Below are 43,149 nucleotides of genomic sequence, written 5' to 3' on the forward strand. Positions count from 1 at the left end.
CAGTTGGGCAGGCTGCCATGGCGATGGTGGAAGAAGTAAGAAGACAGTTTCGTGAAATTCCGGGAATTTTAGAAGGAAAGGCACAACCTGAATATGAAAAATGTGTTGCTATCTCTACAGATGCCTCCATCAGAAAAATGATGCTGCCTGGTGCTATAGCAATCATTTCCCCACTCTTAATGGGATTTATTTTCGGTCCTGAAGTATTGGGAGGATTTTTGGCTGGTGCCACGGTATGTGGTGTTTTGATGGGAATGTTCCAGAATAACGCAGGAGGTGCCTGGGATAATGCTAAAAAATCATTTGAAAAAGGGGTGGATATTAATGGACAGACCTATTACAAAGGTTCAGAGCCACATAAAGCATCTGTAACAGGAGATACGGTTGGAGATCCTTTTAAAGATACTTCCGGCCCATCCATGAATATTCTGATCAAGTTAATGTCAATTGTTTCTTTGGTTATTGCACCTACTTTAGCTGTTTTGCATAAAGATAAAATTGAAGCCAACAGAAAAGCAAAAATTGAAAGCCTTACCGGAGTATCTGCTGCTACAACGGCTGGTCATGCAGATCTTACAACAGTTCCGGTTTCCCCTGGTGGAGTTCAGGGACATCTTAATGAAAGTGGCGACTTTGTGTATGAAACAGGAAATGTTCAGAAAATAAAATTGGATGGAGGAAAAACGATTGCCATAGGAGATGGAAGCCAGCTTTATCAGCTTTATAATGTGGTGAAACAGAAAGATAAATCTGCTTTAGACCCTAATAAATGGTACACCATTGAAAACCTTTATTTTGAAACAGGTTCCAGTGACCTGAAGGCAGGCTATGAACTCCAGCTGAATACTTTAGCTGAAATCTTAAATGCATATCCTGATCTGAAAATAAAATTAGGCGGATATACAGATAACAGTGGTAATGAAGATAGTAATCTTAAATTATCAAATCTGAGGGCACAAACAGCAAAACTTAAATTACTCGAGCTGGGTGTTTCTGCAGACAGAGTAGAAGCTGAAGGATATGGTTCACAGCATCCGGTATGTGAAGCCAATGACACTGATGAGTGTAAAGCAAAAAACAGAAGAATTGATGTAAGAGTTCTGGCTCTTTAAAATCATTAAAATATAATGGAAGCACTGCCTTGGCGGTGCTTTTTTTATTATATTTTGGGATAGCATGAAAATTAAAATTATATGAATAGATATCCACAATCATCTGTGAAAATCTGAGAAATCTGTGAGAAAAATCAAAGATTCCTTTTTAAATGTTCCAAAGCCTGGATAATCAGTTCATCTTTTTTAGCAAAACTAAACCTGACATAATCTGAATTCTGTCTTGAGTTGTAAAAAGCCGAAAGCGGAAGACAAGATACTTTTTTCTCAATTGTAAGCCATTTTGAAAACTCTACATCCGTCATGGTAGTAGAAATATTCCGGAAATTAACGACCTGGAAAACACTTCCTTCCGCTTGCTGTTCAACTTGCAGGGGAGTTTCCTGAATCAGCTGATTGAAAATATCTCTTTTATTCTGCATTATTTCTTTATTGATGGCCGGATCAAATACATCCAGATACTTTGCGATAGCATATTGCGCCGGAGCATTGGCACTGTAAGAAATATACTGTTGGTGGCACTGGAATTTTGCCGTTAAAGTTTCAGAAGCTAGCATGTAACTGACTTTCCATCCGGAAGTATGAAACATTTTGCCAAAAGAAAAAATACAGAACGTCTTTTCTCTGAGCCCCGGATGAATAAAAGAACTGTAATGCTTAACTTCATCATAGCAGTACGTGTCATATATTTCTTCAGAAATCAAATATATATCGCGATCCTTAATCAGTTCATACAAGTGATTCCAATCTTCCTTTTTCCATACTTTCCCGGTTGGATTTTGAGGAGAATTTACAATGACAGCTTTGGTTTTTTCAGTAATACAGTTTTTAAACAAATCCCAGTTGATCGTAAAATCACCATCAAGATCATAATAGACAGGGATTCCGCCATTCATGACAACAGCAGGTCCATAAGTATAATATGAAGGTTGGATAATAATTACTTCATCATATTGATTTAAAATTGATTTGAGGGAAGTATATAAAGCAAAGGTTGCACACGGAACAATGGTTATTTCTCTAGCTGTAACAGGAATTTTGTGAGTCCGTTTTGCATTGAAACGAATGATACTTTCGATCAGAAGGGGATTGCCGGCAAGAGGTTCATAATGGTAAGTGTCTCTTTCGGCTGCTTCTTTTAAGAATATTTTAAGTCTTTCATCAATATCAAAATCGGGAAGTCCCAGAGAAAGATCAAAGCTTCCGTGTCTGGCTGCAAGTTCGGACATTTCTGTAAAAAAGGAATAATGAGTAAATCCGTAAATTTTATCCACCTATTTTGTATTTTAATCAAATATAATAAAAAATTAATACCGTATTGAGTTTTAAATTGGAGTATCGTTAATTTTATAATGGGAAGCATATGATATTGCGATTTTGATCTGTTTTATTAGAATTCAATAAAATTTGTTATTTTTAAGAAATTTATTCTTTATGAAAAAAATACTTATTCCGTTATTTGCCATGGCTATAGTGACCAGTTGTGGGACGGCAAAAATATCTGATGGGAATTCTTCACATCCTGTTTCAACAAAACATAACAAGGCTTTTAACAATGCATACAAGGTAATTAATGCTGAGGATTTAAAGAAAAATCTGTATGTCATTGCAGCAGATGATATGGAAGGGCGAGATACAGGAAGCAAAGGGCAGAAGAAGGCGGGAGAGTATATGATTAATTATTATAAAAATCTTGGTATTTCCGGACCTAAAGCATTAGGCTCATACTATCAGAAAGTTCCATCTGAGTTTATGAAAAAAAGAGGTGGAGGTAACCTTCCTGATTCTGAAAATATCATGGCTTTTATTGAAGGAAGCGAAAAACCGGACGAGATTGTTGTAGTTTCTGCACATTATGATCATGTAGGAACAAAAAATGGAGTCGTGTACAACGGAGCAGACGATGACGGAAGCGGCACTGTAGCAGTAATGGAAATCGCCAAGGCATTCCAGCAGGCAAAAAAAGCAGGAAAAGGACCTAAAAGATCGATCCTGTTTCTGCACGTTACAGGAGAAGAACACGGATTGTTTGGTTCAGAATATTATTCCGAAAATCCTGTTTTCCCATTAGCCAATACCGTTGTTGATCTTAATATTGACATGATTGGACGTGATGATCCTGCCAACAGAGGGAAACAATATGTATATGTCATTGGTTCTGAAATGTTAAGCTCTCAGCTTAAAGTAATTAACGAAGCTGCAAATAAGAGAACGAATAACCTGGAACTTAATTACAAATATGATGATTTGAATGATCCGGAACAATTATATTACCGTTCAGATCACTATAATTTTGCCAAACATAATATTCCTGTCGCATTCTTTTTTGATGGGATTCATGAAGATTATCATAAGCCAACAGATGATCCTGAAAAGATTGATTATCAATTATTAGAGAAAAGAACCCAGCTTATTTTTACTACAGCATGGGATATTGCCAACAGAGAAGAAAGAATTGTGGTTGACAGAAAATAATCAAGAATTAAGAAAAACAATCACCATGAACATAGTAATCCGAGAAGCAAGACCGGAAGACATTCCACAGATTCAGGTCGTAAGAAATTCTGTGAAAGAAAACACATTATCAGATCCAGGTTTGGTTACAGATAAAGACTGTGAGGAATTTCTTTTTCAAAGAGGAAAAGGTTGGGTAAGTGAGGCAAAAGGTCAGATTGTAGGCTTTTCCATTGCAGATCTGAAAGAAAATAATATCTGGGCTTTATTTGTACATCCTGATTTTGAAAATCAGGGAATCGGCAGAAAGCTTCATGACATCATGCTCGACTGGTATTTTAAACAAAAGAAAGACGATCTGTGGCTTGGTACTTCACCTGGAACGCGGGCAGAGAATTTCTACAGAAAATCTGGCTGGAAAGAAACCGGAACCCATGGAAAAGGAGAGGTAAAATTTGAAATGACCTATGAACACTGGAAAATAAAATAGTATGACACCGAAACTAAAATCCATCAGACCTTTTATCGGAGCAAAGAATTTTGAGATCAGCAGAAACTTTTATAAGGATCTCGGATTTGAAGAGGTTGTTCTGGAGCCCAAGTTATCACTGTTTATACGAGAGGAAATAGGCTTTTATCTTCAGGATTATTATACAAAGGATTGGGTTGATAATACCATGATCTTTATGGAAGTGGTCAATACAGATGAATTCTGGAAGGAGCTTTTATCCTTAAAGCTTACAGATACCTATGAGAATGTAAAACTTATTCCTGTAAGAACCATGGAATGGGGAAAAGAGTGTTTTGTACATGATCCTTCAGGGATTTTATGGCATTTTGGCGAGTTTTTTTAAGGGAATAAAATATGATTTACGCATTTGATACCTATTATTATGAGGATTATGCCAATACGGTGTGTATTGCATTTGAGGACTGGACGTCTGAAAAAGAAGTGGAAGTTTTTATAGAACAGACTGCTGTGAGTTCAGCATATGAAAGCGGGGCGTTTTACAAAAGAGAATTACCCTGCATTTTAAGTCTGCTCACGAAAATTACATTAAAATCAGAAGATATTATCATTGTTGATGGATATGTTACTCTTGACAATGATGGAAAAATAGGGTTGGGCGGCCACCTCTACGAAGCATTGGAAGAAAAGTGTCCTATTATTGGGATCGCCAAAAACGAATTTACAACTCCGGATTCCCAAAGGAGAAGTGTATTTCGCGGAGAAAGTAAAACACCACTTTTTGTGACAGCTAAAGGAATGAATGTAGATGAAGTTCAATTGAAAGTAGAACAAATGCATGGCACTTACAGAATGCCCACGCTGCTTAAAAAACTGGATCAGCTGAGCAGAACATAAAAATTAAAGTCTTACTTATTACAGTAAGATTTTTTTTAATCCTTAATATACCGATTGGTATATTTTAATTATCTTTGTATTGTTCCCTGTGAAAAGAAAAGAATTTTTTTAACCAGAAATATACCGATTGGTATTAAAAATAATATCCTATGAAAGAAGTATTTATATTGGCTGCAAAACGAACTCCAGTGGGTGGTTTTATGGGAAGCCTATCCGGATTTACAGCTCCTCAACTTGGAGCAGTTGTAATTAAAAATGCCTATGAAAACATCGGATTGGCTCCGGAGCATATAGACAGTGTGTATATGGGAAATGTACTCAGTGCCGGGCTGGGGCAGTCTCCTGCAAGACAGGCCGCTATTTTTGGAGGAATTCCGGTAGATAAAGATGCAACAACAGTAAACAAAGTCTGTGCTTCCGGAATGAAAGCGGCTATGATCGGTGCTCAGCAGATTCAGCTTGGTCTGGAACATCTTGTCATGACTGGTGGTATGGAAAGTATGAGCAATGTTCCTCATTACGTTAAGCTTCGTCTGGGAACAAAGCTAGGAGATACCAACCTTACTGATGGCGTGATCAAAGATGGTCTGTGGGATGTGTATAATGATTTCCATATGGGAAGTGCCGCTGAATTGGGCGTAAAAAAATATGGATTAACACGGCAGCAGCTTGATGAATATGCTTTGTTTTCCTATCATCGGGCTCAGGAAGCAGCGAAAAACGGTAAGTTCAGCAATGAATTGATCCCGATCTCAATTGAAGGAAAGAAGGGGTCTATCATCGTAGATAAAGATGAAGATATTGACAAGCTTATTCCAGAGAAAATTTCTCTTTTGAAACCGGCATTTGAAGCAGATGGTACACTGACAGCTGCTAATTCCAGCAATCTGAATGATGGGGCTGCAGCAATTCTAGTAGGATCTTCGGAAGTTATACAGCAGCATAATTTGAAACCCTTGGCCAGGATCGCAGCATATGCAGATGCGGCTCAGTCTCCGGAATGGTTTACTACTTCTCCGTCTATTGCCATTCAGAAATTGTTGAAACAAACAGGTCTCAGTTTATCTGATATTGATTATTTCGAGATTAATGAAGCCTATTCCTCAGTGATTTTATCCAACCAGCAGATTTTGGGTTATGACCTCAATAAGGTAAATATTTACGGTGGAGCGGTTGCTTTGGGACACCCGATTGGTGCTTCAGGAGCCAGAATTATAACAACTTTAGTCAATGTACTGCGGCAGGAAAAAGGAAGATTGGGGATAGCTGCCATCTGCAATGGAGGAGGTGGAGCGTCTGCAGTTCTTATCGAAAATGTAAGTTGAAGCAGATAAAATTCCTTAGATTCGATTCTTTATAACGAAAAGACCTTTCTTGAAATAAAATTTGAGAAAGGTCTTTTTTATTTATAACAGATTGATTATCCATTAGTAAATTAAGTTTTTAGATAAATATCATTAGGCAGTCAATGGTCTATTTTTGCTAAACTGACAAATATCATTACATTCTTATTTTTATTAATTCTAAATAAATATAAATTTGTCCCAAGAAATTCAAACAAAAAATGAAAAAAATAACTACTCTTTCTGGTATTGTACTTTGCTCTCTGGTGAATGCACAATTGCAATATTGTATGCCTGCATTTCAGTATGGAGCTGACAGTAATATGATCAGTAATGTTACTTTCGGAAACATTAATAACTCATCACCGGTTCAGTCTGGGAATGCACAAATTTATGAGAATTTTACATCAATGTCCACAGATTTGCAATCCGGAAGTAATTATAATATATCTGTAACTGGTCCTTCCAGTACATTTCCCAGTGATGTAGCTGTTTTTATAGACTTTAATCAGAATGGTAATTTTGATGATGCCGGAGAAAGCTTCTACATTGGAAGACTTGAAGCAGCCAATCCAGCCAATGCATTTACCATCAACAATACAATAGTGATTCCTACAAACGCGGCCAACGGGAGTACAAGAATGAGGGTTCTTAAGAATACAAATGTTCAGGCTTATTCTGATCCTAATGCTGCCAATTCTATCAGTTCAGCCTGTGATTCCGGCTTAAGAGCAGGGCAGACTGAAGATTATACCGTCAATATTATAGGAAACACAGTGAATTTCCCGGCTCCTTACTGTGGTGCCGAAAATGTAACCAGTCTTACAGTAAGCGAAATAAGCAAAGTAGAATTTGCCGGAACGGTAAGAAACAGTGCTATCGACGGTAACTCAGATGTTCTTGAAAATTTTACGGCGACTGTCTTCACTGTTAACCGTGGAAATGCCTATCCTATAACAGTAACAGGAGGTACTCATGGACAGAATACCGTATCAGTGTATGCTTATATTGATTTTAACCATAATAACCAGTTTGATGCGGATGAGAAGTTTAACCTGGGCTATCTGGACCATTCCAATCCGGTTACTACTACAGAATCAGGGATCACATCCGGTAGTATTATAATTCCGGGAGGAGCGCAGCTTGGAGAAACCCGTTTCAGATTGGTAAAAGCATATGAATCAAATTCATGGATGGGAACTTTGGAGAATCTTCCTTGTCCTTCAGGATGGTTTATAGGGCAGGCAGAAGATTATACGCTTAAAATTCAGCCGGAAAGCCTTTCCACAATAGAGGTTTCTAAGGAGGCATCAGCCAATGTTCAGATATACCCGAACCCTACAACGAATTCTGTGAATATCAAGATGAAAGAAAAACTGGAGAAATATGAAATTTACAATATGTCAGGGCAGAAGATGCTGGAAGGCAATTCGATGAATGTACCCATGGAGAATTTTACTTCTGGAACATATCTTATTAAAATCCTGACAAAGAATCAAAAAACAGTCACAGAAAAGATTATCAAAAAATAGACACATCATATCTAAATCATATCCATATCAATTTTTGTTTTTAATCGACAGGTTCTTTACCTGTCGGTTTTTTTATTTTTAAAATGTCGTATTCAATAGATTTTTAAGTGTATTATGAACCAGATTCCAGCAGGTCCATAAGGTCCTGTTTTGAAAGTCCCTGAAGCTTTTTCCCATCTGTGGTGAGCAGATTCTGAGCCAGTTGTTTTTTCTTTTTCTGAAGGGTAAGAATTTTTTCTTCTACAGTATTAGAACAGATCATCCGGACAGCAATTACATTTTTGGTTTGTCCTATGCGGTAGCTTCTGTCAATAGCCTGATTTTCAGCAGCAGGATTCCACCATGGGTCTACCAGGTAAATATAATCAGCCTGCGTTAGGTTGAGACCGACACCGCCGGCCTTTAAGCTGATCAGGAAAACCCGGATATCATCATTTTTCTGGAAATTAGCTACCTTTTCTCCTCTGTCTTTAGTCTGCCCCGTAAGATATTCAAACTGAATATTGTGGCGTTCCAGCTTTGTCTTTATCAGATCAAGCATCCCCACAAACTGTGAGAAAACCAGTATTTTATGATCTTTTGATTTCCCAAGGATCTGTTCCATCAAAATCTCTATTTTAACGACATTTTCACCGGAATATCCTTCTTTTATCAAAACAGGAGAGTTACAGATCTGTCTGAGTCTTGTAAGGCCCGTAAGGACGTGCATGCTGTTTTTATTCAGATCATCGTCATCATTGGCTGCAATAAACTCACGAAGTTCTTTTTCATAAGCGTCATAGATTTTACGTTGCTCTGCATTCATTTCACAGTAGATCACCGTTTCTGTTTTCTCAGGCAGCTCTTTTGCGACCTGTTTCTTGGTTCTTCTGAGGATAAAGGGCTTTATTTTTTGCTGAAGTTCTAACGCCCGTTTACTGTATTCAAATTTATCAATAGGAATGGCATAAATATCTTTAAAATACTGCTTGCTTCCCAAAAGTCCCGGACAAGCGAAAGAAAGCTGGCTGTAAAGGTCAAAAGTGCTGTTTTCAACAGGAGTACCCGTTAATACAATCCTGTTTCTCGATTGAAGCAGCCGTGCTGCTTTATACCTTTCCGAATTTGGATTTTTAATAGTCTGTGATTCGTCCAGAAAAACATAATTGAAATTAAAATTTTTCAGGAAACGGATATCTGAAAGCAACATTCCATAAGTGGTAAGGACTACTTCATAATCAGACATATGAGCGGTTGTCTTTGGTCTGTCTGCACCATAATGCAGCAGAACTTTTATAGAAGGTGCAAACTTGCTGATCTCTTCCTGCCAGTTGAAAAGAAGGGAAGTGGGAACTACAATAAGATGGGTAGTATGCCCCCGTTTTTCCCGCTGTGAAAGGATAAAAGCTATGATCTGAATGGTTTTTCCAAGTCCCATATCGTCTGCGAGACACCCTCCGAAGTTGAATCCGTCAAGAAAATTAAGCCAGTTCAGTCCATCATGCTGATAATCCCTAAGTTCAGCATTCAGCCCAGCCGGAATATTGACTTTGGGAATTTTTTTTACTTTTGAGAACTTAGTGGAATACGTGGTGAGTTCCTCCTGAACTTCCTGGCTCAGGATTTCCTTTTCAAACAATGAAGTGACCTCCGTGAAGTTGATTTTTGGAATCTTTAAGAGCTCTTCGTCAATTTCTCCAGCATGAAAGTAAGCGGCTATTTTCTCCATCCATTCTTCAGGGAGAATTCCCATGCTTCCATCATCCAGCTGGACAAATTTACTTTTATTCCGGATCGCCCGGTGAAGTTGTTTTAAAGAAGCTTCTTTAGGACCAAATCCTACTTTTAGCTTAGCATTAAACCAATCCAATCCGCTGGTAATCTGAATATTGATTGTAGCCCGGTGGGAATTTAATTTGTTATTCTTTAATTCGTTAAAGCCCAGTATGGTTATTCCTTCATTTCTCCAGGTTTCAAATGCTTCAAGAAACCAGTTGTTATCCAGGAATTTATCCCTGTGAAGATAAAAATACTGATAGCCGTCCATCTGCTCTTCAAAATCAGGATGCTGCTGCATGACCAAAGAAGTAAAGCGGGCTTCCGCAGATTCAATTCTCTCTATTTTAAATGGATTTCCATTCTGATCTGTATCAAAAAGCTGCTTTCTGGAATAGACAGGAATTTCTACGTCTCCGTATTTCATTACCGGTGTGATTCCTATATAATTTTCCTGCTGACGGAGATAAACTACTCTTTCAGTTTGATATTTTTTATCTTCAAGCTGTACTTTCGTTGCAGTTTGTATGTAGCTGTAATTTATGTGAATACGTTCTTCTATGGTAGAGAGAATATTCTTCATAAATGCCTCATATTTTGAAGAATGGATCAGTAAAATCTCATTATTAGCCTTAAAAAACCGGATGATTCTTAGCATGTCAGGATGGTCTACAAAGCTGAAAATGTTTCGGTTATAAACAAAATATTCATTTCTGAGTACAATATTTTTGAAAGGAACAGAGATATCATTCAATTGTAATTCTCCGGTTATTTCGTAAAACGGATCTTTCTTAAATACAGATAATTGAACCTCGGCATCTAAAGTATTTAATTCAACATGGGAAAGTGACTTTGCGGATACCGTTTCTGAGATTTCCCGGTCGTGATGATAGACATCCAGTTTCAGAGGATTCTGTACAATGAGCTTTAAAGCTTCCAGTTCTGAAGTATTGTAATCTTCATTATAATTATTCTGGAAAGAGGTTATAGCGGTGTAAAATTTAATCTCTGCGGGTTTCTCCGATTTCCATATCAGCTGCATGGCATCTACAGGAGTCACCGGATTTTTGAGCTTTCCTGTCTGCGTTATTTCAGCTTCCATCAGAGAGAAGGTCATATGGTTGTAATAACGGTGCTTACCAATGACCAATATCTGTTTCTTGCCTGTTTCCAGTACTGCCAATTCATCCAGTCTTGAGGGAAGCTGCGGTAGAAGATCTCTTTGAAACATAACATCATCTACAGGAAGCATTTCCTTGATCTTAGGAAGGATTTCAATTTTGCCCTCTTTATATTCCAGTTGAAAATATTGATCCAGATCAGGTTCATTTTCAAGGCCATATGTTTTGGCTTTAGGGAGAAAAGCTTTTTTACGGAGCATATCATCAAAAAACAGGCGGTAATTTTTATCCTCAATGATACAATGGATAATTTCTGCCTGATGGGAACAAAGCTGGTCTTTCTGATTATCACATGTGCAGGAGCATAATAATGAACTGCCGACCTTGCTGATGCTGACCATTGGAAAATCCTGTAATGAAGATTGCTTTGTAAATATTCCTGTATTGTTTTCAATAGCTGCAGGATATATTTCCCGGAAATCCCTGATTCCAATGAATGTACTGTCTGAGGTATGTTTCAGCAGGTCATATACGGAAAGTGTACTGATATTGATGTTGTCAAGAATATATTCTGCCATAAGAATTGATGAAGGCAAACTTACAAAAAACAAATGTATTTAAGAATCCATTTTGGCTACAGCTTACCGCATTTTGGCAACTTCCGGGTTTGTTCTAATGCTGAACTTTGTCCTATAATTTTAAACAAAGAAAAATGAAAACAATTTTTATAACAGGTGCTTCTACAGGATTAGGAAAAGCAACTGCCCAATTATTTCAAAATAATGGATGGAGAGTAATCGCTACGATGAGAAACCCTGAAGCAGCTGCCGATCTTGCAGCCCTGGAGAATGTAACTGTGCTTCCATTGGATGTTACCAATCCGGAGCAGATAAAGTCAACGGCTAAACAGGCTATTGAACTGGGAGATATTGATGTGGTTTACAATAATGCAGGATATGGGCTTATAGGCCCTTTGGAAGCGCTTTCAGATGATCAGATCGTGAAACAGCTTGACACGAATTTATTAGGGGTTATACGCGTTACACAGGCATTTATTCCTTACTTCAGGGAACAGAAAAAAGGAATGTTCATTTCTACAACGTCTATAGGAGGACTGGTTGCATTTCCGCTGGGCTCTACTTATCACGCTACCAAATGGGCGCTGGAAGGCTGGAGTGAAAGTTTAGCTTTCGAGCTTAATACTTTTGGAATAGATGTTAAGACTGTTTCTCCCGGAGGAATCAAAACAGATTTTGTAAGCCGTTCTCTGGATTCAGCATCCAGCCCTGCGTATGAAGACATCACAAACTCTCTGTTTTCTAAAATGGAAGGAATGATGGAAGCAGCTTCTACTCCGGAACAGATTGCAGCAGTGGTGTATGAGGCTGCTACAGATGGCAGAAAACAACTGAGATATGTAGCAGGAGAGGATGCTAAAGCGATCTACGCACAGCGCCTTGAATTAGGTGATGAAGCATTCAGAGAGCAGTTTGGCAAACAGTTTATTTAATCAGTTTTTTTGGAAGACAGTATAAAGTAAATCATATTTATACTGTCTTTACAATCAAATAATTTATAATTTTATATCATGGAAAAGAAAGATAATATTCCGCTTAAAATTTCATCTATATCAGAACTGCACGACATGTTGCAGCTCCCTAAACCGCTTCATCCGTTGGTAAGTCTTGTGGATAATACGAAAATGAGCATTAAAAAGGATATGCTGAAAAGGAGCTTTATCCTGAATTTTTATAAAATTTCGTATAAATATTCTACCACAGGAAAAATGGGCTATGGGCAGGGATATTATGATTTCAACGAAGGAGGAATGATGTTCACCGCACCCGGACAGGTGCTTTCCACTGATGAGAATGCAGAATATTGCGGTTATACGTTACTGGTACACCCGGATTTTATCAGAAGCTATCCTTTAGCAAAGAATATCAAAAACTTCGGTTTCTTTTCTTATGATACGAATGAGGCGCTGCACTTGTCTGATCAGGAAAAATCAACGATAACAGGATTGCTGAATAATATTGAAAATGAACTGAATACCACGATTGATGAAGTAAGCCAGGATGTTATCATTTCTTATATGGAGGTTCTTCTCAATTACAGCAACCGTTTTTATAAAAGACAGTTTATTACAAGAAAGGCTGTAAACAGTGATCTGCTGACCAAAATGGATGTTGTGCTGGAAAACTATTTCAATCAGCAGGAAACATTGAATAAAGGCCTTCCTACAGTAGAATTTCTTGCTTCCACACTCAGTTTGTCACCTCATTATTTGAGTGATATGCTTCGTAACCTTACCGGATTGAATGCCCAGCAGCATATTCATGAAAAACTGATTGAAAAAGCAAAAGAATACCTTACCACTACAGGTTTCTCTGTGTCTGAAGTAGCCTATGCTTTAGGATTTGAACATCCGCAGTCATTCAATAAGCTGTTCAAAAAGAAAACTGATAAAACCCCTCTGAGTTACAGACAATCATTCAATTAGAAATATCACCCGGTTCAACTGCCGGGTGTTTTTTTGTTATTGGTTAAAATGGAACATAAAAATGACAAAAACGGACTAGATTTTAATAGCAGAGCGTGTTTACATTTGCAAAAGGAATTTTTATCACCCTGTTATAATGAACGAGAGAGAATCTTTTAATGCCAAAATGCCAACAGCCTGTTTTTTACTTTTCTTTGCCCATGGACTTGTTTTTTCTTCCTGGGCGAGCCGGATTCCTATCATTAAAACTGCACTTTCGATCAATGAAGCAGAGCTGGGAACGCTATTGCTTCTGATGCCTATAGGACAGCTTTCAACGATGGTTTTGGCTGGGAAACTGATCAGTGTGTATGGAAGCAGCTGGATTATTAAAAGAGTATTTTTATTATATCCCTTTTTCCTTTTGCTGATTGGCTTATCACCTTCTTACTGGACGCTGGCGGTTGTTCTGTTCTTCTTTGGGGTTTCCGGGAATATGTGCAATATAGCGATTAATACGCAGGCCATTGAAATAGAATCCATTACCAAAAGATCCCTTCTTTCTTCCTATCATGGAGCCTGGTGTTTTGCTGGTCTTACAGGAGCTGTTGTGGGTTTATTGATGATTAACCTTCATGTGGGAACTTTCTATCATTTTGTTACTGTTTTTATCCTGGTAGGAATACTTTGGTTCTACAGTAAAAGAAATCTGACTAATATTATCCATAAAGCAGAACCGCAAACCCGGTCAATTTTTAAATCTGTAAATCCTACATTGTTTGGTTTGGGAATCATAGGATTTCTGAGTATGGCGATTGAAGGAGCGATGTTCGACTGGAGCGGGGTTTATTTTCAAACTATAGTTAAAGCTCCTGAAAATCTTGTTATACTGGGATATACAAGTTTTATTTTAATGATGACTTTAGGTCGTTTTATAGGGAATAGAATTATAGAAAAATACGGGAAAAAGATTGTTTTACAATGTTGTGGTATTCTGATGAGCGGAGGACTTTTTCTAAGTGTTTTCTTTCCGGAACTCTGGATATGTATCATTGCTTTTATGATTATCGGTCTTGGCAGCTCGCTGAGTGTACCGTCCGTTTATAGTACAGTGGGAAAGGTGAGTACAGTTGCTCCAAGTATTGCTTTATCATTTGTTTCCAGTATTTCATTTTTAGGATTCCTGATGGGGCCGCCTCTTATCGGATACATTGCTGAAAGCTTTGATCTAAGGTATTCATACGGACTTTTTGCCTGTTTTGGGATTTTACTGGCGGTTATGGCTGGGCAGATGAAAGTATTCAGAAATAAAAATTAATAGGTTTGTCGGGTTAATTTTGACATCTGTTAGGAGGTTTTTGATATGTTCCTGCTCCTTATTGTTGGCTAATCTTGCATTTCAAAAATACTGTTTCTAAAAAACTCTTTATCTTTATTAAAATTTATCTCGATGAAACCGGTCTCAGGAATTTTAACCGAATCTGTTATTGATCATTCTTTTTCCGTAAAGCGGCTGGAGAATGATGTTCCTTATTCCGGAAGTTTTGTAAGACTTAATTATCATCATGTTCTAATGATTGAGAGCGGTAGAGGGGTGCTGACCGTAGATGGACGCTCTTTTGATATTGCAGGTCAGAAAATCTTTTTACTGTCTAAAGGCCAGATCTGTAAATTTGAGAATCATTCTGATGTTTTTGGCTATCATCTTTCCTTTGGAGACTGTTTTTGGGAAAGAGTGCCTTCCAGTGCCAGTAATTGTAAAGCTGTTTTGTTTAATAATGCCGCTGCGAATCAACAGCTATTACCGGATCAGACTGAAAGAGACGAATTCTTAAGTTTGTTTAAAATCTTACTGGCAGAATACAAAACTGAGTCTTATACTAATCAGATGGATGTACTGGCTGCCTATTTAAAGATCATCATGATCAAATTAGCCAATATAAAAATTGTAAAAGAAGAAACTTTTAACAGTCAGGATTATATTATCTACCGCAAATTTATGGAGCTGCTGAGCAGCCAGTATCATAGTCTGCATGCGGTAAATGACTATTCGGAGATATTGAATATTACTCCACGGAGATTGAGTGAGCTATGTAAGCGGTGCAGTAATAAAAGCGCAAAAGAGATCATCAACGGGCAGATTATCGCAGAAGCCAGAAGACTTCTTCAGTTCAGCTCTTATACTGTAAAAGAGATTGCTTATCAGTTTCATTTCGGGACCTCAGAACAGTTCAGTCACTTTTTCAAAAAAAATACGGAAATATCTCCGGCAAACTATCGTAGTAATTTCATTCATATCGGGGTGTAAAACAGCTTGAAATTTTGACATGTTATTGGTATTTATTGATATTCCCAGGCATTTGTAATCAGGATATCTTTGGATAAAATTACATAAAGCTATGTCAGTAAATCGTATGAAAGAAGTCGCGGGAATCATCATTCCGGACAGTAAAATTGCAACTGAAGCCACAGAACTTCTATTGGAACACGGAACAGAATTTATTTACAATCACTCTCTGCGTGTTTTCCTATTTTCATCATTAAATGCAAAGCGTGACAACAAAGCTCATGATTCGGAGCTGTTATACGTTGCATCCGTATTTCATGATCTGGGACTTGTTTCTCATTACAGCAGCCCGGATCTGAGGTTTGAGGTAGATGGAGCCAATGCAGCACGAGATTTTTTGAAAGGTCATGGGATTGCTCAGGATAAACTTCAGCTGGTTTGGGATACCATTGCGCTTCATACCACCATTGGAATTGCAGAACATAAGGAAAATGAGGTAGCCTTAATGTATTCAGGAGTTGGATTGGATGTGATGGGAGAAGGATATGAAAACCTGAGTACAGAACATCGGGAGGAAATTATCAAAGCTTTTCCGAGAAATGACTTTAAAGAGAAGATTATTCCTACCTTTTTCGGTGGTTTTGAGCATAAAACAGAAACCACTTTTGGAAATATAAAAGCCGATGTCTGTGCTTTTATGATCCCCAATTTCCAAAGAAAAAACTTCTGCGACTGTATTTTACATTCTCCATGGTCTGAATAAGTGAAAGAAATTTACCATTAAGCTAAACAGCCCTGATCATCTAAGGATGTACAGGGCTGTTGACTGTTCAAAAAATGTGAAGATTTATATCCAGTTTTCAACAAGATGAAGCCATATTGCCTTTTCTTCATTCAGCAGAAAAACGGCTGATGATGTTCTTTTAGTAGTGATATCTCCCGTAACCTGTGTTTCAATATAAGTAGCAAGACCATGATGCTCAGAATCATGTACTACTATATTTTCAACCTGAATATTTCGTTCCGGAAACTTTCCAAATACGGTAGGAAGCCAGTCTCCAAACATAGACAGAGTAACAGTATCTCCATTTCCATTAATCATCTTGAAATCTGGGGAAAATCCAGATAATAATTCGTTATAAAGACTTTCCTGATTTTCTGTTTTACCCTGAAACCATTTTTCAATATTCCTGTGAAATTCTTCTATTTCCCAAATAATTTTTTCTGTATTGCTCATATTTTAAATATAATATTTTTATTATTTAAATGTCTTTTAATCAATGATCTTTCTCAACCTGCTTCCTGCCCATATTCCAATAAGTTGAAAAAGACCGATCATTCCTACCGCTGCAACAAATGCTTTTGTGAACCCCAGAATAGGTGTCAGATTAAAAAATAAAGTCCCAATAACAGCTCCACCGGTCACACTGCCAATCTGAATGCCGATACTTATCAAACCGGAAGCCTGTCCTGCTTTATCTTTAGAAACTAAAGAAATAGCTGTACGCATCATAACAGGCATAATGGTACCATGCCCGAATCCAGCTATAAACAAAGTGATATGAGTGAGTAAAGATGGTTTTTGCTGAAAATAAAAAGTTACTGCACTTATCACAAAGCCTGTCATCAACAATCCCAATCCTACGTAGATCATTTTAGAAGCGCTCAGTTTTATCCGCGTGGTAATCAAAGGCCCCAGGAAAAAGGCAAGTCCATAAGGAACGATAGCCAACCCTGTCTGCAATGAATTCTGATGGAGAAACTGCTGCAAATAATAAGGATAACAAATGAATAAACCTGCCGTGAAATTGTAAAAGAAGATGATCAGAAGACTTAATGCAAAAGGTTTATGGTGCAACAGTGCCGGATCTATGAGTACCGGACGGCTTTTTTGAAGTTGTTTCTTCTCATATTTTAAAAATAAAATAAGTAATAAAATTCCTCCAAGAAGAATCCCGAAGATCCACCATGGCCATTCAAATTTTTGTCCGAAAATAAGAGGACAGATAAGCATAAGCAAAGCCAGAATTAATAATAAAGCTCCTGTAAAATCAATACCTGTCTGTTCTTTCTTATTATCCTCATTCATAGTAAAATGGATTCCCAGAATACAGATAACCGTAATAGGAACATTTACAAGAAAAACCATTTCCCAGGAAAAATTTCCCCAATGCATACTTAGAAGAACTCCGCCAAGCAATTGTCCGGCCACTGAAGCTAGCCCAAATACCGAACTGAAAAGACTTATTGCTTTAGGCTGCTCCTGACTGCTGAAGAGATCCTTTATAGAAGCTAATACCTGAGGGGCGAGCAGTGATGCGCCAACGCCTTGAAACAGCCGGAAAATAATCAACCACATAACATTAGGAGAAAAAGCGCAGGCGAGGGATGAAAACAGGAAAGTATATAATCCTGATATAAATACCTTTTTACGGCCGTAAATATCACCCAGCCGTCCGCCGCAAACAACAAGCGCTGCATAAGTAAGTCCATAAATGGCAATAACCATCTGAAGCTGATGATCGCTGGCACTGAATGCTTTTTTGATAGAAGGCAAAGCCATATTGACAATAAAATAATCCAGAGGTGAGAGAAAAGCACCTGCGATCAGAAAATTGAGTGCCTGCCACCGTTTCGGATATGTGTTCATACTTTTTTATGCAAAAATACCCGCTTTATGTTCTGTTAAAATTGTACTTTTGGAGGAAAATACAGTGTATAATGAAAGGACTGCCGCTTGAAGAAATTGATGTAAGAGAAATAAAACTGAAAGAAGAAGAGATTGTGTTTAAAACAAAGACTTTTCTCACATTCGTTTATGTTGTCAAAGGGGAAGGTACACTCGCGTATGATGATCGCAGTATTAATTTTTCTCAGGGTAAGCTTTTTATTATTCCTCAGCAGGAAGAGTATCGTTTTAAGAGTGAAATGGCTCAGCTTATCAGCATTCAATGTCCGGCTGAATTTATTGATAAAATCCGGCTGGAAGCAGACCGTATTGAAAGCTGTGAGAATTTGCATAAGCTGCAATATATCAGCCATAATTATCATGCAAGGGCTGGTTGTATCTTCAGGAATAAAAATGATGAGCAGTTTGCCGAAACCCTTATTCTTCAGATCGCTAATGAGTTCAAAAACAAAGCAGAAGATTACCTTATTATCCGCAACTGTATGTCGATCCTTCTGAATCTGATTGCCCGGAATATCATTCAGAGTGAAACCTCTGACCTTCAGGAAAACCGCAAAGCTTTTTCGATCATGAAGATCATCACTTATATTCAACAGCATATAAAGGACCGTGAGAAAACCGGAATTCAGGTTATTGCTGAACATTTTGGGATTTCCGGAAATTATTTCGGAGAGTATTTTAAACAGCAGACAGGAGTTTCTTATCAGGATTATCTGCTGGACTATAGACTGAAATTGGTAGAAACGTATCTAAAATACAGCAGTGTACGACTAAGTGAAATTGCTTATGAACTTCAGTTCAGTGATGAAAGCCATCTTTCCAAACTCTTCAAAAAATATAGGGGAGTAACGCCGGGTGAATATAGGAAAACCTTCAAATAAAACCTTTTTTTATTAAAGAGTTTTAATTCTGTTTTAAAAAAATACAAAGTTAACTATATAGTTGACTTTGTATTTTATATATTTACCACAAATATATTTCAGATGGATTTTGACTTTATTAAAGAATTAGAATATAAAGCTTTGGACAGCAGACTGAAAAGAATCAGCGATAGGATGTCTCATGATGTCCGGAAATTTTATAAAGAATTTGGAATTGATGTTGAACCTAATTGGTATCTTGTCTTTATGCTACTGAAAAAGAAAGGGGAAATTTCAATTACCGATATTGCTGAACCGCTGGGCTATTCGCACCCATCTGTTGTAGTTATTGTTAAAAAAATGAGTGAAAACGGTTATCTCAACATCAAAAAAGACAGTGTAGATAAACGGAAACAGATTATTTCATTGTCTCCAAAAGCCATTGAAATGCTTCCCCAGCTGGAGAAGATCTGGGACAGCTGTGAAAAAGCAATTTTGAAAGTACTAGCAGAAGATCTGGGGATTTTCACGTATCTGGATCATATTGATCAGCAATTAAAAGATGAATCTTTCCATCACAGGTTTAAACAGGAATATTTAAAATCAAGCAAATCATGAAAGCATTAATTCTCATCACTGCATTTCTTTTTTCCAATCTTATGATTTCGGCAACTGAAACCAAAATCATGATAAGAGCGAAAGCAAGAGATGCCAAATTTATAGGAACTTCATTGGGTGGAGCTCATATTATCATCAGAAATAAACTTAATCAAAGGATTCTGGCAGAAGGAAATACTACGGGAAGTACCGGAAATACAGATCTGATTATGAAAACGCCTAAAATCAGAGGAAATTCCATTGCAGATGCGCAGACCGGAGGTTTTATGGCGGCTGTGGATATTGATGAACCTACATTTGTGAATATAGAAGTGATTTCTCCTTTGAACAGTAAACAGGCTCAGGCGGTGGTAAGCACAGAATTGTGGCTGATTCCTGGAAAACATATTTTAGGAGAAGGAATTATCCTTGAAATTCCGGGATACATCATTGATATTCTGAAGCCAAGAACCCATCAATATATTGCATTGAACAGCATTAAAGATAAACCTTTCCTTTTTCAGGCCAATATTGTTATGATGTGCGGATGTGTGATAGATAAAGGAGGTGTATGGAATTCCGATGAAATTGAAGTGAAAGGAATTCTGAAAAAAGACGGAAAATTTGTGAAGAATATAGATATATCTTTAGTATCCACCAATTTGTTTGAAGGAAATCACCTCATTAGTTCTCCGGGAAACTATGAACTCGTATTGTATGCTTATCATGAGAAAACCGGAAATACGGGAGTAGATAAAGTGAACTATGTAGTCTTCGAATAAAGCAAATTACTGGATTATTAATGAGATTCTTCCTTCGTCAGAATGACAAAAGTCAAATAATTTGACTTTTAGACAGCCTCTTTTTAATATCCTAAACTTTCAGAAAATAAATTATAAAACCTGAAGTTCTCTGAAAACCTCAATAATAGCTTCAATAAGTCCTTTGTCTATCGTGTTTTCCGCAGCTAAATCTGGTAAAAGTGCTCTTAAGTCACCATGATCATCACGTTCAATGATAACTTCAGTGCCATCAACATCTACATACAATTTATAGCCGTGTGAGAATGTGGCAAGCTTTCCGTTGAAAAGCAATTCTTTACCCTTATAGGTTACCGGGACTTCAAATTCTTCCATTACTGTAAGTTTCTATTCATACTAAATTCCGGACAAATGTCGGAAAATTTTAATTCATATCATTATACAAATTGTAATGATAAAGCCAAGTAATACGAATCGTTAAAAATATTTATGCACTAAAATCTGTATCTTTATCCTTAGTTATGAAATGTATTATAACGATAGAATGATAAAGTAGTTTGAATTACATGAAACATAAAGTTACCCTTTTCTGGTTCAGACGTGATTTAAGACTGGAAGATAATATAGGTCTTTTTCACGCACTCCAATCTGAAGATCCGGTAATACCCATTTTTATATTTGATACTGATATTCTTGAAAAGCTGGAAGATAAAGAAGACCGAAGGGTTGATTATATCCATCAGGCTTTGACGGATATCAATATTTCATTGGAAAAGCATAATTCCAAAATCAATACATATTATGGTAAACCCATAGAGATCTTCAGGGAATTATCAGAAGAGTATGATATTCAGGGTGTTTTCTGCAATCGGGATTATGAACCTCAGGCGATTGAGAGAGATAAAGAAGTCTATTATTTTTTCACAGAAAAGAATATTCCTTTTAAAGCTTATAAAGATCAGGTCATTTTTGATAAAGATCAGATTATTAAAAAAGACGGTTCTCCTTATACTGTTTATACCCCTTTTGCAAAGAAATGGCGCGAAGCATTAACTCCGGAACATTATAAATCTGTAGAGCTCAATTTTAATAATTTCTTTCCACAGAAACATTCTGATATCCTTACTTTAAAGGAAATAGGGTTCAAAAAAACGGAAATTGATTTTACAAAACCGATTCTGGATGCTTCCATTATTGATAATTATGATAAATACCGTGATTATCCGGCCTTACAGCGTACCACACAATTAGGAATAGCTTTGCGCTTTGGAACGATCAGCATCAGAAAATGTGTGGCCTTTGCATTGGATCATAATTCAACATGGCTTTCAGAATTGATCTGGCGTGAGTTTTTTATGCAGATTCTGTATCATTTTCCACAGGTGGTGCATCAATCCTTCAAAAAACAGTATGATAATATCAACTGGCGGAATAATGAAGATGAATTTAAACACTGGTGTGAAGGAACTACAGGATATCCCATTGTAGATGCCGGAATGAGACAGCTTAACCAGACAGGCTATATGCATAATCGTGTAAGAATGATTGTGGCAAGTTTCTTATGTAAGCATTTACTGATCGACTGGCGATGGGGTGAAGCCTATTTTGCCTCAAAACTGAATGATTATGATCTGTCTGCAAACAATGGAAACTGGCAATGGGCAGCAGGTAGCGGTTGCGATGCAGCTCCTTATTTCAGGGTTTTTAATCCCACAGCTCAGATTGAAAAATTTGACAAAGATCTGCTTTATATCAAGAAATGGCTTCCTGAATGGAATACTTCAGCTTATCCTTCTCCAATAGTAGAACATACCTTTGCCCGTGAAAGAGCTTTAACAGAATACAAAAAAGCCTTGGCATAAATAACGGATATCAGCAAAATGCCCGGCAACAAAAAGTCACCGGGCATCAACCAAATATTTAATATGAAAATTAAATCGTTTTCAGATACAGCTCCTGTAATTCCTGTGCTGTAAATGCTTTGGAAGGTAAGTTCTGTACAAGTTCTCCCTGTTTCATAATACCGATATTCGTGGCCACACTTACTGCATTGAAAATATCATGAGTGGCCATTAAAATCGTTCTGCCTTCTTTACCCAGCTGGCGAACAATCTCTGTAAATTCTGCCGTAGCTATTGGGTCCAGTCCGCTGGTGGGTTCATCCAGAAGAAGTACTTTTGCATCTTTAGCCAGAGCAATGGCAATTCCTACCTTTTGGCGCATCCCTTTTGAATACCCTCCGAGTGTTTTTTGATGGGCTGTTTCTTGCAATCCTGTACGCTGAAGCAGGGCAGATAGTTCTTCTTTCAGATAATTAAATCCTGCGATTTTGGAGAAAAAATCTAGATTCTCCAATCCGGTGAGCTGAGGATACAAAAGCACTGTTTCAGGAATATAAGCCAGGTGTTTTTTTATTTTTTGAGGATGATCCTTTACCGAAATATCATTGATGAAAGCATCTCCCGAAGTGGCTTTGATAAGCCCCAGAAGAATATTAATTGTTGTACTCTTACCAGCTCCGTTTTGCCCGAGTAGCGCAAATATTTCCCCTTTTTTTACTTCCAGATTAAGAGCGTGAAGTGCCGTAAAATCGTTGTATTTTTTATGTAAGTTGATTGTTTTTAACATAGTTTTCGGTATTTGTTTTGTGAAAGGATAATAAATAATGCAATGAAGATGAGGTATGGCAGTACAAGCTGTATCCATTTTATAGGGTCAGAGAATTTGAACACTTGTATGATTTGTTCTTTCCAGTTGATAGATTCTGCCGTTTTTCCGGAGAAAATAAAAGGGTAGAAGAATAAGCGTTTTTTCTCATGGAATTTTTTAAGTGATGAAGCATAATGCAAATGATTCTGCATATCCGTTTTTGCCAGACGGCTTTCTACAAGCTGAGTATGAAGATTCGGAAGGAGGTAGCCTAAATAAGTTGCCGCCTGATTCCGTTTTTGCATCTTTTCAGTATAATGTTCTGAAGACTTCGCAGATTCAAGATCTCCCATATGCTGCATGGCATAATACCAGGTCCAGGTGAATGAATCATTTTCTTCCACAGTGAAATTTCTGTACTGAGGATATGCCTTGTAAAATTTTTCCATAGTGGGGCGTTTAGCTTCATCCCATTTGTTGTGGTAGCCTTCTCTCTGTTCCATCACTGCTTTAAGAGATTCATGAACCGGATATACTTTTTGGATCAGAATATTACTGCTCATGGGAATAATAAAATTGATGCCCACCCAAATGATCAGAAGAATTAACGCATTCTGAGGTGATGATTTACGGAAAGAAACAATCCATCTGCATAAGGCAAACCAAAACAGAATATAAAGGAATCCACTAATAAGAAAGGCAGTATAATAAGAGTCTAACGGTATTTTTATCCAGGCCGAAGCAATGATTATTAGCACAAAATATACAGCTGTCACTGCCAAAAAACGTATAAACATCTTCTGATCCAGAAGCTTTTGTAAATTGCCACTCTGTACTGAAAGCAATTTCCAGGTTCCTCTTTCTTCTTCCTCAGAAATCAGATTATAACAAAACGCGACAATGACCAGTGGAAAAAGGAAAACAATCACAAAACTAAAGTCAAAATTTCCTACTGCTGCATTGGCAGGATTATAAAAATCAGAATTATAACGCTGTTCCTCAAGATTTCGAATGGTTACGCCCTGGATAGAGGGATTTAAATCCCGCATTCCAATATTTAAAGCAGCAAGCCTGGGTGTTTCATTCACCAGATTGAATTTAATATAATAAAGAACCAGCCCCAGATCATCCTTATGAAATTTTATATTCCTTTGAATGCTTTCCTCCTGAAATACTTCACTCTTAGAAATGATATCTCCGTTCCTGTCAAGAAATTTTTTCCCTGTATAAATAGCCATAATTCCGGCTATAAGTAAAAACAAAAGAGCAATGATATACGCTTTGTTACGGTAAAATTGGGTATATAAATAACGATTCATTTAGATTAATTTTAATTTTCTTCCACTTATTTCGATGGCGATGACACAGATAACCATCCATAGAACTAATGAGGCAGCAGGTATTGGCTGTTCTTTCAGACTGTACAGAACAGAAGTATACCTGTATTTAAAATCCGGGAACTTCTCCCAGTTGTCTTTATCAATCACAGCAGGTGGTCCACCGTTTTCCGGTTTTATATTGCTGATATGCTCAATTTGTAAATCATTTAAATGCTGAGCCATCTGATAGCGGTATTCTTCAGCCTGTTTTTGAAATTGAGTATAAGAGAAGAAATCTGTGCCCGTTGCAATCATTGAAAAGTTTTTAATGGCAATGGCCGGATTGATCAGCCCTGAAAAATCGGTCAGATTTTGTTGCCTGTTGTAAATGGTTTGCAATTCTTTTTGGTGTCTGATATAAATCTGTGAACTTATTTTTTCCCCTTCTTTCATAACAAATCCTCCATAGTTGAAAGGAAGCTCATTTGTTGTTTTCACTTTATACTTTGTCAGTAAAGAATCTTTGATCTTTTTGAAATAAGGATCGTCAGGGTTGTGGCTGTCTCCAGACTTTAAAATATCCTTTTCCAGGGTTGTTTCAAAAGCAATACGGGAAGGTGCCGGATATAAATTCTGTGCTGCAAACTGAACACCTTTTGGTAAAACAATAATGAAAAGAAGCCAGAAGCCTATAAGACTGATCAATGCTGAAGAAGTACTTTTGCTGTTTGCAGAAACTACAACAGTTAAAGTGCTTATAAAAAAGTAATAGATCATATAAGCAGGCAACAGGAAAAGCAGGCGTAATAAAATATCAGCCGAATCTGTTGTCTCGGACATGAACGCTGCAAGGAAAACAATAGGAATCACCGGAATCAGAAAGCATAGAGAAAATAACCAGAGTCCCAGAATTTTGCCCCAGATAATATCCCTTCCGGAAGTTCCCTGTACACTAATGATTTTTAAGGTGGCACTCTCTCGTTCCTGAACAATTAATCCAAATCCTAAAAAAAGAATAATCAGCGGAACAATACTCTGCAGAATAAAAGCACTGCTGAAAGCACCGAATCTTACTAAAGTTCCTGAGCTTCCAGCCTCCGAAAGATTGGCTGTATTCTGTTTATGTGCCTCCAGAAATATGACATTCCCAAGGTAATCATCTAATCCATTGTCAAAAATATTCAGAGGATGCCCGATTCTGAAAACCAGATAACCATAATGCGCCATACGGTGCGGATGCTTATCAGGTCTGTGTTCCCAGCTTTCCCGGACTTCTTCCCGGTATTCTTTTATTTTTGAAAAGGAATCCGTATATTTAGTATATCCTATACCAATACTCAGCATACAGAATAAGAGTACAGCAATAGTGGTGAGCAGATTTTGTTTTCCTTTAAACAAATCCTGCCAGGTTTTTCTCACCATCAGTTGTAAGTTTGAAATAGCCATATTTTAAAATTTATAAGTAGCAGTTAGTAAATAATTTCTTGGAGTTCCCGGAAATAACCTTAAATAATTCTGAGCCCCAATCCAATAGACTTTGTTGGTGATATTATTCAGATTAAAAGAAAGCTGGACAGACTTTGCCGGAGTGTAGTACAATGCAGCGTCTATGGTCGTATAAGCGGGAAGTTCAAAACTTCTTGTGAACCACGGAACTTTAGAGCTCTGATAAAGCATTCCTGCCCCAATTCCGAAATCTTTTATGAATTCAATATTTGAAAAATTGTAGCGCGTCCAGATATTGACAGAATTTTTAGAAGTGTTTTCTTTCCTTTTCCCTACAAGATCAGGATTGGTATCATCAAGTATTTTAGCATCAATATAGCTGTAGCCTCCGTAAATATGCCATTGAGGAAGAATATGTCCGGAAAAATCAGCTTCAAATCCACGACTACGGTCGGCACCTCTCTGTACTAGTTCATCCGGTTCCGATGGATTATTGGCATTGATTAAGATATTTCTCTGGTTGATCTCATACACAGCAAGATTCAATGAGATTTTTCCGAAAAGTTGTGCCTTAATTCCCAGTTCTTTAAGATCTGAAGTCAGTGGTTTAAATCGTGCTGCAGATTCGCTGCCTGTAAGACTGGAGGTATTGGGCATTAATGTCACCGTATTGGATTGTGGCTGGAATCCGGTAAGGTAAGTACCATAAAGGTTAATATCATCCGTAAGACTGTAAGTAATCCCGAATCTGTACAGAAGTTTATTATTCCGGAATGAAGACTCATTGGATTCTTTGAAATTGGTGGTGTCCTGAAACCATTCCTGACGTATTCCTGATAGGATTTTGAACTTTTTCCATGTGAAAAAATGCTGAATATAAGCAGCGTGTGTAGTGGTAAGAGCAGAAGGCAGAGCAGTTATAACATTCAATGTATTAAAATTACTACCCTGATAATTTTCTGCACCCGGATTCAGATCAAATGGAGTGACATTAGGTTTAGGAATGAGTGTTCCATTGTAATTGATAGTCTGGTAATCAGCAGCATTGGCTGGTTTGTAAGAAGCTACTACAGAACCGTTCTTTAAAAGAAAACCTCTTGCAGCATTTTGTTGTCCGCCTTTGCGTTTTTCCCAGATCTGGCTGTCATAGCCTATTAAAGCCTGATGCTGAACAGTACCTGTTTTGAATTTAAAATTAAAATAAGCATTAATATTGTCTGTTGCCCAGTTTTGTTTTCTTTGCACAAACTGCATCATCGCAAGGCTGGAAACCGGTTTGTTATCCATGTCAGGAGCAAAGGAATTGGTGGTTCGGTGTTCCTGCAGGTTTTCTCTCCAGTATTGCTTCATATAAGAGGCATTGAAGCTGATAAATGGGTTGAAATGATGGGCAACACTTCCCATTATAATCAATTCCCTGGTTTTAAAAAAATCATCAGGGGCTCCCAGATTCAAAGATCTTGGTGTACTGTATAAATCTGTTTTTCCTGCAACAGCACCGAAAATAGGCTGTCCTCTGTCCAGGTTTCCATAAAGATCATTGAAAATCATTTCTACATTCACCGATGTTTTTTCATTCGGAACAAATGTGATGGAAGGAGAAATTAAAACACCACTGTTTTTAACATGATCCCTGAACGACTGCGCATTTTGGTAAGCTCCGTTAAAGCGGTATAATAGAGTTTTGCTCTTGTTTAAAGGGCCTGTAAGATCTGTGGTGACACGGTAAGTATCAAAACTGCCTCCCGATGAACTGATTTCGTGACGGGAAGTTGACAACGGTTTTTTGGTAACCATATTAATTGTTCCTCCGGGATCCACACTGGACATGGTAATACTTGCCGGACCTTTGAAAATTTCTACACGTTCAATATTGGAAGTCATAGGTTGTAGAAAATAATACTGTCGTGTCCGCATTCCATTGATAATCTGTCCTTCTTCATTTTGACTGATTCCACGGATGTTGTATTGGTTGTAATAGCTGGAAGGAGAGACTCCATTCACATTTTTCATAACATCTCCAAGCTGAAAGGCCTGGCGGTCGGTGATCAGTTCCTTGGTAACGGTATTAAGAGTTAAAGGAAGATCTTTATTTTTCATAGCAATCTTAGTGGCAGCAAAAGAGTAGTCTGATGTATAATCTTTAGACTTTCTTCCGATGATTTCAACCGTTTGTACCACTGTAGATAAGGAATCTTCAGAACGGGACTGAGCATATAGAAATGAAGATGCGGTAATGAAACTTAAACTTAAAAGTTTCGCAGAATTTGGGGAAATACAATGAATTATTCCCGAATAATTAAAATTACTGGTAATCATGAATAGGGATGTACGGGCAGTGAAAATGCCCATTAATAAAAGGATATCTTTAATTGTGTGAAAACACAGGTATCCACGGCATAACAGTACAGACTACAAGAATCTGTATACAAAAATGAAGGCAGAATTATAGATTAAGCTGCCGCGAAAAATGAAGATGGGGGAGCCCGGGAGCTGAAGAAGTCGAGAAGACAACGGTATGAAATGGCTTTTGGTTGAGGCATTTCGCTGTCATTCGTACTATTGATGGCAAAATCCATGTTCAAAGCTTCAGGAAGGAGAACATTGTTCATGTGCATATGAAGCGCACACTGACATTCGTCGTCCTGTGAGATGGTAGGAATTTTCTCTTCTTTGGAACCTTTTTTATAGATCACTTTACTCTTTGCATGTTTAGCATGATCAAGACATGTGTTTACGCCGCTGACATTAGAAACAAATATCAGAAGTAAAGAGAAAACAAAAAAGACTCTGAGAAATTTTTGCATAATAGAAAACAAAAGTACAATTTAATTTGATAAAAATGGGATGATCAAGAAAAAGTAACAGATATTTTTCAAACTGTAGTTTCAAATCTAATGATTTTATTTTCCGTTGAACACATGAAATATTTTCCGCAGCAGTATGATCCAGATCATATTTTGTGAGAGAAACAACTTGTTATATTTGGCCCATTGAAATTTCATATTTCTGACAAATTACAGTATAACCTTCCGATGATTCGGGAGGTTTTTGTTTTTATATTAAGTTTATAAGTTACAGCCTCAATAAATCCAGAGATTGAGCAAATTCAACAAACGTCTTAACAAGCCTAAGATAAGCCGCAAACAAAAAAGACAGAGGTTGGCACATAAAAAAGAAAGTCAGCACTTAAAAGAAAATAATAATAACACTTTATAAAAACAGGTGTTTTTCCTCACTATTTTGGGATTTACAATTTTAATTTTGCTGAGCAATACATAAAACTAAATACATGAAAACATCACAAAAAGGAATCAACCTGATTGTATCATTTGAAGGCTTCAGCGCTAAGCCTTATCTGGATTCTGCAGGAATTCCGACGATAGGGCATGGTAACACTTACTATCCCGGAGGAAAGAAAGTAACCATGAAAGATCCGACAATTACAAAAGAAAAAGGAGCAGAGCTATTCGCTGCAGTTTTGCCAACTTATGAAAAAATAGTGAACTCAAAAGTGAAAATAACACTTAATCAGAATCAGTTTGATGCTTTAGTTTCTCATGCTTATAACACCGGAGGATCTGAGACTTTGTTTTTTCTGATCAATAGAAGAGCAACGGATTCAGAAATTAAAGATTGGTTTACAAAACGATATATTACCGCCGGAGGAAAAGTTTTAAACGGGCTTATCCGAAGAAGAAAGGCAGAAGCTGATTTGTTCTTTGCGAAATAGAAAATGCTCCAATTTTGGAGCATTTTCTTAATCGTTTAGTATATTCTGAATTTCATGAATATATCTTAAGAAGTTTCCATACACCACAACCTTATTTCTCCCTAAGCTAGAATCAAATACTTCTTTATATTTGTAAACTGCACCAAATTGAATGGCTAATTTTAAATTTTTATATTTAAACAGCTGCCATTGCTCATTAAAAAGTTCGTTATGCGTTTCTTTATCTTCCTCAATACCAATTTCGCCTAATAGTTCTGTAGAGACTACAATTGGTTTAAACATAGAAAGTGATATAATTGTGTCAGAGTTAATATCATTATATAATTCAAACTCCTTAATACAAACTCCGTCTTCTTCAACAGACGAAATTGTGACCTGTCTTTCCTCGTACCTATTCTCTCCATTTTCAATAGTTCGACAATATTTATAAATTAATATATTTCCAATTTGGATTTTATTTTTTAAAATTTCTTCGTACATATTTTTATTTTCAAGTCATTTAACGGATATAATTTACCAGATAAAAATATCTAATAAATATGGTTTTCCATATTATCACTATAGTAATAATTCTCCACCTAATAGCGGGGGATTATTTTACAACGGCATATCCGTTAAATGGTTTCCCTGAAGAAAGAATTACTACATTTTGCTCAGTAATGTATACATTTATCATTACGATAGAAGCGATAGAAGTGCCTTCATCACTGTATTGATAAACTTGTACTAATGGTTTCTCCTCACTTTCCTCCAATGGAATTTGAAATACAAACGCTCCCTCTTCTCCTTCCCATTTATCAGCTGAAAATTTGTGTGTCATAATTATTTATTTTTTTGTTGAGTTGCCAATATACAAACAATTAGAACACAAGCCTTACGGTTTCCCGTAGAGTTATGACTACACCATATCCGTATATTTACGGAGTTTTTTAAAACTAAAAGTACAAGTCAAGTTTTTTTAATGTCCTCGGTTTCCGGGGATTTTTACGTTAAAAGAAAAATGTACCACAAAAAGAACGATTTCATTAAACAGTGAAGTTTATGGCATATGCATTGTTATTGATTAAAAAGAGTTTTTAAGAGATACTTTATTTAACACCACATCATTATAACTTATAATTCATTTTGAACTTTTACCTCCCTATTGACACGGGAGGTTTTTTTATGATTCTAATCATAATTCAATTAATGGAGATTTATTAATTTTGAAATGTTAATAAAATTTTTATTATGAGTTTTTATCCCCGGAGAGATCCGGGGATTTTTCTTTTAATTGTAGTTTTTTCTCCTTTAAAAGAATAATAAACCGGATTTTATTGATTTACATTTAGACAGATTTGAATTTATTTTGAGTACAACGGGTAAAGGGTTCTTAATGATTTTGGAGCGGATTTATTCCAGAATTTCAGATTTTAATAATACGATATTCAGGCGGTTACAGATACAGATCTTATAAACATAGCAGATCCAAAACTTAAACGGAATGAAAGTTGAAACCATGACCAGAAATGTAAACTGATGGCTAAATAAGTGTACTGACTTTGCATGTCGAAAAAATAGTTAAACCTTTGTTGATAAATTATAAGTTCACCAAATTTCTACCCCTTTAATATTCAAATTGGCCGAATCTTTTTTATTGCAGTTCCATGCTTGTTTAAATTCTCTTAATTGTGTCAGGGGGCCGTTTATCCTAAATCTGAAAGGTACATGAGGGTTGGTTAATAGTTCATTACGTAGAGCTTCAGGACTGATGTTGCCATGCCACATTTGTGCCCACCCTAAAAAGAAACGTTGCTGCCAGGTGAAACCGTTAATAGATGCAGGTTGCTTTTTTTTATCATAACTTTTTTCAAGTGCATGATAGGCCAGAGTAAGTCCACCAAGATCTGCTATATTTTCGCTTATAGTGAGCTGTCCGTTAATGTGTACTCCTGGCTGGGCTTCCATTTGGTTAAAATAATCAATGTATTCTTTTGTGAGGTTTTCAAAATTATGTCTGTCTATTGATGTCCACCAGTTATTTAAATTACCTGAAGCATCGAATTTCGAACCTCTGTCATCAAAAGCATGGGTTATTTCATGCCCTATCGCCGCGATTATGGCACCATAATTTATAGCATCATCTGCTTCATGATTATAAAAAGGTGGCTGCAGGATACCAGCGGGGAAACAAGCACTGTTAGTATATTGATCATAAAATGCATCAACAGTCTGTGGTGTCGCATGCCATTCGCTTTTATCTACTGGCTTATCAATTTTATTGATGCTTTCGTTATGATGAAAAACTGCAACAGAAATGATATTATCTATCAAACGTAATGGTTGTATGGAGATACCGAAATAGTCGGGCCATTTTTCCGGATATCCGATCTTGAAAGTCATTGTCTTTAATTTTTTGTGTGCCAACGCTTTGGTGCTATTACTCATCCAGTGTAAGCTGTCTATACGCTGATGATAAACCCAGCGCACATTTTCAATCATTTCACCTATCTTTTGTTTATCTTGTTCAAGGAAATATCTTTGAACAAAAAGCTTACCTAAAGGCATGCCCAGTGCTTGCTCTAACTCTTTAATTGCCGTGTCTATGCGGCTTTTTTGTTCTTTTTTTCCAGCCATTACTGTTCCGAAAAAAGCAAAGTGAGGATTGCTGTATTTCTGTGGCAGGTAAGGTGCAAAATGAGATAAAAGCTGCCACTGGGTATATAATTTCAATACAGTTAATGGTGTTTTATGCAGGAGAGTTGTTAAATTGCTCATATAAGCCCGGTCTTCAATAATAACAGTTTGGGTATTAATTCCTTGTGCTTTTAAAAACCCGTTCCAATTAAATTGTGATGCTATGTGGCTGAGCTCTGTGACAGATATCTTATTATAGGTTCTTATCTGATCGCGCAACATCAGACTAGATAGCTGCAGACGAGCCACGTTTTGCTCCAATTCGTAAATTTTGGAACCAGGGGAAACAACTTTAAGGCCTGCGCTTTTATACATAATGTCTATGTGCTGGATCATTCTGTCTTTTAAGTTGGCATTTTTAGATTCTTCTAGTGCATAATAGCTTTTATCACCCAAAGTTAATCCGCCTTGCCCTAACGAAAGTATATTCATTTGATTATTATGAGCATCGGCTTCCACCTTATAACTGATAAAAGTTGGTACACCAAGCTTTTGAAGTTCCCCGGAGAAGTTTACCCAATCGGTATAATCTTTAATATGATCAATTCGTTCAAAATAGCTGTCAAGAGGTGAAAGTCCTAACTTTTCTATGGAAGCAGTATCCATGTAAGATCTGTAAAAATCAGCTATCTGTTGAGATTCTGAACCTAATTTGAGATTAGGTAATTTACTTATGCTATCTACAATATTTTTCAGTTTCACTTTGTTGTCCCGATCAAGAATTTCGAAAGCACCCCATCTGCTTTCAGTAGCAGGAAGAGGGTTTTTCTTCTTCCAGTTACCATTAGCAAAGCCATCAAAATCAATACATGGATTTTTAGTAGAATCAATATTGCTATTGTCAAAACCTGAATTATTGAAAACAGAACTAATGTTCGCTTTCTTTTCAGCCTTACAAGAAAAGAGTATCGTTATAATAATTAAAAGTGCTGTCAACTTATGGTTTTTCATACTGATAAAAATATAATTTTTCAAACATCTGGTTAAACGGTTTAAAATAGTGAGAAATTTTATCACAATATATTTTTTTACCGTTTAATGATATGCTGTTTTATTGTTTTATCCTATGCGTGTTAAACACAATTAAATTATAATAAAATTGTGGATATCTTGCCGATTTGGCAATAGCTGATAAAATTTTTAGTGGTAAGCCCTGTAACTATGAGAAAAAAGACCATCATGCAAACAAATACAGTTTACTGTTTCCACACGGTTCGCTGCTCATTATGAAAGGGGATTTGTAGGAGAACTGGGAGCATGGGACGTACCTATGAAAGAACGGATTCATATATGGTTAGGCTGGTTCTTAATTCTTAGGTGTGTATAGATATTTTTGTATAAGATAACCTGTTTTTCAAACAGATATTTTACTAGTATTGAAAATATTCTAGAAATATGTTTTTGAAAAACAGGTTATTAATTTTTTTATGGCTCAAGTCCAGGGCCACCACATGAATTATACGGAACGCATGTTAATTTATCATTTATAAAACATAGTCTGGTACAACCTGCTCCGCCAACAATTGTTTTTAATTCTGCTTTTTTAAGCTTTTTTAAATTTTTCATACTAATATTTTTTATGTTCACAACAAATCTCACGAATAATTATTATATACGGGTTTAAATTAACGAATTTTAACGTTCTATTTGGTTGGATTTTAAAAATTGGAGTGATACTGCAATCAATAGTTTAAATAATTGATACTATGGTATGATGTGATTCTTTATTTGATTAAAATAATAATAACTTTGATTTCATTTAATTTTGAGGAAGAACATGCATGGAAATGAACTTACTTATCAGATTTATTCTCCAGAATTGATACTTGAGCTGTTTAGCAATGGGGTCACGAAAAAATATATGAAAAACTGATCTAAATGACACAAGGCATTAGACAATACTCAAGAAGCTAAAATACTGAACCTCTACCTTAAAAATCTTTCAGAACACTCTTTCTTCAAAGGTTGTTTGATTCAGAAAAAAATATATCTGATAGAATGGGGAATTTGTGAGTTTGGCTTCTGTCGATCTCCCAACCTTCTGTTTTGTCTATACAAAGTGATTTCGCGAAACATCTCCTGAAGCTAGCGGAGTGTAGGATCTTGTTAAGATGTACAAGATCCCACGATTTCCGGGATGATAAAGTGGAAATTATAGAATTTTTAATGATTATACAGCCTAAGAATCTCCACCAATTCGGGTATGGATCGTATTTTCAGTTTCTCAAACAGCCTGTTTTTGTAAGTACTGATCGTAGATGAATGGAGATTAAGTTGATTAGAAATTTCTTTGAGAGGAAGACCTTCAGCCAGTTTATTGGCAATTTGCAATTCGCGGTCAGACAACGCTTCGAAAGGTGAGTTTTTTGTAGTGCCATTTATCGATTCTAAAAACATCGCTTCTTTTACGTGGTCACTCGCAAACCGGCCAGTACTGAGCATTGCCGTCAAAGCAGTTTCAACTACTGCATTGGAGCTTTGTTTACTTAAATAGCCACCGGCACCCATCTTTAGATAGCGCATTGCATACACCTCTTCATCTTGAGAAGAAAATATAAGAATTTTTAAGTTGGGTTGGTGCATTTTTATGTAGTCAATGGCTTCCTGAACAGAACCATTAGGCATATTGACGTCCATGATAGCCAGATCCAGTTCTTCCTTCAGAATGACTTTGTACAGTGATTTAAAATCCTCTACTTCAATGATTGTAGCATCAGGCCAGAGGCGTTGTATGGTTTGTATTAAACCCATCCGGACGATACCGTGATCGTCTGCTACAATAATACGAACGTTTACTTTTAAACCCATTATTCTATAAATTTACGTACAAAGAGGGAAACAGTGGTGCCTTTATTTTCAGCGGAAGTGATTTGAATGTTTCCATGCATCAAGGATACAAAATTTTTCACAATTTTCAAACTTAATCCAACTCCTTTCTCACCAGCAGTACCAAGGAATAGGGGGTTACCATAAGTGAAGATTTCAGATAAATATTTTTCATCCATTCCCGTTCCGAAGTCGCTCACAGAAATTATCACCTGACGATCATCCGTAACTTCCTGCAAGTGAATGTCATTCCCGGAAAAAGAGTATTTCACTGCATTATTGAGAATTTTGTCTAAAACATATTGCAGCAACAAACGATCGGTTGTAACAAATGCATTGGGATCTCCTTTAAAGTGAAATTTAATATTTTTTTCTTTTAATTTAAGTGCATATTTTTCTTCAAAATGGTGAAAAAGATCCATCATCATGATTTTCTCAGGTTTAATCTTAAATTCCCCATATTGCGTTTTTAACCAAGAGGTGCTGTCCTGAATGGTTTGCAGATTCTTTTGGGCATCGCATTTTAACTGCGGCAACAACTTAAAAAAATCTTCCTCACTTATAGTCTTTTCTTCTACCGCTTCTATAAGCCACAGAAAATTTCCAAACATTTCCTTTGAATCGTGAGATAATATCGAGATCAGTCCGTTTTTAAAACTGATTTCATTTTCCAGTTTTTCAATTTTTAATTGTAGTTCGTTGCTAAGGTCATTCATAAATTCTGTATCAAAGCTTAAAAAAAACTATTCAGGTATTTTTTTAAGCATAGTTTATTATTTATTCTTTTTCGATTTCCGTACCAAACCATTTTTGAATCATATCAGACAGGGTTTGCTTTAATAAGGGTTTGGTTAAAAAATCTGACATTCCGGCTTGCAGACATTTTTCTTTATCACCAGGCAGACTCCCTGCTGTTACTGCAATAATAGGTATTTCGATGTTTTTTTCCAAGGCTCTTATTTCTTTGGTTGCTTCAATACCATTGAGATGAGGCATCTGAATATCCATTAAAATAAGATCAGGACTCTCTTTTTGGTGTTTTTCAACCGCTTCAGTACCATCTTTTGCCTCGATGATTAAAGCTTGAGGAATAATCTCCTTTAAATAAGTTTTGATAAGAAGTAAATTAATAGGATTATCCTCAGCAATTAAAATTTTTATTTCGCGCATGCTCACTTCATTTGCTGCATTTTTTATTTGATCCGGTTTTTTCTTTTCAGAACTCTTTAAGGTGGATAAAATCTGGTACATCTGTTTCATACGAATTGGTTTTACAAGCCGATTTTCTATTTCTAATTCGTCACATGCAGCCTGCAAATTAGTGTCATCGGACGAGCTGTACAAAACAACATACGGCGCTACATGGTTGGTGTCGGGAATAATATTTTTCATTTTTCTTATGGTTTCAATGCCATCCATAATCGGCATATGATAATCCATAATAATCACATCGAATTTGGACTTGTTCATAATCAATAGCAAAGCCTTCAACCCGCTATCGCATTCCGTTACTTCGATATTTTTTCGTTCCAGCATCCTTTTCAGGATTTTCCGATTGTTTTCATTATCGTCCACAATCAAAACTTTCTTAATATCAGTTAAGCTTAAATCATATTCCTCTTCCTCAGTGTCGAACAGAATATCAAAGAAAAAGTCGCTGCCCTTTCCCTGATCGCTTTCGACTTGTAAAATACTACCAGCAAGTGCCAAGATTTGGTTTGAAATGGTGAGTCCCATGCCAGTCCCTCCATATCTTTTAGTAATACTGCCATCTCCCTGTGAAAAAGGGTTGAAAATTTCAGCCTGTTTTTCGCTGCTGATTCCAATGCCTGTATTGCGAACTCCAAATCGGATTCGTTTTTTTCCTTCTCCTAAATCATCTAAAACTTTGACATATGAAACAATCTCGCCTTCCTCGGTAAATTTTAAAGCGTTGCTCAAAAGGTTGACAAAAACCTGTTTTAAGCGCATTTCATCAGTCCATATATATCTAGGTATGGTGTCATCAATATCGATGAGCATTTCTACTTGCTTTTTAGTATTACTGTACGCAACAATATTGAAGGCTTCTGAAACCAGTTCTTCAATCTCTACTTTGTCGAGATTTAGCTTAAGTTTTTGCTTTTCTAATTTTGAGAAGTCCAAAATATCGTTGATGATGCTGTATAAGGATACACCGGATTGGTTGATGATTTCCAGGTATTGTCTTTGCATTTCGTCCAGATTGGTTTCCATAAGGAGCTCTGTAAAACCGATAATACCATTTAATGGGGTTCTTATCTCATGACTCATATTGGCCACAAACTCTGATTTTAAAACATAGGCTTTTTCTGCCAGTTCTCTTTCTTTATCCAAATGACATTTTGCCGCTTGGTTCAATATCTTGTTGACCAACTCTTCCTCTGCTTTATCTAAATTTTTCTCTTCCCTGTCAAATAAATTTAAATGAGTGATCAGATTGTCCTCACGACCGGGGATGGGATAACTTCTATGAAATTTAAATTCCGAGTTCTTAGACTCATAAACCGAAGTCTGGTCATTCAAAAGAAAGTGAGGATTCTGGGGATAGACCTGATTGGGGGATGCATCACTGGAAGCGAGAACGTAAACTTGCCCTTCCGAGGTAATGCTCATGGTGCAAAGCTCCATGTTGGTCATCTTGGCCGCCGCGAATACTAAGAAATCAAAAACATCGGTATGTTTTTTTTCGAATGCACTTAATTTATCAATATAGTGCTGATTCCGCGATTGATCATTGCCATTAATGTGGTCCATAAGGAAGGTTTTTTTTAGAAAGTATCGTTAAATTGCCGTGAAGCTATAATAAACATTGATAGAGTAGGTGGTATTTTCCTTACCTACCAAACTTTGGGCACCCGCAGGTGATATGGTATATCTTACATTCAGTCCCCGGTCCAAAACCGGTGCTCCATTAAACAGTATTTTTTGAGGAGTTTTGGATAAGGGAGCATTTACAGAATTTCCGTCTATACCAATTTGTAATATGTTGGAATTGATGCTGGTCTGCAGACCGCCTTTCTTGAAATAATTTTCGTCCGATTTTACATAGAGCTCAAAATTTTCATTATTGGACAGCATAATTTGGTTTGGAATCATTTGTGACTGACCATCGGTGTATTGGGCAGCGGTATTAAAATTGAAATTTACATTGCGTCCGGAACTGGGGATGGTGATCTCCGACAGAGGAAGCACCTTTAACTGAACAGCTGTATTTTGCAAACTGTTAATTGAGTTATCTGTACTTCTGGCATTGAAGTTCAATTCAAACGTATAAGTTCCGGCTTCAAAAAAAAGGTTTTTAAAATCATCCGAAGAAACATAAAGCTCTGGAATAAAGCCGTTTCTGTTTCCCGCCACAACACTGAAATTAGCTGCGGAAAAATTCTGAAAATCGGCAGATAAGGCTTTGGTCGTGAGTGCAGATCCATTACTACCCAATTTAATGCTTGCTATATTTCTGGTTCCTGGAACACCTTTAGAAGAAGTGAACTGAATGTTTGTAGAAGCAGCTTTCGCCCAAAAATTAAAGTCAACCGTATGTGCGATTTCCGTATTCCCCAAATCCCACACCCGCGTGCTAGTATTGCGGTAGTCATTCAAAGAAGATATTTCTATGTATTTTGTTAAAGAATTTGTGACCCAACGCATAGATGGAGGAATGACTAAAATTGTTTTAAAATTACGTGGTGTAAAGTCATTATAATTCTGAGTGATATCCATGGAGTAATTCCCGGCCCGGAAGGCATTAGCAGTAAATTGTGAGGCAGGAATTTTAAATGTAAAATTGATATTTCCCCGGTTGAATCCTCCCCCGATACTTAGTGATGGCGGTTCAAACCATTTTATAGCGCTTGTACTGAACGACTGAAAACCTGGTAAATAACCTGAAAGTCCAGTATATGGCAGCTGCCCGCCCATACTTTCTAACTGCCATAGAAGAGTGGAACTGGGCAAAGTAAATGAGGAAGAAGAGTGAGTAAAAGTTGGTCCTGAAACAGAGGTAAATGTAGGAGCTGTTGGGAGTAGCCCCAAAAAGGCATAATCCCAGTTTGTTCTGTTAGCGTTCGTCATTACTCTTGTAGGTACTGAGGTAAATTCGGTCCTGTTAAAAATATTATTATCAGGAACCGACAGATACACATCCTGAGCTTTCGTGGCTGCAAACCCACAGAACATGGTAAAAATTCCTATTAGAAAAGCCCTCATCTTTTTCATACTTTTAAATTTAAAACTTTTTCACCTTAATAGTGGTGTCTTTCTTCTTATATTCAAAAACTACGGTTTTTGAATACCCTTCTTTTGTCACCTGAATAGTTTGGGTGGGTTGTGTATAGCTGTATTTGTCATTTTCAATATAGAGACTGTATTTTCCATCTTTCAGGAAAAACTCAAACTCATTTTTTTGGTTAACCACGGCAGTATAGATCACCCCATCTTCACTTTTTGCATATACCACTATTCCGGTTACATCTGTTTCCAAAACATCGTAGGCTTGCTTGATCTCCGTTAATTTCCCACTTACCCTGATGTTTTTTACCAAGCTCACTTTGCGGTTAATATTATTATGTACCATAATGACAGGATCCATCATCAATCGGGCACCTGCACTTTCGTTCACCTTCAGTGTATAAGTACCTTCAGGCACATTCTGAAAAACTACTTTTCCATTCTTATCCGTCATCGCTACATAATTGTCCAGTTTTACAATTTCATTAGCAAGTACCGATTCGCCGGACTCCAGAAGCCCATTGAAATTTTTATCTTCAAAGAACTGGAACGTCACTTTATGATTTCCAAGAGTCGTAGCTGTGGCAAAATATTTTTTAATCCCCACTCTAAACTGGTAATAACTGCCACTGGTTGCATATTCAGCCGTAGATTTATAACCGGAAAGATTAAAATAACCTGTGGTAGACCATGAAGACGAAATCTTATATTCCAGATTACCGGTGATATTGCTGTTTAAATTTTTATAAAGTTCCGAATAGAAGGCTCCGGCTGAAAAAGATCCAGTCAGATTATGATTAAGCATCTGGAAATTATACGAGGCATATACATTATAGTTGGCAAAATTACGGCTTACATCATAATAAGAATTTAAATCAAAGACACTTGTTGCGTTCCATTGGGCTGTTCCGTTGAGGGAGAATGATTTATATCTGTAAGATAAAGTTGTTTTCAAACTGTTGAACCAGTCCGGTTTATTGTTCTCTTTTGAATAAGAATATTCCGCCGTCAGGTTCAATCCGTGGGCACCTAATGTAGTGCTGATATTGGCTTCCAGCCGGTATGAAAAAAGTTCCTGCGATGTGTAAAAATTAGCTGTTTTTTGATTTTCAACCTTTGGAGAAAGTAAAAAATTCCACTTCTTTAAAGAAAACTGATAACCTAATCCCAAAGCTTCTGTACTGTTGAAATAATAACGTAAATTAGAGGTATTCCCAGGTTGGGTTGATGCACCCTGGAAACTCAGGAACTCGGGCTCTATCTGCGAATTCTGATATTGTATAAAAGCGCGCTGAGAAGCAGAAAATTGGCGGCCAATCCTCTGATTTGAGAAAAAAGATCCCCGTTTGATCCCTGCATAACTTTTGGTAGCAAAGGAATTGACAGATTGTATATCCCAGTTCCCTATTTTCCCATCGTAATTGGCTCCCATTGAAGCGCCTGCGTTTTCATCTTTGTTCAAAAGGCCTTTTTCGTGGCTAAGACCAACCTCCGTGCGGATTGTGTTTTTATCATTAATTAAAAATGACGTTACCGCGTTCGCTACCTGTGTATCTATGTTAAAGCGCGGATCATGATCGAATATATAAGACACTTTCCCATTGAAAGATTTAGCATTCCCAAAAGCATATTTTGCGCCCATAATGGTAGATCCTTCTGTTTGTTGGAAATAAGTACCGTACAGATTATAATTATTTTCCAGCGCAAGAATTTCAATCTGATTATTTTTACCAAATTTGGTAGAAACTTTCCCGCCTCTTCCGAAAACCGGATAATCATAATCGCTGCTATTAACATTTCCCACCCTTAACACCGTATTTTTTCTCTCCAGTTCCAGCCACGTATCATACAGATTATAACGACCGTCTTCAACATAGTAATCTGCACCAATATTGAAGCGCGATTTCAAATTCTCAGTCACCCGAAATGCTGTATTTCCCCTTAATTGAAGATAGTTGAAACCTGAACTGTTTTCATTATAGCTAATTTCTGCAAAATTACTTCCGCTCACCGCTTCGTTTCCTCTGGCAATTTGTCTGTTGTGCGATAAAATGACTAAATAGAGTGTGTTGCTTCCCACGATTTTATTATCAAGCAGGTCTGTGACAATTGCATTAATATTAAATTCCGGATAAAGTGTATTCTGTTTTCTGACTGCAATTTTGATTTCAACCGTTTGTTTTTCTAAACCTTCCAGAGATACGGTTTGTTGTTTTGGCATCATTTCCAAACCATCAGGAATGGATTGCAAATCAATCTTAACGGTTCTTTTACTATAACCTTGGTTTTCTACTGTCAGCAGAATTGAGGATTGGGGCACAGCAGGGTTAATGAAATTTTCGTAGGTGGCGGTATAAATTGCGATGTTTTTGTTCTCGTCTTTAGCAACGAAGAATGAGGCGCTTTCAGTTTTGGTAACCGTTGGGCTGGTGTACGAAACCTGGAATTTGATTTCATTGGATCTCAGTTTCATAAAATCCACGTTGGCGATCAGTTTCACAGGAAGATTTTTAGACTGACCTGCACCTAAGGTAAATTCATTTTTGGGATAGAAAAGCAATCCCGGATATTTTTCATTAGGTATGATATTCTGAATGATAATCTCTTCAGAACTTTTATTCTCAACGACCAGGAAATTAGTAAAAGTAGAACCTTTCTCAACAGCTACAGCTACACTGTCATTTTCAAAATGGATTTGTATATCCTTCTTTTCCTGCGCAGAGGCCAAAGAAAAGTGCAGAAGAACAAATACAAAAAATAAGATTGTTCTTCTTAGGACTGATATCGATATTCCATTCTGTAGTTTCAAGACTTAATTTTAAAATTTAAAGTTTTTTTCGCCTACGCGTAAATCATTGGATTCTGCCATTTTGATAATAACCACGCCAAGGAAGTTCCCTGAAATTTTCTCTGGTAAAGAAAACTGAACAACCTGATTGGTATCCGGAAGCATGGAGATGGAAATTGCTGGCAATTTTATTTCCTTACCACTGTCTGTGTTGGTGAGTTCAAACTCAACGGTGGCATCATTGATGGTGTTTCCATCATTATGGATACTTACTGCTACTTTTCTGTTCGCTGCATTCTCATTACTCACCTCTGAAATATTGGTAATATCCAGACTTTTTACATGGTTTCCCGGTGGAGTATAAAAGATGTGAAGTCCCACTTCAAATAAGGTGATAATACCAATACCATTCTGAACACGTGCCTTATCTGCCTGCTGAGGAAGCTGGGTGAAAAACAGCATACTGTTCGTAACAGCAGACTGTGATGCATTTGCCGGGATCTGCATGGTCACTACAATCTCCTTTGTGCTTTTCGCAGGAACTGTTACCGCGTTTTCTAAGGTGGATATCCAGGAGGCATTGGAAATTTTTGAACTGCCTGCTTCAAGATAAACCTTATTTCCGTCTTCTTCTCTAACCCAATCTTTGTAGTTGAGATTAAAAACATAATCTTTATCCGAGCTATTTTGAAGCGTGACTGTCTTTGTTACTTTTTCTCCTGGATTACCTGTGAAAAACAAGCGTGTAGGCGACATAGAGATACTTTGTGCCAGAAGTGAAGAAGACCCTGTGAAGATAAAGAAAATGAAAAGGTGAATAAACTTGTGCATGGTGTAAATAGTTTAATAATAAAGATTCCCAAAACTACTGAAAACATCGCAAAAGGAATCTTTACAAACTAAAATTTTTATTATAAAGCAGTCGCAGTATAAGTTACCGTTTGTGTATAAGTTCCGGCCGGTTTACCTAAAATATCAGGAGATGAGGATTTTGCTGCTGGAATGGTGTAATCCAGATTCAGTGTTAATGCACTTCCGAGAGGAGCATTGGATACTAAAGTTTGATCCGTTGCAGATAAAACAACAGCGCTTTTTGTTCCGCCCA

General features: G+C 36.9%; 37 protein-coding genes and 1 pseudogene (1 of these 38 only partly in view). 17 read left to right on the forward strand and 21 right to left on the reverse strand.

Translation table 11 applies throughout. The annotated features are described in order from the left end of the window. On the forward strand, window positions 1–1,112 hold the end of the coding sequence (locus ACTJIP_RS10425; RefSeq protein ID WP_440704530.1) for a sodium-translocating pyrophosphatase. It extends 1,621 nt beyond the left edge of the window; only the last 1,112 of its 2,733 coding nucleotides appear in the window; the start codon falls outside the window, past its left edge; the stop codon is at window positions 1,110–1,112. Between the two features lie 134 nt (window positions 1,113–1,246). Here the strand turns inward: ACTJIP_RS10425 and ACTJIP_RS10430 are convergent, their stop codons facing one another. Then, window positions 1,247–2,386, reverse strand: coding sequence for an aminotransferase class I/II-fold pyridoxal phosphate-dependent enzyme (locus tag ACTJIP_RS10430; protein ID WP_077414367.1), 1,140 nt, complete (start codon window positions 2,384–2,386; stop codon window positions 1,247–1,249). 160 nt (window positions 2,387–2,546) lie between these two features. Between ACTJIP_RS10430 and ACTJIP_RS10435 the strand changes: the two genes are divergently transcribed. The 6 genes from ACTJIP_RS10435 (at window position 2,547) to ACTJIP_RS10460 (ending at window position 7,807) form a co-directional block, all read left to right on the forward strand. Beyond that, window positions 2,547–3,587 carry a M28 family metallopeptidase gene (locus ACTJIP_RS10435; RefSeq protein ID WP_077414365.1) on the forward strand — a complete coding sequence of 347 codons (1,041 nt, stop codon included), beginning with the start codon at window positions 2,547–2,549 and terminating at the stop codon, window positions 3,585–3,587. 25 nt (window positions 3,588–3,612) lie between these two features. Continuing rightward, window positions 3,613–4,056 (forward strand): GNAT family N-acetyltransferase, encoded by a 444-nt coding sequence (locus tag ACTJIP_RS10440; protein ID WP_257468892.1) that lies wholly within the window; start codon window positions 3,613–3,615, stop codon window positions 4,054–4,056. Between the two features lies 1 nt (window position 4,057). Further along, on the forward strand, window positions 4,058–4,420 hold the full coding sequence (locus ACTJIP_RS10445) for a glyoxalase (protein ID WP_219072588.1): 363 nt from the start codon (window positions 4,058–4,060) through the stop codon (window positions 4,418–4,420). Between the two features lie 11 nt (window positions 4,421–4,431). After that, entirely contained in the window at window positions 4,432–4,932 is a 501-nt protein-coding gene (locus ACTJIP_RS10450) for an endonuclease V (protein WP_077414361.1), read from the forward strand. A 149-nt stretch (window positions 4,933–5,081) separates the two neighbouring features. Beyond that, window positions 5,082–6,257: an acetyl-CoA C-acyltransferase gene (locus ACTJIP_RS10455; protein WP_440704531.1), complete on the forward strand. Its 1,176-nt coding sequence runs from the start codon at window positions 5,082–5,084 to the stop codon at window positions 6,255–6,257. Between the two features lie 239 nt (window positions 6,258–6,496). Next, window positions 6,497–7,807, forward strand: a complete 1,311-nt coding sequence (locus ACTJIP_RS10460; RefSeq protein WP_440704532.1) for a T9SS type A sorting domain-containing protein — start codon at window positions 6,497–6,499, stop codon at window positions 7,805–7,807. Between the two features lie 112 nt (window positions 7,808–7,919). On the opposite strand, the gene ACTJIP_RS10465 is transcribed toward ACTJIP_RS10460, so the two are convergent. Continuing rightward, entirely contained in the window at window positions 7,920–11,261 is a 3,342-nt protein-coding gene (locus ACTJIP_RS10465) for a DEAD/DEAH box helicase (RefSeq protein WP_077414355.1), read from the reverse strand. Window positions 11,262–11,395: 134 nt separating this feature from the next. On the opposite strand from ACTJIP_RS10465, the gene ACTJIP_RS10470 reads away from it, so the two are divergent. From ACTJIP_RS10470 to ACTJIP_RS10490, 5 genes are all read left to right on the forward strand, one after another. After that, entirely contained in the window at window positions 11,396–12,193 is a 798-nt protein-coding gene (locus ACTJIP_RS10470) for an SDR family oxidoreductase (protein WP_077414354.1), read from the forward strand. Window positions 12,194–12,271: 78 nt separating this feature from the next. Continuing rightward, the gene (locus ACTJIP_RS10475) at window positions 12,272–13,186 is read left to right on the forward strand and encodes a helix-turn-helix domain-containing protein (RefSeq protein ID WP_180563527.1); all 915 of its coding nucleotides are present in this window, start codon (window positions 12,272–12,274) and stop codon (window positions 13,184–13,186) included. A gap of 136 nt (window positions 13,187–13,322) precedes the next feature. Next, window positions 13,323–14,483 (forward strand): MFS transporter, encoded by a 1,161-nt coding sequence (locus ACTJIP_RS10480; RefSeq protein ID WP_077414350.1) that lies wholly within the window; start codon window positions 13,323–13,325, stop codon window positions 14,481–14,483. Between the two features lie 132 nt (window positions 14,484–14,615). Further along, the gene (locus ACTJIP_RS10485; RefSeq protein WP_440704533.1) at window positions 14,616–15,473 is read left to right on the forward strand and encodes a helix-turn-helix domain-containing protein; all 858 of its coding nucleotides are present in this window, start codon (window positions 14,616–14,618) and stop codon (window positions 15,471–15,473) included. Window positions 15,474–15,579: 106 nt separating this feature from the next. Then, complete coding sequence (locus ACTJIP_RS10490; protein ID WP_198424150.1) at window positions 15,580–16,215, forward strand: HD domain-containing protein; 636 nt, start codon at window positions 15,580–15,582, stop codon at window positions 16,213–16,215. 84 nt (window positions 16,216–16,299) lie between these two features. On the opposite strand, the gene ACTJIP_RS10495 is transcribed toward ACTJIP_RS10490, so the two are convergent. After that, window positions 16,300–16,689, reverse strand: coding sequence for a hypothetical protein (locus ACTJIP_RS10495; protein ID WP_426483081.1), 390 nt, complete (start codon window positions 16,687–16,689; stop codon window positions 16,300–16,302). 36 nt (window positions 16,690–16,725) lie between these two features. Continuing rightward, a complete protein-coding gene (locus ACTJIP_RS10500) occupies window positions 16,726–18,102 on the reverse strand; it encodes an MFS transporter (RefSeq protein WP_440704534.1) in 1,377 nt (458 codons plus the stop codon). Window positions 18,103–18,173: 71 nt separating this feature from the next. Here ACTJIP_RS10500 and ACTJIP_RS10505 point away from each other — a divergent pair, with 71 nt between their 5' ends. The 3 genes from ACTJIP_RS10505 (at window position 18,174) to ACTJIP_RS10515 (ending at window position 20,380) form a co-directional block, all read left to right on the forward strand. Next, window positions 18,174–19,022, forward strand: a complete 849-nt coding sequence (locus ACTJIP_RS10505; RefSeq protein ID WP_219072594.1) for an AraC family transcriptional regulator — start codon at window positions 18,174–18,176, stop codon at window positions 19,020–19,022. A 102-nt stretch (window positions 19,023–19,124) separates the two neighbouring features. After that, a complete protein-coding gene (locus ACTJIP_RS10510; RefSeq protein ID WP_440704535.1) occupies window positions 19,125–19,619 on the forward strand; it encodes a MarR family winged helix-turn-helix transcriptional regulator in 495 nt (164 codons plus the stop codon). Further along, window positions 19,616–20,380 (forward strand): hypothetical protein, encoded by a 765-nt coding sequence (locus ACTJIP_RS10515; protein WP_440704536.1) that lies wholly within the window; start codon window positions 19,616–19,618, stop codon window positions 20,378–20,380. Before ACTJIP_RS10510 ends, ACTJIP_RS10515 begins: the two co-directional genes overlap by 4 nt. Before the next feature lie 111 nt (window positions 20,381–20,491). Here the strand turns inward: ACTJIP_RS10515 and ACTJIP_RS10520 are convergent, their stop codons facing one another. Then, entirely contained in the window at window positions 20,492–20,734 is a 243-nt protein-coding gene (locus tag ACTJIP_RS10520; protein ID WP_149388642.1) for a hypothetical protein, read from the reverse strand. A gap of 191 nt (window positions 20,735–20,925) precedes the next feature. Here ACTJIP_RS10520 and ACTJIP_RS10525 point away from each other — a divergent pair, with 191 nt between their 5' ends. Continuing rightward, the gene (locus tag ACTJIP_RS10525; RefSeq protein ID WP_440704537.1) at window positions 20,926–22,221 is read left to right on the forward strand and encodes a cryptochrome/photolyase family protein; all 1,296 of its coding nucleotides are present in this window, start codon (window positions 20,926–20,928) and stop codon (window positions 22,219–22,221) included. 70 nt (window positions 22,222–22,291) lie between these two features. On the opposite strand, the gene ACTJIP_RS10530 is transcribed toward ACTJIP_RS10525, so the two are convergent. The 5 genes from ACTJIP_RS10530 to ACTJIP_RS10550 form a co-directional block, all read right to left on the reverse strand. Next, window positions 22,292–22,987 (reverse strand): ABC transporter ATP-binding protein, encoded by a 696-nt coding sequence (locus ACTJIP_RS10530; protein ID WP_077414330.1) that lies wholly within the window; start codon window positions 22,985–22,987, stop codon window positions 22,292–22,294. Continuing rightward, window positions 22,981–24,327: an ABC transporter permease gene (locus ACTJIP_RS10535; RefSeq protein WP_077414327.1), complete on the reverse strand. Its 1,347-nt coding sequence runs from the start codon at window positions 24,325–24,327 to the stop codon at window positions 22,981–22,983. The genes ACTJIP_RS10530 and ACTJIP_RS10535 overlap by 7 nt, the downstream gene beginning before the upstream one ends. Further along, window positions 24,328–25,773, reverse strand: coding sequence for an ABC transporter permease (locus tag ACTJIP_RS10540; protein WP_077414325.1), 1,446 nt, complete (start codon window positions 25,771–25,773; stop codon window positions 24,328–24,330). Between the two features lie 3 nt (window positions 25,774–25,776). Next, a complete protein-coding gene (locus ACTJIP_RS10545; RefSeq protein WP_440704538.1) occupies window positions 25,777–28,092 on the reverse strand; it encodes a TonB-dependent siderophore receptor in 2,316 nt (771 codons plus the stop codon). A 134-nt stretch (window positions 28,093–28,226) separates the two neighbouring features. Further along, on the reverse strand, window positions 28,227–28,580 hold the full coding sequence (locus ACTJIP_RS10550) for a hypothetical protein (protein WP_077414319.1): 354 nt from the start codon (window positions 28,578–28,580) through the stop codon (window positions 28,227–28,229). Between the two features lie 485 nt (window positions 28,581–29,065). On the opposite strand from ACTJIP_RS10550, the gene ACTJIP_RS10555 reads away from it, so the two are divergent. Next, window positions 29,066–29,506 (forward strand): lysozyme, encoded by a 441-nt coding sequence (locus ACTJIP_RS10555; protein ID WP_440704539.1) that lies wholly within the window; start codon window positions 29,066–29,068, stop codon window positions 29,504–29,506. Between the two features lie 27 nt (window positions 29,507–29,533). Here ACTJIP_RS10555 and ACTJIP_RS10560 read toward each other — a convergent pair whose 3' ends face one another. The 11 genes and pseudogenes from ACTJIP_RS10560 to ACTJIP_RS10610 all read right to left on the reverse strand — a co-directional run. Continuing rightward, window positions 29,534–29,986: a hypothetical protein gene (locus ACTJIP_RS10560; protein ID WP_440704540.1), complete on the reverse strand. Its 453-nt coding sequence runs from the start codon at window positions 29,984–29,986 to the stop codon at window positions 29,534–29,536. Window positions 29,987–30,098: 112 nt separating this feature from the next. After that, the gene (locus ACTJIP_RS10565) at window positions 30,099–30,326 is read right to left on the reverse strand and encodes a hypothetical protein (protein ID WP_440704541.1); all 228 of its coding nucleotides are present in this window, start codon (window positions 30,324–30,326) and stop codon (window positions 30,099–30,101) included. Window positions 30,327–31,093: 767 nt separating this feature from the next. Beyond that, window positions 31,094–33,133 (reverse strand): M13 family metallopeptidase, encoded by a 2,040-nt coding sequence (locus tag ACTJIP_RS10570; RefSeq protein ID WP_440704542.1) that lies wholly within the window; start codon window positions 33,131–33,133, stop codon window positions 31,094–31,096. Window positions 33,134–33,607: 474 nt separating this feature from the next. Then, a complete protein-coding gene (locus ACTJIP_RS10575) occupies window positions 33,608–33,748 on the reverse strand; it encodes a bacteriocin-like protein (protein ID WP_175627203.1) in 141 nt (46 codons plus the stop codon). Between the two features lie 597 nt (window positions 33,749–34,345). Next, window positions 34,346–34,990, reverse strand: a complete 645-nt coding sequence (locus tag ACTJIP_RS10580; protein ID WP_077414306.1) for a response regulator — start codon at window positions 34,988–34,990, stop codon at window positions 34,346–34,348. Continuing rightward, on the reverse strand, window positions 34,990–35,619 hold the full coding sequence (locus ACTJIP_RS10585) for a sensor histidine kinase (RefSeq protein WP_228408666.1): 630 nt from the start codon (window positions 35,617–35,619) through the stop codon (window positions 34,990–34,992). The genes ACTJIP_RS10580 and ACTJIP_RS10585 overlap by 1 nt, the downstream gene beginning before the upstream one ends. 166 nt (window positions 35,620–35,785) lie before the next feature. Further along, the gene (locus ACTJIP_RS10590) at window positions 35,786–37,783 is read right to left on the reverse strand and encodes a response regulator (RefSeq protein WP_440704543.1); all 1,998 of its coding nucleotides are present in this window, start codon (window positions 37,781–37,783) and stop codon (window positions 35,786–35,788) included. A gap of 27 nt (window positions 37,784–37,810) precedes the next feature. After that, window positions 37,811–39,244: a hypothetical protein gene (locus ACTJIP_RS10595; protein ID WP_440704544.1), complete on the reverse strand. Its 1,434-nt coding sequence runs from the start codon at window positions 39,242–39,244 to the stop codon at window positions 37,811–37,813. Window positions 39,245–39,254: 10 nt separating this feature from the next. Beyond that, complete coding sequence (locus ACTJIP_RS10600; protein WP_428168483.1) at window positions 39,255–42,065, reverse strand: hypothetical protein; 2,811 nt, start codon at window positions 42,063–42,065, stop codon at window positions 39,255–39,257. Window positions 42,066–42,074: 9 nt separating this feature from the next. Further along, window positions 42,075–42,875 carry an Fn3-like domain-containing protein gene (locus ACTJIP_RS10605; RefSeq protein WP_228408662.1) on the reverse strand — a complete coding sequence of 267 codons (801 nt, stop codon included), beginning with the start codon at window positions 42,873–42,875 and terminating at the stop codon, window positions 42,075–42,077. Window positions 42,876–42,955: 80 nt separating this feature from the next. Further along, window positions 42,956–43,149 (reverse strand): annotated as a pseudogene (locus ACTJIP_RS10610) (peptidoglycan-binding protein LysM); the annotation flags it as partial.

The sequence above is a fragment of the Chryseobacterium sp. 22543 genome, assembly GCF_052044565.1.
GTDB lineage: Bacteria > Bacteroidota > Bacteroidia > Flavobacteriales > Weeksellaceae > Chryseobacterium.

What these genes read in the sequence shown, in the direction of transcription:
- ACTJIP_RS10595 (WP_440704544.1), bottom strand. Translation starts at nt 39,244, where the DNA reads ATGAAAAAGATGAGGGCTTTTCTAATAGGAATTTTTACCATGTTCTGT.
- ACTJIP_RS10475 (WP_180563527.1), top strand. Translation starts at nt 12,272, where the DNA reads ATGGAAAAGAAAGATAATATTCCGCTTAAAATTTCATCTATATCAGAA.
- ACTJIP_RS10540 (WP_077414325.1), bottom strand. Translation starts at nt 25,773, where the DNA reads ATGGCTATTTCAAACTTACAACTGATGGTGAGAAAAACCTGGCAGGAT.
- ACTJIP_RS10565 (WP_440704541.1), bottom strand. Translation starts at nt 30,326, where the DNA reads ATGACACACAAATTTTCAGCTGATAAATGGGAAGGAGAAGAGGGAGCG.
- ACTJIP_RS10440 (WP_257468892.1), top strand. Translation starts at nt 3,613, where the DNA reads ATGAACATAGTAATCCGAGAAGCAAGACCGGAAGACATTCCACAGATT.
- ACTJIP_RS10445 (WP_219072588.1), top strand. Translation starts at nt 4,058, where the DNA reads ATGACACCGAAACTAAAATCCATCAGACCTTTTATCGGAGCAAAGAAT.
- ACTJIP_RS10605 (WP_228408662.1), bottom strand. Translation starts at nt 42,875, where the DNA reads ATGCACAAGTTTATTCACCTTTTCATTTTCTTTATCTTCACAGGGTCT.
- ACTJIP_RS10580 (WP_077414306.1), bottom strand. Translation starts at nt 34,990, where the DNA reads ATGGGTTTAAAAGTAAACGTTCGTATTATTGTAGCAGACGATCACGGT.
- ACTJIP_RS10535 (WP_077414327.1), bottom strand. Translation starts at nt 24,327, where the DNA reads ATGAATCGTTATTTATATACCCAATTTTACCGTAACAAAGCGTATATC.
- ACTJIP_RS10460 (WP_440704532.1), top strand. Translation starts at nt 6,497, where the DNA reads ATGAAAAAAATAACTACTCTTTCTGGTATTGTACTTTGCTCTCTGGTG.
- ACTJIP_RS10485 (WP_440704533.1), top strand. Translation starts at nt 14,616, where the DNA reads ATGAAACCGGTCTCAGGAATTTTAACCGAATCTGTTATTGATCATTCT.
- ACTJIP_RS10575 (WP_175627203.1), bottom strand. Translation starts at nt 33,748, where the DNA reads ATGAAAAATTTAAAAAAGCTTAAAAAAGCAGAATTAAAAACAATTGTT.
- ACTJIP_RS10465 (WP_077414355.1), bottom strand. Translation starts at nt 11,261, where the DNA reads ATGGCAGAATATATTCTTGACAACATCAATATCAGTACACTTTCCGTA.
- ACTJIP_RS10570 (WP_440704542.1), bottom strand. Translation starts at nt 33,133, where the DNA reads ATGAAAAACCATAAGTTGACAGCACTTTTAATTATTATAACGATACTC.
- ACTJIP_RS10520 (WP_149388642.1), bottom strand. Translation starts at nt 20,734, where the DNA reads ATGGAAGAATTTGAAGTCCCGGTAACCTATAAGGGTAAAGAATTGCTT.
- ACTJIP_RS10555 (WP_440704539.1), top strand. Translation starts at nt 29,066, where the DNA reads ATGAAAACATCACAAAAAGGAATCAACCTGATTGTATCATTTGAAGGC.
- ACTJIP_RS10435 (WP_077414365.1), top strand. Translation starts at nt 2,547, where the DNA reads ATGAAAAAAATACTTATTCCGTTATTTGCCATGGCTATAGTGACCAGT.
- ACTJIP_RS10495 (WP_426483081.1), bottom strand. Translation starts at nt 16,689, where the DNA reads ATGAGCAATACAGAAAAAATTATTTGGGAAATAGAAGAATTTCACAGG.
- ACTJIP_RS10560 (WP_440704540.1), bottom strand. Translation starts at nt 29,986, where the DNA reads ATGTACGAAGAAATTTTAAAAAATAAAATCCAAATTGGAAATATATTA.
- ACTJIP_RS10525 (WP_440704537.1), top strand. Translation starts at nt 20,926, where the DNA reads ATGAAACATAAAGTTACCCTTTTCTGGTTCAGACGTGATTTAAGACTG.
- ACTJIP_RS10455 (WP_440704531.1), top strand. Translation starts at nt 5,082, where the DNA reads ATGAAAGAAGTATTTATATTGGCTGCAAAACGAACTCCAGTGGGTGGT.
- ACTJIP_RS10505 (WP_219072594.1), top strand. Translation starts at nt 18,174, where the DNA reads ATGAAAGGACTGCCGCTTGAAGAAATTGATGTAAGAGAAATAAAACTG.
- ACTJIP_RS10470 (WP_077414354.1), top strand. Translation starts at nt 11,396, where the DNA reads ATGAAAACAATTTTTATAACAGGTGCTTCTACAGGATTAGGAAAAGCA.
- ACTJIP_RS10590 (WP_440704543.1), bottom strand. Translation starts at nt 37,783, where the DNA reads ATGGACCACATTAATGGCAATGATCAATCGCGGAATCAGCACTATATT.
- ACTJIP_RS10550 (WP_077414319.1), bottom strand. Translation starts at nt 28,580, where the DNA reads ATGCAAAAATTTCTCAGAGTCTTTTTTGTTTTCTCTTTACTTCTGATA.
- ACTJIP_RS10585 (WP_228408666.1), bottom strand. Translation starts at nt 35,619, where the DNA reads ATGTTTGGAAATTTTCTGTGGCTTATAGAAGCGGTAGAAGAAAAGACT.
- ACTJIP_RS10545 (WP_440704538.1), bottom strand. Translation starts at nt 28,092, where the DNA reads ATGATTACCAGTAATTTTAATTATTCGGGAATAATTCATTGTATTTCC.
- ACTJIP_RS10515 (WP_440704536.1), top strand. Translation starts at nt 19,616, where the DNA reads ATGAAAGCATTAATTCTCATCACTGCATTTCTTTTTTCCAATCTTATG.
- ACTJIP_RS10480 (WP_077414350.1), top strand. Translation starts at nt 13,323, where the DNA reads ATGAACGAGAGAGAATCTTTTAATGCCAAAATGCCAACAGCCTGTTTT.
- ACTJIP_RS10510 (WP_440704535.1), top strand. Translation starts at nt 19,125, where the DNA reads ATGGATTTTGACTTTATTAAAGAATTAGAATATAAAGCTTTGGACAGC.
- ACTJIP_RS10490 (WP_198424150.1), top strand. Translation starts at nt 15,580, where the DNA reads ATGAAAGAAGTCGCGGGAATCATCATTCCGGACAGTAAAATTGCAACT.
- ACTJIP_RS10500 (WP_440704534.1), bottom strand. Translation starts at nt 18,102, where the DNA reads ATGAACACATATCCGAAACGGTGGCAGGCACTCAATTTTCTGATCGCA.
- ACTJIP_RS10530 (WP_077414330.1), bottom strand. Translation starts at nt 22,987, where the DNA reads ATGTTAAAAACAATCAACTTACATAAAAAATACAACGATTTTACGGCA.
- ACTJIP_RS10450 (WP_077414361.1), top strand. Translation starts at nt 4,432, where the DNA reads ATGATTTACGCATTTGATACCTATTATTATGAGGATTATGCCAATACG.